Source organism: Gallibacterium trehalosifermentans (assembly GCF_042433055.1).
GTDB classification, from domain to species: Bacteria; Pseudomonadota; Gammaproteobacteria; order Enterobacterales; family Pasteurellaceae; genus Gallibacterium; species Gallibacterium trehalosifermentans.
Genome location: NZ_JBHLWB010000001.1, coordinates 288,358 through 332,586, shown reverse-complemented (window position 1 = coordinate 332,586; position 44,229 = coordinate 288,358). Strand labels below are relative to the sequence as shown.

Here is a 44,229-nt window from a genome sequence, read left to right as displayed (position 1 = left end):
GCGGAAAGTTGTTTATTCTTTTCTAAATGATTGAAATTTATTCATTTTTACAATAAAGATAAGGGTGTTTGCAGCAAAATTTATTTTATTACAAACGTAGATTTTATTTTACAGAGTGTATCATCAACGTTACTTTTTAGTTTGTTGACAAGGTGATCATGAATTTTTGTTTTATTTTTATGAAATTTTGGGTTTAGGTTTCGCCCTAAAGGGCGACCCTATTTTATTCGCAAGCAAGCTTGCTCACTCTAACGAGCCGTTGCAAGCAACGTTCAAAAAGCTATCGCTTTTTGTCATTGTTCGCCCAAAGAAAATAGGGGAAAAGAAACGGCGCCCTAGTGCCTTGCTATTTCCTCATTCCGTCAAGATTTTTCGAGCGGCAAAAAACTGATATTTTTCTGCGAAAAATTAGACGTTTTTTGCCTAAAAATCTTTCCTGCATTCGGGCAAGACACAAGGGAACCCATGAAAATTTATCGAGATTTGTGTGAAAAATAAAGTTTGTCTGTTAGCAATCTCATTAATTTATTTTTGCTTTATTCTTCAATTAAATTTAGTAGGCGTCCTTTAGGCGAAACCTAAATCTAAAATGAAGAAAGATTAGACCTTTTCTGACACCTCATCTTCAAACACGCAATTCTCCGCCTCATAAACCTCTTTGTCATAACTTAACAACGGCTCAATGTGCCAGATATTTTCCGCATAATCAATAATTGAACGGTCAGAAGAGAAATAGCCCATATTTGCTGTGTTGATTAATGCAGATTTTGCCCATGCTTGCGGATTACGATAATGGGCATCAACCTGTTTTTGAATTTCCACATACGAACGGAAATCCGCCATCACTTGATAATAATCACTAAACAGATTTAATTCATTTTGATAGCGCATTGGTTCTTGTGGTGAAAAACGCCCTGAGGTAATTTGTTGCACAATTTCATGTAGTTGTGGCTCTTTTTCAAAGAACTCAAATGGTGAATAACCTCTTGCCCGCAAAGCTTCTACTTGTTCAACCGTATGCCCAAAAATAAAGACGTTTTCCTGCCCGACCATATTGAGAATTTCAACATTTGCACCGTCTAACGTCCCTACTGTTAATGCGCCATTTAAAGCAAATTTCATATTACTGGTGCCTGATGCCTCCGTCCCCGCTAAAGAAATTTGTTCGGAGAGATCCGCAGCTGGAATAATAATTTGTGCCAAACTTACGCCGTAGTTAGGAATAAAGACCACTTTGATTAAATCACGTACTCGACCATCATTATTAATCACTTGTGCAACATCATTGATTAAATTGATAATTTTCTTCGCAGTATGATAAGCACTAGCCGCTTTTCCTGCAAAAATAAAGACACGCGGCGTCCAATCTGCCTCTGGATTTTGTAAGATTTGGTTATAGCGATAAATAATGTGTAACACATTCAATAACTGGCGTTTGTATTCGTGAATACGTTTTACCTGCACGTCAAATAACGCATGAGGATTGACTTCAATGCCGAGATGTTTCTTGATGTAATCCGCTAAACGTTGTTTATTTTCCAATTTCACGCGTTGGAAATCTTGCAAGAATGCGTGATCGTCAACAAATTGATTTAATTGGCTAAGTTCTTCTAAATCTTTCCGCCATTTTTTACCAATGCGGCTATCAATTAATGCCGATAATTTTGGATTGGCGATTGCTAACCAACGACGAGGGGTTACCCCATTGGTTACATTCGTAAAACGATCTGGGTAAATTTGCGCAAAGTCAGCAAAAATCGATTTCACCATTAAATCAGAGTGAATTTTTGCCACGCCGTTGATCTTATATGAACCGATTACGGCTAACCATGCCATACGCACGCGACGCCCATTATCCTCATCAATAATCGATACGCGGCGGATTAGATCTTCTCCATACCCTTTCGCGCGTAGATCATTTAAGAAATATTCATTAATTTCTAAGATAATTTGTAAATGGCGCGGTAGGATTGTGCCTAACATTTCGATTGGCCATGTTTCTAATGCTTCGCTCATTAAAGTATGGTTGGTGTAAGAGAAAATCTTGCAACACATTTGCCACGCTTGTAGCCACTCATAACCATGTTCATCAATTAATAAACGCATTAACTCAGGAATCGCCAATACTGGGTGGGTATCATTTAAGTGAATCGCCACTTTATCCGCTAAATTATCTAAATTATCAAAAATATCCAGATGACGACGTAAAATATCTTGTACAGAAGCGGAGGTTAAGAAATGTTCTTGGCGTAAACGCAACTCACGTCCTGCGGTGGTTGAATCATCTGGATATAACACACGCGAAACGTTTTCTGAGAAGTTTTGTTTTTCCATCGCAGCAAAATAATCACCACGATTGAAATCATTTAAACTGAACGCATCACTCGATTGCGCTGACCATAGGCGTAAGGTGTTGGCAATGTCATTGTCATAGCCTGGGATTAATTGGTCATAACCTAATGCCACAACTTCATCGGAAGGTTTCCAGATACATTTATTATTTTCATAATAAATATGTCCACCAAAACGGATAGGAATTTTTTTACTTGGGCGGTTGTATTCCCATGCAATATTTTGTGCTAACCAGCCGTCTGGTTTCTCTACTTGACGACCATTTTCAATTTCTTGTCTAAACATACCATAATCATAACGGATACCGTAACCCGTTGCTGGAATGCGTAACGTGGCAAGACTATCTAAGAAACAGGCGGCTAAACGCCCTAACCCACCATTTCCTAACCCTGGGTCTTCCTCTTGATTAAGGATAGCATCGAAATCTAAACCAAGCTCAGTAAACGCCTGCTTCATTGCTTCATAAACATCTTCAGCAATCAGCGCGTTGCTAAACGCGCGCCCCATCAGGAACTCCATAGAAAGGTAATAAACACGGCGCGATTTTTCATGTTTGATCGCACGGCGAGTATGTAAACGAGATTGGGCGCTTAAATCACGCACGGTATAAAGTGCAGCATTTAACCAGTTAGTGAGTTTTGCTTCTGAGGGTTCACAACATAAGTTATAAATCAGTTTTGAAACGATGGTAGCTTTTAGCGATTCAACATCTCTGGCGGGTGCATTATAGGTAAATTTAATTTTATTCGATGGCATTTGTTGCTCTCCAATAGGGAAATGGCTCATTTTTGCGGCGGGTATCCTATGTTATTTTGGTGGTTTTTTCAATGAAAAACGAACATTATTTACCCTAAAATTGTATAAATATTCATTAGCGCCGCAATCAAAAACGCTTTCCTTTACTAATAATTAATTGATTTTAAAATGATTATTTTTTTCTCTCGGCAATAAACAAAAAATAGCGTGCATAAATGCAGTTATACACACTATTTATTCAGTAATATTTCGTTATTTTTGATATAACGCTAAATAATATTTAGCTGCTTTTTGCCAACTAAAATCTTGTTGCATTGCGGTTGAACGAATAACACTCCATTGACGCGGCTTTTGCCAAATCTCTAGCATTTTATCGATCGCATAAAGGAAACCATTCACATCTGCGTGTAAGAAAACAAACCCTGTTGCGGTTTTCGCTTTTTGGCTGTCTGGTGTGGTATCGACAACGGTATCCGCGAGACCACCTGTTGCTCTGACTAATGGCAAGGTACCGTATTTCAAGCCATAAAGTTGCGTTAATCCGCAAGGCTCAAAACGGCTCGGGACTAAAATCACATCACCACCTGCCACCATACGGTGCGATAAGGCTTCATTGTAAGCAATTTTTACGCCAATTTGACTTGGATAGGTTGCAGCAAGATGACGTAAAGCCTCTTCAAAATGTGGTGCTCCTGCCCCTAACACTGCCAGTTGGATACCTTTATTCACCATCGCTTCGGCTGCCGCAATGACTAAATCCGCCCCTTTTTGCTCTACTAAACGCGTTACCATCACCAATAACGGCGCATCTGGATTTTGTGCTAAGCCAAATTCCGCTTGCAACGCCTCTTTATCTTTTTTCTTGCCTTGCATTTTGCCAATTTTGTATGTTTTTTCGAGGTTTGGATCAGTAGCTGGATTCCATACCTGATCATCTACGCCATTTAAAATCCCATGCAAGCGCTGTTGTGCAGCCCGAGTTTGCAATAAACCATCAAATCCATATGCCATACTTGGATCAGTAATTTCACGTGCATAGGTTGGGCTCACTGCGGTAATTTCATCAGCGTAATATAGCCCTGCTTTCAAATAGGAAATTTGCCCATAAAACTCTAACCCATCAATGTGAAAGAAATGGTGTGGTAATTGCAATTCTGCCATATGGCGAGCATCAAATAATCCTGCATAGGCTAAATTATGAATGGTGAAGATTTTTTTCACTGGCAAATTCCATGCTACCGCATACGCTCCTGCTAAACCTGCTTGCCAGTCGTGCATATGCAATACATCGGCTTCGCCCCACCATCTATCCGCTCCTGCGGCTAATGTTGCCCCCACCCAGCCAAGGGTCGCAAACCGTAAATAGTTATCGGCATAATCTTGATAATGCTCATTGTGATAAGGATTACCTGAACGATTAAATAAATGCGGCGCATTAATTAAATAAATCCCAATGCCTTGGTATTCTACATAACGAATTTCAAGATGACCTGCAAAGGTAAAAAGATGCAGTGAATGTTCATGTTGTGGCAACTTTTCTGCTACTGCTGGGTACATAGGTAATACCACCCTAACGTCCATACCCTCCGCTTGCTGCGCAAAAGGTAACGCGCCCATCACATCAGCCAAGCCACCAGTCTTAATTAATGGATAAAGTTCTGAACAGATATGAAGTACTTTCATTATTGAATAAAATCCTTATTTTTCGTGGAAAAATCCACTTTTTCGCCACTAATTGACGCAAAAAAGTGGATATTAACTATTTATCTCACTGACAAGCAGTTATTATGCAGAAATGTCTGCTTCTGCTTGTTGTTTAGCCAAAAGTTTTTCTAGCATTGGTTCCGTTACTAAAACAATATTCCCTTGACTGCTAATTCTAAAACGTTGTCGATCGAGTTCTAAATCTACCCCAATTTGCATACCATCTGGAATAATACAGTTACGATCAATAATACAACGGCGTAATACGCAATTTTTACCCACTTTTACTTGCGGTAAAATTACGGCATATTCAATTTTTGATCCCTCTTCCACTCGCACATGATCAAATAACACTGAATTACTGATTTCAGCATCAATAATTACCCCACTACCACCAATCAATGAATTATCAATGGTATGTTTATGTGGGTGTTTATAGAAGAATTTTGTGGGTAATGTCTGTTTTGGTACTGTACGAATTGGCCATGCTTTATCAAACATATTAAGTTGTGGTTTTTCACTGACAAGATCGATATTAGCTGCCCAGTAGCTTTCTAACGTTCCCACATCTCGCCAGTAAATTAAGCCTTGCGTATTTCTTCCCTTGCTTGAACGTTCAAATGGGTGCGCATAGAGTAAACCTTCTTCCACCATCGCAGGGATAATATCTTTACCAAAATCATGCGACGTATCTTCACAACTCGCTTCTCTTTCTAAAATATCGTAAAGGTAATCGGCATCAAAGACGTAAATTCCCATTGAAGCTAAAGAAGAGTTTGGTTTATCTGGCATTGTTGGCGGATTGTTTGGTTTTTCAATAAAGTCTTCGACTTTTAATTGATCATTCACTGCCATTACACCAAACGCTTTGGCATCTTCTCTTGGCACTTCAATGCAACCTACTGTCGCTTTACCGCCAAACTCAATATGATCTTCAATCATGCGCATATAATCCATTTTATAGATATGATCACCCGCTAGAATTAAGACATATTTCGGACGGTAATGCTCTTTCATAATCGGTACATTTTGCCATACCGCATCGGCTGTACCACGATACCAAGTAGAATCATTTAATTGTTGACGTGCAGGAAGCATATCCACAAAATGCCCTCGTTCACGAGGCAAAAAAGACCAACCATGTTGCAAATGACGTAATAATGAATGCGCTTCATATTGGGTAATCACCCCAATTTTTAACAAACCTGAATTCAAACAATTTGACAACGCAAAGTCGATAATACGATGTGCACCACCAAAATATACGGCTGGTTTTGCACGACGATCCGTCATTTCATGTAAACGAGAACCTCTTCCCCCCGCTAAAATTAATACTAGCGTATCATTAGCGATACTTTCTCTTGTTGGAATGGATTTACTTGTGGTTGCTGCACTCATAATATTCTCCTGTATATTCTATTTAAGACAGTGATTGCATTAAGATGACAATGCCAAGTTGCTTAACAATCGCTTGCGATTGCCGTAACTCAAGCGCCTCGCCAAGTCGTATTTGCCAATCTCCTTGCGGTAAATGGAAAATTTGGCTAGTACGATTAGCATTAAAAAGTAATAAATACTTTCCTTGTAATAACAACATCAAGCTACTTCCTTGCTGCCAATCTTGTGTCTGCATTGGTTGACCATCGGCACGAAACCATTGTGCATTATCTGCGTTCCACCAATTATCATAAATTCCTCTTGCCCCCATTTCTTTCCGTAAGGCAATAAGATCCGCTACATACTGTCGCAACGAATGATCGGCTGTTTGCCAATTCAACCAAGTCAACGCATTATCTTGGCAATAACAGTTATTATTGCCTTGCTGGCTATGTCCGATTTCATCACCCGCCAGTAGCATTGGCGTACCCAATGCCAATAGTTGCGTTGCTAATAACGCTTTTTTGCTTAACAAACGTTGTTGCAAAATATCAGGATCGTTACTTATGCCCTCTTCGCCATGGTTAAACGAAAAGTTATGGCTATCACCATCTCGGTTATCTTCACCATTATTATGATTATGTTTGTGTTGATAACTGACCAAATCCTGTAAATTAAACCCATCATGCGCAGTAATAAAATTAATTGAACTGCGTACTGCCCTGCCTTTTGCTTGAAACAGATCGGCACTGCCAGCAAACCGCAGCGCGAACGCTCCCAACTCTTGACTATTATTTAACCAAAAACGCCGTATATCACTACGGAAACGATCATTCCATTCACTAAAAAAATGAGGGAAATGGCTTAATTGGTATCCTTCAATGCCAATATCCCAAGGTTCCGCAATCATCTTACATTGTGATAAAAGCGGATCTTGTGCCATCGCTAAAAAGAGTGCTGAATTTTTTGCAAATTTAGGTGTTCTGCCAAGTAAAGGGGCTAAATCAAAACGAAAACCGTCAATATGAAATTCTGTTACCCAATAACGCAAACAATCCATTACCCATTGCAGCACTCGAGGTTCAGAAAGATTTAGACTATTCCCGCACCCTGTCCAATTAAGATAATGCTGCTGTTGGTCATGCCAATAATAAAGGCGATTATCTATCCCTCGTTGGCACAATGTTGGACCTGCAATATCATTTTCTGCCGTATGGTTAAACACGACATCTAAGATCACCTCTATTCCCGCTTGATGTAAGGTTTTGATTAACGATTTTAATTCCAATAACACTGCTTCTGAGGCGGCAAATCGTTGATCGGGTGCGAAATGTGCTAAAACATTGTAGCCCCAATAATTCTTTTTCCCCATTCTCTGCAAACGAGGTTCATCTAAATGCAACGTTATTGGCAATAACTCTACTGCAGTTATCCCTAATTTTTGTAAATATGCCACATTTACAGGATCAGCTAATCCAGCAAATGTTCCTCGTAAAGTAGCAGGAATGCGATCGTTTAATTGAGAAAATCCTTTAATATGTAATTCATAAATAATAGTTTGTGACCAAGGAGTTCTTAGTGGTTTGTCATTTTCCCAATCAAATGCCGTATCTACCACCACACTTTTTGCTGCTAACGCTGCATTATCTTGTTGGTTATCCCATAAAAAAGGTACTAACTGTTGTTCAGTAGCAAGCTCTGGCACATTTACCACTAACCGACTATAAGGATCTAGCAGTAATTTGCTAACGTTATAACAATTACCTTGCTCCTGCCCGCCCTCTACACGAAAGGCATATTGTTGTCCAAAGGAAATATTGGTGATAAACAGACTAAAACAATCATAATGGCGATACATGAGATAGCGGGTTTCATGCTGTAATTCATCAAATAAACACAGCCAAACCTGCGTAGCATTTGGCGCAGCAATCGCAAAATTCACGCCTTTGCGCCCTTGATACTGCGTTATGCTATACCCTAGCGGATAGTCGTAACCAATAAAGGTTTCTCGTGTTGTCGCCATACAAAAATCCTTGCTTATTGCTTAATTATCTTTTTCTTAGTTGTACTTTTTGTCGTCGTTGTCGTTTTTGCTTTTGTCGATTTATTCGCTGTTTTTTTACCTGTTGCAGTCGTTTTTTTGGTGGCTTTCTTGCCTGTTTTTACTGCTTCTTTTGCCGTATTCTTTAATTCACTCCTGGCAAAGGATCCTTCCTCATCAACTATTTCATTCTCTAATACAAAATAGACCGCTCCGAGTGGTGGCACTTCGACACTTAATGAGTACTTCTTACCATGGCTAGCAATTTTTTCACTCCAAAGCCCCCCTGAATTATGTACGCCACTTCCCATATAACTTGGATCATCAGAGTTTAAAATTTCACGATAAAAACCACCCTTATTCACACCAAAACGGTAGTTATGTCTTACTTCAGGGGTAAAATTACACACCACAACTAAGGTTTCACCACTTTTTGCATAACGAGCAAACACCAAAACAGATTGATCCGCATCATCTACCACTAACCATTCAAAACCATTCGGCTGCTGATCTTGTTGCCATAATGCAGGATAACGTTGATAAGTGTGGTTTAAATCTCGCACCCAACGTTGCACACCATTATGCCAACCGCCATGTTCTTCATTAAGCAAGAACCAGTCTAAACTTTCTTGATAGTTCCACTCTCGACCTTGAGCAAATTCATTACCCATAAACAGTAATTTCTTACCTGGGAAACCCCACATATAGCCATAGTAAGCCCGTAAATTCGCAAATTTTTGCCAACAATCACCTGGCATTTTCGTAAGCAATGAACCTTTACCATGTACGACTTCATCATGCGACAACGGTAATACAAAATTTTCGCTATATTGATACATCATGCCGAATGTGAGTAAGTTATGGTGATATTTACGATAAATTGGATCGAGTTTCATATAGCGTAATGTGTCATTCATCCAACCCATATTCCATTTAAATTGGAAACCTAAACCACCATTTTCCGTCGCATGACTTACGCCAGCAAATGAAGTACTCTCTTCTGCGACTGACAACACACCTCGCTGTTCATTCTGCAATAACGCATTGGTACGTTGGAGGAAATTAATCGCTTCTAAATTTTCCCGTCCACCATATTGGTTTGGAATCCATTCCCCATCAGAACGACTATAATCACGATAAATCATTGAAGCTACAGCATCGACGCGCAAACCATCAAAGCCATAACGCTCAATCCAATACAGCGCATTTCCTGTTAAATAATTACGAACTTCATTACGCCCAAAGTTATAAATTAAGGTATTCCAATCTTGATGATAACCTTCTCGGGGATCGGCGTGTTCATAGAGTGCTGTGCCATCAAATTTGCTCAAACCGTACTCATCGCTTGGAAAATGTCCCACTACCCAATCCAACAACACATAAATCCCTGCTTGATGTGCTTTTTCGATGAAATAAGATAATCCTTGCGCATCACCAAAGCGGCGTGTTGGCGCATACAGACCTAATGGTTGATACCCCCAAGAACCATCAAAGGGAAATTCCGATAATGGCAACAGCTCAATATGAGTAAAGCCCATTTCTTTTACATAAGGAATTAATTCTTCAGCGACTTCTTGATAATTTAACCAATAGTTGTTAGCTAAATTACGTCGCCAAGATCCTAAATGTACTTCATAGATGCTAATTGGAGCATCAACAGCATTCGCTTTTGCTCTTTCCGCAGTATATGGTTGTTTTGGCGGTAGTTTGGTAACAACTGATGAAGTTTCAGGGCGAAGTTGCGTACCAAAGGCATAAGGATCTGATTTCAAACGAACTGCTCCGTTTGCATCTAAAATCTCAAATTTATATAAACAGCCCTCACCAATTTCTGGAATAAAAATTTCCCAAATACCACTTTCTCGATGGAATCGCATCGCATGACGGCGACCGTCCCATTGGTTAAAATCGCCTACCACAGAAACACGTCTAGCATTTGGTGCCCACACACTAAAGTTCACGCCAGATACATAACTGTTTTCTGTTAAATGCGCCCCCATGGCTTCATATGGACGTTGGTGTGTTCCCTCTTTCAATAACCAATTATCTAATGCAAATAAACAAGATGGGAAACGATAAGGATCTTCTTGATAAATTGGCTCTGCACCATTGCCATAATCAATCTTAAAGAGATAATGTAGCTCAGCGGTTGCACGAGGTAATAACGCAATAAAGAAACCTCGCTCATCGACCATTTGCATATCAGCCAAACAATGATTTTTTTGTCGATTATAAATAGCCACACTTTTTGCATCTGGTATTAATGCACGAATAATTAAGCCTTGTGCAGAAGTATGTGCCCCTAAGAATGAAAATGGATCGCCATGTACGGCATTAAATAACTGATCAATTTGGTTATAATCGATGGTAATCATATTATCCCCTAATAGCATAAGTTTGAGATTCTCTTGATAACACACTGGTGCAATATTTATTGAAAGTTGTTGACGTGCGGAAATAATTTGTCGATAGAAATAATGTAATTTTTGACAAACTTGGCTATCAAGTAGTGATACAGGTAAACGATAACGCCAATTTGGATATGCTCGAGAAATACCTGGAATATTAAAAGAAGATTCTATTCCAAGCAGATTTTCTGGTTGAATCGCAAATAATTGGCTACGGCTCACGGCACCGAGTTGATGAATCGCAAGGTTTAATTCATCGGTAAGCTGCAAGTTTTGTGGTAGTGTTGTTAATAATTTAGCTTGTTTTAAGGTTTGTACAAAACGCACTTTATCTTCTGTGCGTTGTTGTAATGCTCGTTGATATTGTGCTTCTTGTAGCACATTTAACTGATACATCGTATGTAAATCAGCTCCTTGCCAGAATCCATATAATGGGGCAACATCATGTGTACTCACCACTGCAATCGCATTCGGTTTGTAATGCTCTGGGAGCATATAACCATCATAGGTTTTACTAAAATACATCACTGCATAAGAATAAATGCCATAACGATCTAACCATTGTCTAACCTCTGGTGGCACAATCCCAAGATCTTCACCTACAACTAAACATTGTTGCCGTTGACTTTCTATCGCTAGAATTGCAATAAGCTCCTCGATTGGATAATGTACATAAGCCCCTTGCGCTGCATTCGAGCCTTGTGTAATCCACCATAAGCGATATAACGCCATCACGTGATCAATGCGTAAAATCCCATAATGCTGCATATTAGCACGCCATAAATTAATCAATGTGGCATATCCTTCCGCACGCAATGCTGTCGGGTGTAATGGCGGTAATTGCCAATTTTGTCCTGCTGGTCCTAATTCATCTGGTGGTGCGCCAACTGAAGCCTGCAAACAAAAAGCTGTACGGTTTGCCCAAGTATCTGAACCACCTCGTGCGACACCTACTGCAAGATCACCATATAAGCCAAGTTTGACCCCAGATTGTGCAAATACTTGTTTTACTGTTTCCAGCTGATCTTGCATTAACCATTGCAACCACATATAAAATTCAATTTGTTTACTGTGTTGTTCAGCAAATTGTTGTACCGTTTCACTCGTTGGATCTTGATATGCTCTTTCCCAAGCTAACCAACCGACTAAATTCTCTTCATCTTCTTGTTCTTGCGTAAATGTGCGATCGAGAACCTCAAATAAACTATGCAAATAAAGGGCTTTCCCTTGTTCTGCAACAAATTGCGCAAAGGCTTGACGGCGATAAGCTAAACTCCCTTCTCGTTTAAAAGCCTGATAAGCTACTCGTAAAGCCGTTAATTTAGTCTGCCATACCTGTGAATAATCAACCCAAGCTGTCTCACGTAATGCTGCTAAAACTTTTTCAGTTTCCGCACTATGTCGCCATTCTACTGCTGCTGGTGAAGCCATTTCTGGTAAAGCATCAATGGCTAAATAAATTGGATTTAACCAGCGGCGAGAAGAAGGACTATATGGACTTGCCCATTCAGGGTGGGCTGGAAAAAGGGCGTGTAAAGGATTAATCCCGATAAAATCAATCCCATCTTGTGCAAATTCTTGCGCTAATTTTTGTAAATCACCAAAATCGCCGATTCCCCAATTCTCATCAGATCGTAAACTGTATAACTGTACATTTAACCCGCTTACCTTTTGTTGATTATTCAATAACGGTGATTGATATGCTTTGCTTGGTGCAACTAATAAGCGATAACGTGCATAGTTGGTTACCAAGCAATAATACCCCATTGGTAATGGTATTAATTCAAGGTATTGTTGCGGTTCAATTCGCCAACTATTGTCAATAATTTGTTGTTGTTCGTTATACAGAGATTGAGGAAATTCATCAGGAGCAAACTGCAATGTTTGCCAATCTAGGCGAGCAACGGATTCAGCATTAATAACAAAAATATTCTTAAAATGATTCGGTGAATTGGGTGTATTTAATTTTAACCAGTCGATTAATGTCCTTAATATAGTATTATCGACCGCAATCTTTTCCCCCTCTAAACTGTAATAATCAGGGGCAATGCCTAAAGCTTTGGCATCTTGCTCTAGCTGAGATCGTTCAGACAACTGTCCATGAGAGGAGTTAACTATCGAATCCATAAGATTCTCCCAAATAAGTACAACCAGCTCGCTAAATAACAAAGAAGAAATCGTTTGCTTTATTTAAACTCTTCATGCAGCGAATAACTAATTTATACTCCTTTTTTATAGCAAAACCTATCATCAGATAACAAAGATATGATCTCGCCCACAATATTTTTTATTTTTTGCTGTTTTTTCTTACAACCTCCGCTATTTTTTACTAAATTTCGTCTGAAAACTTACTTTTTATTACAAAAAGACGCACAATTTCAGCGGTATCTAATACCGTTGCAAACTCTCCATGTAAACTCGCTAAAGCGGTATCATGAATAAGTTGCGCAGGAAAGCTTTCTCCATTTACACCTTTTCGATTAAAGGTTGCTGTTGCATCAGCAGCTAAAAACACCTCATAACCATAATTTCCCGCCATTCGAGTTGTAGTTGAAACGCAATGATCGGTCGTTAATCCTGCAATCACAACTTGTTTAATCTGTTGTTTATCTAATAATTGCTTTAACGCCGTACCAATAAAAGCACTATTGACACTTTTCTGAATCACAATCTCATCTGGTTGTGGAGCGACTAAAGATTTAAATTGGTACCCACGATGTGTAGCAAACAAACAAGAATGAGGATTTTGAGAACAATGTTGAATATGAAAAATCGGGTAACCTTGATTACGCCAATGCTGTAACAGTAATGCCGCATTTTCTTCTGCATTTGGATTATTTCTTTCCTCACCCCAATAATCAGGAATATCAAATCCTTGTTGAATATCAATTAAGATTAATGCTGGATTTAAAATATTAGAATGCACACATTCCTCCTAAAATTCACAATATGAAATAAGTTAAACTACAATGTTATCCCTAAATTCTGCAATACTTTCCGATCTAACTGCGGAAACCAAATAACAGGTTCAGGATTTTCAGAATGCTGCCCTAACAACTTTTCCATCCACACCATATTGTACCAAGTGCCAAATTTATAACCACATTTATGAAACTCCCCAACTAAGCGATAACCTAAATGACGATGGAAATCTGCACTATTCTTTGTCAAATATTGATCTTCTTTTTCTGGATAACCGATACAAGCATTTAAATTATAAATATGTTGTGCTTTAGAAATATTCTCAATTACCGTATAAAGTTTCTTACCTAAACCAGATTTTGTTTGCGTTTCTTGCAAATAAATCGTTGTTTCAACTGCCCAATTATAAGCAGCGCGACCGACAAATGCGCTAGTATAAGCATAACCCACAATTTCACCTGATTTTTCTGCCACAATATATGGATATTTGGTTAATGTCTTTTTCATTCTAGCTTGAAATTCCGCTAAACTCGGCACATCATATTCAAATGTAATTGCTGTTTTTTCAACATAAGGGGCATAAATCGCTAAAATTGCTGGTACGTCTTCTAATGTTGCAACACGAATAATAATATCGCTATGGTTATATTGCATTTTCACTTCCTTATTTATGGCTAAAACTACTTGATAATACACATTTTTAAATATCTGAAAAATAAATTTAATGTATGCTTTATTTAGCAACACTTAAAAAGAATGAAATTGCGTTTTCCGCTGTTTTAGTATCTAATGACAAAATTTTTAACTAGATACTTTTGCTAAAAAGGGAAAATTCATGAATATATGGACAACCAAAAGCATTGAATTAGCCAATCAAAGAAATTATCTTGATTTATTGTATAAAGTTTATCCTATGTCGATCAACCTAAGACGAGAAATAACCCAAGAAACAGCAAATAATATAAAGCATTATTTAACCCATCAAGATAAGAAAAATCTACTACTAACACTTCTACAACAGGAGATTTTTCCAATTAAGGATAGTTATGTTGCTTATTTTAAAAGAGATAGATCAGCAATAGAAAGAAATCCAAATACGTTAGATCGTCTTTTTGGCATATTAGTGGATATGGGATTTGATGAAATCATTGATAAAATTAGTGTTCCAAAAGAAACAAACCGACAAATTGGACCTCTATTTAAACGTTGGATAGGAACAGGGGCATTAGGCGCAAAAATCACTGATGATTTTACATACTTTATAAATGCTGATCAAAATATTATCTATAATAGTAGTGATGATCAGATGAAAAACTATGCAAAACAATATTTAGGCTATAACCACGATAAAGGATTGGATTTTATTGCTAAATTTAATAATACTTATATTTTAGCTGAAGCTAAGTTTTTGACTGACTTTGGAGGGCATCAAAATTCGCAATTTAATGACGCTATTGCAACCATGAGATCATCTCTAAATAAAACAGATAAAAAGGTAAAAATTATTTCTATACTTGATGGCGTCCTATATATAACAGGTCATCACAAAATGATGAAAGAATTATGTTCTTTTAGTGATGATGAAGTAGTCATTTCATCTATTCTTTTAAGAGATTATTTATATCAACTATAATTATGGAACTAATATATCAAGGAAAAAAAAGCATAAACGCTATTTTTGATCTTGCCACAAATAATTTACCCTCAACAGCTATTGAGATCCCAAAAGATCATAATTTATTTATTTTTGGGGATAATTTTAAGGCACTATCTATACTATTAAATCACGGTTTAAAAGGTGCGATTGACTTAATTTATATTGATCCTCCGTATAATACTAATCAAATATTTACGGTATCTAATGATGAAAGAGTTAGTACCATCAGTCGATCAAAAGATCATAATGCACTCATCGCATACAATGACAATTATACAATTACAGAATATTTAGAATTTATGCGAGAAAGATTACTACTGATGAAGGAATTACTTTCAGAACAAGGTTCTTTATATGTTCATATAGATAGTAAAATGGGACATTACTTAAAATTAATACTTGATGAAATATTTGGAATAGATAACTTTATTAATGATATATCTAGAATAAAATCTAACCCTAAAAATTTTAAGCGTAGAGCTTATGGAAATGAAAAAGATATTATTCTTTTCTATGCTAAAAATCATAAAAAAAATATTTTTAATAATATCACCGAACCGCTATCTGAAAATGATAAGATCAAAATGTTCCATAAAGTCGATAGTGATGGTCGGAGATATAATACCGTTCCTGTTCATGCGCCAGGTGAAACATTAAATGGTGATACAGGACAAGAATGGAAAGGAATGTTACCACCAAAAGGTAGGCACTGGAGAGCTTCACCAGAAGAGTTAGATAAATTAGACGCACAAAACCTTATTGAATGGTCGAAAAACGGTGTTCCACGTATCAAAAAATTTGCTGATGAACATAAAGGTAAAAAAATCCAAGATATTTGGCGTTTTAAAGATCCTATGTATCCAATATATCCAACGGAAAAAAATGCTGATATGTTAGAAATGCTTATTGCTCAATCATCAAATCAAAATTCTATCGTACTAGATTGTTTTGCTGGTAGTGGTTCTACATTAAAAGCAGCTGAAAAACTAAGCAGAAAATGGATTGGTGTTGATATTTCCCCTATATCATTGAAGGTAATACAAAAAAATCTAGACAAAGCAGATTTCCAATTAATTATGCTAGATTAACTATAATAATATCTATTATATTATGTATTAATAAATAAAGGAGGTGATTTTATTGCCTCCTTTTTGTATTTTATTAGAGCTTACTGAAAACTTTTATTTTATGGACTCTTAAATAGCTTTCACTAATTCTGTTATCAGACGTGGTCCGTGATAAATTAAACCTGAATAGAGTTGCAATAACTCTGCACCAGCAGCTATTTTTTGTTGTGCATCTGCTACACTATCAATTCCACCACTACCAATAATTGGAATATCCCCTTTTAGCTCTTGATATAAGCGTGCAATAATTTTCGTACTGCGTTGTTGTAATGGCTTACCACTTAACCCACCTTGTTGTTCGGCATTCGGTAAGCCACTGACATTATCACGAGATAATGTCGTATTGGTGGCAATTACGCCATCAAATTGATAACGTTTTAAACTATCTGCTATTGCCACTAGTTCCGCTTCTGTGAGATCAGGTGCTATTTTCAACGCAATCGGTACATATTTTTGTTGTTGCTCTGCTAGATGTTGCTGTTTTGCTTTGATGCCTGATAATAGATCTTCTAACAGCTCACCATACTGTAACTGGCGTAATCCTGGAGAATTTGGGGAGGAAATATTTACGGTAATATAGTCGGCATAAGGATAAACTTTTTCTAAACAAAGCAAATAATCCTCTTTGCCTTTTTCCACTGGTGTAAAGGTATTTTTGCCAATATTAATCCCTAATGTACCGTCATAGCGAGATTTCTTAATATTTTCAATAACTTTATCTACACCCTCATTATTAAAGCCATTGCGATTAATAATGCCTTCCGCAGAAATTAAGCGAAATTGGCGAGGTTTAGGGTTACCTAGTTGTGGGAGAGGTGTTACGGTACCAACTTCAATAAAACCAAAACCTAATGCACCGAAACCATCTATTGCTTCGGCATTTTTATCGGCCCCCGCCGCTAATCCTATCGGGTTTTTAAACGTAATCCCCATACATTTTTTTGACGTACCTGTTGTTTGCAAATATTTTTCCAGCAGGCATTTCGCTGGACTTCTTCCTATTTTGCCTAATAGATTAATGGTTAATTCATGTGCCGTTTCGGCTTCTAGTGAAAATAGTGCTTTGCGAATTAAAGCATACATACTCGTTTTACCTCTCTGGATAGTTAACTGTAATTTTATTAATGCCAACAAAACAAAGAGATACCAAATTGGTATCTCTTCTCCTCATTATTGCAATGCTTTTTCAATCTTCTCAAACAAATCTCGAGAAAGATTTTCCACATCTCTTAATCGTTCCAATCCTCGCTTCATTAAAGTTTGACGCTGGCTATCATAACGTGCAAAACGAATTAATGGTTCAATTAAACGCGCTGCAATTTGTGGATTAGAACTATTCAAGCGAATTAAAATATCCACTAAGAAACGATATCCTGAGCCATCAATCATATGGAATGCAGGTAGGTTTTGCCCACAGAAACTGCCCACTAATGCACGCAAACGGTTTGGATTATTGAAATTAAAACTTGGGTGTTCCATTAACTGATTAACCAACCCTAGCACATTCTCATCTGGGCGAGTTGCCTGAATGGCAAACCATTTATCCATCACTAAACCATCATCTTGCCATTTTTGTTCAAAATCAGCTAATAGCCCATCACGACAAGCAAGTTGTGCTTGAGCTGCTAAACTCAATGCTGCCAAGGTATCCGTCATATTATTAGCGTGATTATAATGTTTTGCGACTAAAATATTCCCTAAATCAGTAAAAGCTAAATAGCTTAAACACATATTGTTAAAACTACGCAAGGCAATGCTTTCACGATCAAGTTGATAATTTTCTGTCCGTGTATGGTTATATAGGCGTAAAAAATGATCTTTTAAATGATTTGCGATAGTTTTCTGCATAAAATTACGCACAACACGAATACCTACAGGATCAATCGTTTTAAATAGTTCTGCAAATTCAGTTTCTTTCGGCAAGGTTAAAATCAATGTTGTCAACTCAATATCTTGCTGATAATTTTCTAATAGGTTTTGTAGTGCAGCTAAAAACGCCGAAGATAATTGTAATTCTTGCTGTTGTTGATGATATTGTAAATTTTGTCGCAACTCATTTGCTAATAACATTTGTACCGAATCCCAGCGCACAAAGCCATTTTCGGCAAACTTCATTAAGGTAATTAATTGTTCATTATTATATGGAAAATCTAATTTAACTGGTGCAGAAAACTCACAAAGCAACGCTGGTACTGGTCGCTTATAAATAGGTGAAAATTCAAAAGTTTGCTCATATTGTGTTACATTTAATACATCACTTGCGAATCTTTCACCATTTAATTGTAATTCTTGCTTTGCGCCATCTACATCATACAACGCAACACGTAACGGAATATGCAAATTAACCTTGTCCATTTGATCTTGAGTCGGCGGTGTTATTTGCGCAACCTTTAAACGATAAGTTAACGTATTAGTATCATACTCATCAGTAATTGTTAATTCTGGTGTACCTGATTGACTATACCAACGGCGGAATTGGGTTAAATCGATCCCCGAAGCTCGTTCCATTGCAGATACAAAATCTTCACAAGTTGCAGCCGTACCATCATTTTCAGCAATATAAAGCTTCATTCCTGCTTGGAACTTTTCTTCACCCAATAAGGAATGAATCATACGAATCACTTCTGCCCCTTTCTCATAAACAGTAACCGTATAGAAATTATTCATTTCAATGACTTTTTCTGGGCGGATTGCATGAGCCATTGGACTAGCATCTTCAGCAAATTGTACTGTACGCAAGAGTTTTACATTATTGATCCGATTAACCGTGCGTGAACCCGTATCAGAAGAAAATTCTTGATCACGAAAAACGGTTAGCCCTTCTTTCAAGCTAAGTTGGAACCAATCACGGCAAGTTACACGGTTTCCTGTCCAGTTATGGAAGTATTCATGTGCAATTACACGTTCTATATCAAGATAATCGTTATCTGTTGCAGTTTGTGGATTAGCTAACACAAATTTAGAATTGAAAATATTCAACCCTTTATTTTCCATCGCCCCCATATTGAAGAAATCTACCGCCACAATCATGTAAATATCTAAATCATATTCAAGATCAAAGCGTTCTTCGTCCCATTTCATTGATTTCTTCAAACTTGCCATTGCCCAATCAGCACGATTAAGATTACCTTTATCCACATAAAGTTCTAACGCAACTTCACGCCCACTTTTAGTAATAAAAGTATCTCGTAAAACATCAAAATCGCCTGCGACTAACGCAAAAAGGTAGCTTGGTTTTGGAAATGGATCTTGCCACTCAACCCAGTGATAGCCATTATCTAATTCACCTTGACGAATACGATTCCCATTAGAAAGCAAAAATGGATAACGATTTTTATCTGCAATAATACGAGTGGTATAACGTGCTAATACATCTGGGCGATCCAACATATAAGTAATTTGACGGAAACCTTCTGCTTCACACTGTGTACAAAGCGCTTCGCCAGACTGGTATAACCCTTGCAATGAGGTATTATTAGCTGGCGATAACAGGGTAACGATCTCAAGTTCAAATTTGTCCATATTGAGCTCGGTTAACTCCAACGTTAGACTCTCATTATCTTGTTGATACTGTGTAAAAGCCACATCATTAAGTTTAATAGAGACAAATTGGAAGCTATGCCCATCAAGACGTAGTGTTGTTGCTTCAGGATTAAGTTTATGTACCAACGTTTTTGCAATAACTTTTGTTTGTTTCGCTTCTAGGAAAAATTCAAGAAAAATATCACTAATCGTAAAATCAGGCTGCTTATAATCTTTTCTATATTTAGCTTTTGGTAACATAAATTTGTCCGTCCATAAAACACAAAAAATGAGTGCTAGGATAAAGTTTTCTACATTAAGTTGCAATCAACTTTCCTCTTCTCACTCGGCAAAATTATTTTAAATACGATTCACTCTCTTATAACAGTAAATTTTGCTAACAATTTCTTTTTCCATTCACTGCTGAAATTTACATAAAAATTAACTATTTAATTAATTAAAAAAAATAATTGTTACTCATTGAGAGGTATTTTTATGTAAGTTAGAATTAAAACTGTCTGTTTTTTATAAGGATATATTATGAATAATAAAATAAATGCAATCACACTCACCATTTTCTCTTTTATGCTCAATCTTGCTCATGCAGGCACTGTTACTGATATTAAAGGAAGTTCGACACCGGCTGGTAATGGTCGTTATTTAGACTGGTGGAAAAATAATACTATCACGATGACTGATGCGACCTTCGAAGATTTCAAAGCTTACTATAAGCAACCAACAATGAATACTATCTACATTGGCAGTAATAAGCACACTGGCACACTTACTTTAACGAACTCCAGTATCGTGGGCATTGAAACATTACGCATCGGTCAGCAAGGCAATGGAACTGGTACAGTAATCTTAGATCATTCTTCATTAGGCTCTCCGCAGTCAAATAGTTGGTTAGTTGTTGGTGGTTCAAAATCAGGCTCATTAATTTTAAGAAATGGCAGTAGCGCTAACCTCTGGCGAGCAACTTTTTTTGGCGGCTCAACATTAGATATTAGTGATAGTGAAGTACAAGCAAATGAAGGATTTTTTTTCAATATTGCCAATGGGCAAACAAGTACAGTCAATATAGGTAAAAATGGGATCCTTAATTTAAATAGTACTGGAGCAGAATTGGGTAAATCTGGTCAAGGCAGCGTCAATTTCGCACTCAATGACGGAACAATTAATGCCAATCAAAATATCACCTTATTTAAAGGTTTTAATCATGGCGATAATATACAAGTAAATGGTAATTCAACCATCAATGTTGCTGAGGGAAAAAGTGTTACTGTTCCAGAAAATGCAGTTATTACAGGAGGGGGAACTCCTAATTCTTCTTTCACTAAAGCAGGTTTAGGTACATTAAATCTTAACTCAGCAAGTACATATGAAGGTAACACCATTGTTCATCAAGGTACACTATCACTATCAGCAAAAGGCTCTTTACCAAATAGTAATGTTACTGTGGAAAATAATGCAACGCTTGCAGTGGGAAATAACGACATAAAATTAGGTGCGTTAAATGTTAATGATGGCGGAAGAGTTTCCTTATCGGTGAATAACTCTGGTATAGGTAAAATCCTTGTAAAAAATGATGTCAATATTGATGAAAATGCAGTTTTATTTTTTGATGTAACGAATGCAACGCCAGATGATTTAAATCAATTTATCAAAAATAATACCCACTTTCTCAATTCTGAAAATGGCTCTATCAATGGAAAATTTAGACGCTATGAAGATAACAGTATCTTTTTTACTTTTGTTCCTGTTCAAGATAGTGATAGCTTAGCCTTTATTGCCTATGAACAAGATAAAGCAGCAAAAATGGCTACTATTGCACAAAAATATAACTTAAATAAAACAGTAGGGGCTGCTGCTGTACTGGATAAAATCTTTAACAGAAAACCTGATGGCGATTTAGCGGGGCAATTTTACACAATAGCTTCTGAACAACAAGCTAAAAACGCCCTTATCGAATCATTACCAATGCTATCTGCCACTAGCGCACAAATCCTATCTGATAATATACAAACAATTACCCAGTTCCCTACTCTACAAAAATGTGATGTAAATAAAAATGTTTGGGTAAAAACTTTCAATAATCACATGCGCCAGAACAGTCATCTAGGTGTGAGCGGTTATAAAGGAAATAATTATGGTCTTGCGCTAGGAGTTGAAGCTTGTCATTCAGCTAAGGAAGTTGGATTATTGATGACATATACCACCACCAATATTCATAGTTATCAAACAGTTGCAAAACATTCCCTAAAAGCAAAAACACTCCAATTAGGCACTTATCTAAATAGTGCTATTACCCCACAACTGGCAGTCAATCTAAAAGCGGGTATGGGGTATAGCAACATCGATAGCAGTAGAGCTATCAAATTTGTTAATAGAAAAGCAACAAGTAACTATGAAAGTTATTTTGTTTATGGTGGCGTAGGCAGCGACTTTACTTTTATCGATACAGAAAAATTTAAAATCACGCCATTTATACAATTAAATTATCAATTTATTCAAACTGATTCTTATAAGGAAAAAGGGGCAAAAGAATTAAATATTCATATCAAGAAAAATCATTATCAATCATTAGTAAACTCCATTGGCTTTAACTCCAATGTACAGCTTGAACCACAATTATCTGCAAATGTAAAAATCGCAGCAAATTATCAATTAATGGATAAACAATCTAGTACAACTGCTGCATTTGAGGGGGCAACAGATTTAGACTTTACGATTAAAGGTCCAAGAAAAAACCGTTTGTCAGGTTCAGTAGGGGTTAATTTAAATTATCATCTCACCCCAATGACGAAACTATCCCTTGATTATCAGCTAGTAACCAGTTCAGGTTATACTCAACATACCCCGAGTTTATCATTGAATATGGCATTCTAATGGAGAATAGGATCGATAGTACTGCTTTATGATGATTAATTCATTGAAAAATATAATGTTCTCAGCAGTCATTATTAAAATGACTGCTTATTTTTTTATAATATTTTACTTATCAATTAGAAATGCTATTCTTATGCCCTCAATTCATTAAAAGGATATTATTATGGCACAACCTGAAATCGCGATTGTTATGGGTTCAAAAAGTGATTGGAGTACCATGCAAGAAGCGGCGACTATTCTTGATCAATTACAGATTCCCTACCACGTTGAAATCGTGTCCGCTCACCGCACACCAGATAAATTATTTCAATTTGCAGAAAATGCTCAACAAAATGGTTATAAAGTGATTATTGCAGGTGCAGGTGGTGCTGCACATCTCCCTGGTATGCTTGCTGCGAAGACATTAGTCCCTGTGTTAGGTGTCCCTGTAAAAAGTTCGATCTTAAACGGTGTGGATAGTTTATATTCGATTGTCCAAATGCCAAAAGGAATTCCTGTGGGCACACTTGCGATTGGTTCAGCTGGTGCAGCTAATGCAGGTTTACTTGCAGCGCAGATTCTTGCTGTTTTTAATACGCAATTAAGTAATCGTTTGCGTGAATTCCGTCAGCAGCAAACTGAAGATGTCTTAAATAACCCCGATCCACGATTGATTAATCAATAAATTATGCAAAAAAGTTCTCTTTATCCAACAATTTATGTCTTAGGTAATGGTCAGTTAGGGCGTATGTTACGTTACGCTGGCGCACCATTAGATATTCACGTGGTCCCACTTGCATTTGCTCAATCCCCTTTTAGATTAGATGAAAATGCCGTGATTACCGCTGAAATCGAACGTTGGCCAACCACTGAATTAACAAATTTACTCGCTTCACACCCAAATTTTATTAATCGTAAGATTTTTGCTCGTTTAGCTGACCGTTTAACGCAAAAACAGCTGTTAGATCAACTCAACTTAGCCACTTCGCCTTGGGTACATCTCACAAAAGACACCGTGTGGCAACACGTCTGGCAAAATGTTGCGGAAAAAGTGGTCGTTAAACGCCGCACAGGCGGTTATGATGGGCGTGGGCAATGGATTGTTGATCAACATAACACCGATGTCATTACAGATGATCTGTTTAATGAAACCATTGCCGAAGCTTTTATCCCTTTTGATAGTGAAGTTTCATTAGTTGGCGCTAGATTTGCTGATGGCAGCACTTATTTCTACCCTATTACGCAAAATTTACAGCAGCAAGGTATCTTACGTTATAGTGTTATTGCAAATACAGATCGCCATCAACTACAAACCAAAGCCGAACAAATGTTAGGCAAAATTATGCAGCATCTCGATTATATTGGCGTCATGGCAATGGAATGTTTCGTAGTTGATGGACAGCTATTAATTAATGAACTTGCGCCTCGTGTGCATAACAGTGGGCATTGGACGCAATACGGCGCCAATATCAGCCAATTTGAACTGCATTTACGTGCATTATTAAATTTGCCGACACCGCCACTACAAGCAAGAATGCCAAGCGTTATGGTAAATCTCATTGGCACAGCACATCAGGCTGATTGGCTAGCATTGCCTTATTCTCAACTGCATTGGTATGGTAAAGAGGTTCGTTCAGGTAGGAAATTAGGGCATATCAATATTGCGCATCAACACCCTGACGTATTAATTGATACCTTGACTCAACTTGCGCCGTTATTACCCGAAGATTATCAATCTGGTTTAGCTTGGGCAAAGCAATGTTTAACAAAATAAAGTGATGATTATTCAAGAAATCACTTGTCAAACGCTTTATTTTGACGATATAAATAACAACCTATTTCAAACACAATAAACTTAGAGGAATGTTCAATGTTTAAACATATTGAAGCCGCACCCGCCGATCCTATTCTTGGTTTAGGTGAAGCATTTAAAGCTGAAACTCGTACAAATAAAGTTAATTTAGGTATTGGGGTCTATAAAGATGCTAATGGGCAAACTCCAATTATCAAAGCCGTTAAAGAAGCAGAAAAATACCTCCTTGCTAATGAAAATACAAAAAACTATCTTGGCATTGATGGTATTGCTGAATTTAACAGTCAAACTCAAGCCTTACTTTTTGGTGCAGACCACGACATTATCAAAAATAAACGAGCAAAAACGGCACAAAGCCTTGGGGGAACAGGGGCATTACGCATCGCAGCTGAATTCATCAAACGTCAAACTTCTGCTAAAAACGTGTGGATCAGCGCACCTACTTGGCCTAATCACAATGCTATTTTTAAAGCTGTGGGTATGAATATTTGTGATTATCGTTATTACAATAAAGCAACTCATGGTTTAGACTGGGAAGGTATGTTAGCAGATTTAGCCAACGCACAAGCAGGTGATGTAGTGTTATTCCACGGCTGCTGCCATAACCCAACTGGGATTGACCCAACCCCAGAACAATGGGCAACCCTAGCAAAAATGTCCGCAGAAAAAGGCTGGTTACCATTATTTGACTTTGCTTACCAAGGATTTGCTAACGGCTTAGAAGAAGATGCGGTTGGATTACGCACTTTTGCGGCAAATCATCAAGAATTATTAATTGCAAGTTCATACTCAAAAAACTTTGGCTTATATAATGAACGTGTTGGGGCATTCACGTTAGTCGCTGCTGATGAAGAAATTGCAACTCGTGCATTTAGCCAAGTAAAAACCATTATTCGTACGCTTTACTCTAACCCTGCATCACACGGTGCAAGTGCTGTTGCAACAGTATTAGCTGATCCTGAACTAAAAGCACAATGGGTGGCAGAATTAGATGAAATGCGTGCAAGAATCAAAACAATGCGACAAAAATTTGTTGAATTGTTGGCAAAATATGGTGCAAAACAAGATTTTGATTTCATCATTCAACAAAATGGTATGTTCTCATTCAGTGGTTTAAGCCCAGAACAAGTCGATCGCTTAAAAGAAGAATTTGCGATTTATGCCGTGCGTTCAGGTCGTATCAATGTTGCAGGAATTACAGAACAAAATATTGATTATCTCTGTGAAAGTATTGTAAAAGTACTGTAATTCATAATAAATATTTACTGGATTTTGTAGCCAGTGGTTAAAATAAATTATCTATTTCAATGTCGGATACAACGTTATCCGACATTTTTCATTTCCTATCAACTACTATTATTTTCAGCGTCGGTAATACGTATCAACCGCCCAAAACAGCTTCATTATATTAACTAAAACTCCTCTACCACAAACTCAAACCAATCAATGACATCTTCTTCATGAACACTATCACGAATAAACACATTGGCTTTCTTCATCGCACTTTGATCACCAATCAATAATGGGTGCCACTCTGGTAGCGGTTTACCCTCAGATAACAAGCGATAAGCACAAGTTTTGGGTAGCCAAGAAAATTGAGGTAAATTTTTCTTCGTCAATTTAGTGCAATCAGGCATTAATTTAAACCGTTGTGGATAGTTACTACACCGCCCTGTTTCCAACTCTAATAAATCACAGGCAATACGAGTGAAATATAAACGTTCTCGTTTTCCTCGTCCTTCAATAAACTTACGATAGCAACATTTTCCACAGCCATCACATAATGCTTCCCATTCAGTTTCACTCATTTCTTGTAGGCTTTTTTCTTGCCAAAATTGTGTAGTAAACACCTTATTTTCCATTGAATACCCTCTAAAATATTATGCTTATTATTAATTTTTAATCTGATAACAAACAACATTTAACTTTAAAAAAAATTTAACCAATTTTTAACTTAAAAAATAATATTTTCTCTAATTTTTTATTAATTTTTTTAGTTTTTATCTAAAAGATGAATTTTTTCATTAAATAAATTATTTGCCATTTGACGCAGATATACGTTTTTTGCTATATCTAATCTCACTTGGAAGTGATTATAAGGAAAAGGTATGATCGAACAATATTCTGCAATGCGCAACAATATTAATATGCTTGGGCATCTCCTTGGAGAAACGATTAGTGATGCACAAGGAAATGATATTCTACAACTTATTGAAAATATTCGTATTTTATCTAAAAGTTCTCGTGCAGGTGATGATCAAGCTCGCCAACAATTATTAAATACTTTACAAACTATCTCACCAGAAAATATTATCCCTGTTGCTCGCGCTTTCAGCCAATTTTTGAATCTCACCAATATTGCAGAACAGTATCAAACGATCTCTCGCCATCATACTGATGAAGTGATGTCAGAACGCTCTATTACTGCATTATTAACTCGTTTGAAAGCGGATCCAACTATTTCTAAACAACAAATTATTGATACAGTACAACAATTATTAATTGAATTAGTATTAACCGCACACCCAACGGAAGTAACACGCCGTTCTCTAGTACATAAATATGTTGAAATTAATAATAACTTAGAAAAATTAGAAAATGCAGACTTAACTGAAAAAGAGCGCCAACAAATTCAACGCCGTCTATTACAATTAATTGCTCAGGCATGGCATACCAATGAAATTCGTACTCAACGTCCTACTCCATTTGAAGAAGCAAAATGGGGATTTGCTGTTATCGAAAATAGCTTATGGTCAGCTGTACCTCAATTTTTACGTCAATTAAATGATGATCTTGAGGAGCATTGCCAATTCCAACTTCCTGTTGATTTAGCACCTGTACGATTCTCTTCGTGGATGGGAGGAGATCGTGATGGAAATCCATTTGTTACCGCCAAAATAACCCAACAAGTATTATATTTAGCTCGTTGGAAAGCTGCAGAACTCTTTTTAAGCGATATTCAACAACTGTCTGATGAACTCTCAATGATCGAATGTTCTGCTGAGTTTAAAGCAAAATATGGCGATCATGCCGAGCCTTATCGCATAGTTGTAAAAAGACTCCGCACTAAATTAAATAATACTTTAAATTATTTTGATGACAAATTAGCTGATCGGACACCAATTATCGCAGAAAGTGAAATTATTACGCATGACGATCAATTATGGCAGCCACTTTTTGACTGTTATCAGTCTTTATCAGCTTGTGGTATGCGGATTATTGCCAATGGATTATTATTAGATTGTTTACGACGCATTCGTTGTTTTGGGGTAACTTTATCACGTTTAGATATTCGTCAAGAAAGTACCCGCCACCAACAAGCGATTGCCGAAATTACACGCTATATTGGTGTTGGAGATTATGCTCAATGGAGTGAGGAAGATAAACAAGCTTTTTTAATCCGTGAATTAAGTTCTCGTCGCCCATTAGTTCCTCAAGATTGGCAACCATCAGAAGACACTAAAGAGATAATTGAAACCTGTAAAGTTATTGCACAACAACCTAAAGGGATTATTTCTTGTTATATCATCTCTATGGCACGCACCGCATCTGACGTATTAGCGGTTCATCTCTTATTAAAAGAGGCTGGTATTAACTATACGTTACCCGTTGTTCCCCTCTTTGAAACGTTAGATGACCTTGATAATGCAGAACGTGTGATGCAACAACTTTTCAATATAGATTGGTATCGTGGCATCATTAATAATCAACAAATGATTATGATTGGTTACTCAGATTCGGCTAAAGATGCAGGAATGTTGGCAGCATCATGGGCACAATATCGTGCACAAGAAGCCTTAGTTAAGCTTTGTGAGCAACGTAACATTAATCTTACATTATTCCATGGACGTGGTGGAACGATTGGACGTGGTGGTGCACCCGCACACGCAGCCTTACTCTCTCAGCCACCAAAATCATTAAAAAATGGTTTACGAGTTACTGAACAAGGCGAAATGATTCGTTTTAAACTTGGCTTACCTGAAGTGGCGGTACAAAGCTTAGATCTCTATGCCAGTGCAATTCTTGAAGCCAATCTCCTACCACCACCAGAACCAAAGCAAACTTGGCGTGAAATTATGGATAAACTATCTACAATCTCTTGTGAGATTTATCGTCAAGTAGTGCGCGGAAATGAAGATTTTGTACCTTATTTCCGTGCAGCTACACCAGAACAGGAACTATCTCGTTTACCATTAGGATCTCGCCCAGCAAAACGTAATCCAAAAGGTGGTGTAAAAAGTTTGCGTGCAATTCCTTGGATTTTTGCATGGATGCAAAACCGTTTGATGTTGCCCGCTTGGTTGGGTGTTGGTGCTTCATTACGTAAACTGTTTGCACAAGGTCAACGCAGTACCGTAGAAGAAATGTGTAAATCGTGGCCGTTCTTCTCAACTCGTATCGGTATGATTGAAATGGTTTTTAGCAAAACTGACTTATGGCTAGCAGAATATTATGATCAACGTTTAGTGCCTGAACAATTATGGTCATTAGGTCAATCTTTGCGAGAACAGTTAACGACAGATATTCAAACCCTATTATCATTATCACATAAAGATAAACTCATGGCAGATTTACCTTGGGTTGCTGAATCAATCAAACTACGTAATATTTACACCGATCCTTTAAACCTGCTACAAGTAGAATTGTTGCATCGTTTACGTAATGGTGAAACAGATCCTGCATTAGAGCAAGCTTTGATGATTACCATTACAGGAATTGCAGCGGGAATGCGTAATACGGGTTAATTTATTATGTCTCCTACATGACTATTTCAACGATGTAGGAGACATAAGCAACAATATCACTTTCTTGACGGCAAAATTCTACATAATCCACATAAAATTCAGTAAAATAACGCCTCACTTTTTTGCGTTATTGAGATTATGGCACTATCACATACAATTTTATCCATTTTGGCTCATCAAGCCGCTACAGGCTATGACATCAGTAAAAAATTTTCACAAAGTTATGGCTTAATCTGGCAAGCTACACATCAACAGGTCTATCGAGAATTAAATCAGTTAGAAAAACAAGGATTAATCTCTTTTTCTTTGCAATTTCAACAAGGAAAACCTGATCGCAAAGAGTATCAATTAACTGATGCAGGTGCTGTACAATTAGAAAAATGGTTATTAGAAAGTACACTCACTCATGGTATTTTACGTGATGAATTTATCTCTCGCATTTTAGCAGCCATAAAATGCAAGCCAAAACTCGCCTTTGCAGCAGTGAAGAAACGTGAACAAGATCATCAACAAGCTATTAAGAAAATGCAGCAATTAATGCTAGAATTACATCAACTTAAAATCAAAACTTATTACGATGAATTGATGATTTTATTATTAAAACGAAGTATCCGCCACGAACAAGTAAGTTTACAGTGGTTAGAAGAAGATTTATTCCCCATGCTACAACAAATTGTTCAAGAGTAAATTAGGAAAAACACAATATTATGAGCACTATGCAGAAAAAATTAGATCCAGATACTGCCATTGATATGGCTTACGATATTTTCCTTGAAATGGCACCAGAACATCTCGATCCAGCAGATATTATGCTATTTAATTTGCAATTTGAAGATCGTGGTGCGGTTGAAATGGTCGAAACGAGTGAAGATTGGGAAAATGAAATTGGTACATTAATCGATCCCGATGAGTTTGCCGAAGTTTGGATTGGCTTAATTAATGATCAAGATGAAATGAATGATGTCTTTGCCAAAGTCTTAATTTCACATCAAGAAGAAGACCGTCAATATCATATTATATGGAAAGAGTGATACAACTTTCTTTTTATCACTAACACGAAATTCTTTGTAGCTAAAAAACTGCCCTCTACAAACATTACAATGTTGCAGAGGGCAAAAATTATAAATAATTTTATTGTGCCATTTTCTTTGCCGTATGCAAAAATCCTTGAGCTGAGGTATAAATATCTGCTTTACCTTGTGCAGCAAGAATGAGATCGACAATTTCACGAAATGCCCCTTTACCGCCTTGTGCTTGGGTAACAAAATCAACTTTTTCTTTGATATAGGCTTGTGCTTCAGCAACTGTTGCTGTTACCCCACAGACCGCAAAAGCTGGTAAATCGACACTATCATCACCGATATATAATGTTTCTTCAGCAGTAACACCTGCTTGTTCAATTAATGATAAACAAGCACTCTCTTTCTCCAATTTTCCTAATAAAAATAAGGAAATACCTAAATCTTCAATTCGTTTCCGCAACACCAATGAATCTCGCCCAGAAAGTACCGCAACTTGTACGCCACTTTCTAATAACATTCTAGTTCCCAAGCCATCACGGGCATTAAATACTTTGAATGCCTCACCATTTTCACCATAGTACAGTGAACCATCTGTTAATACGCCATCTACATCGGTAATAACTAATTTAATCTTGGCTAATTTTTCTTTCATCTCTTATCCTTAGCTTGAAAATTCATATAAACCAACAACTTGCGATTCATCATTTACCACAATCAATGAGTGGATCTTGTATTGACGCATATAATCTTCCGCTTGTCCCAAATAGCTATTTTGGTTGATTGTTTTTGGTTGCGTTGTCATAAAATCTTGTGCTTGTTTTTGTAAAACCGCTTCACCATAACGGCTCATAGCTCGGCGAATATCCCCATCAGTAATAATCCCTTGTAATTGTCCTTTATCCATAATAATAGCAACGCCCATACGACCTTCGTTCATTACGGTTAAACAATCAAGAAATGCGGTTTCCGCTGTTGCCACAGGTAATTTCGTCTGCATCTTATCACGTACTTTACATAACAAACGACGCCCTAAACTGCCACCTGGGTGGAATTTTGCAAAGTCTTCTGCTTGGAAATGACGTGCTTTAATTAAGGATACGGCTAAGGCATCACCTAACGCCATTGTAACTAATACTGATGTGGTTGGTGCAAGATTATTCGGACAAACTTCTCGCTCTACACTAATATCCAACACATAATCTGCATATTTCGCTAATGTAGAATTTAAATTCCCTGTCATTGCAATAATCTTATTGCCAAAATTTTTCAAACTTGGGATCAACTTGATGACATCATCGGTTTCACCACTATAAGAAATCAGCAATACCATATCAATTGGTTTAAGCATTCCCAAATCACCATGAAAGGCTTCTGTTGGGTGCAAAAAGAAACTTGGCGTCCCCGTCGAAGCAAACGTTGCGACCATTTTTTTCCCCACAATCCCCGACTTCCCAATACCACCAATGACTAAACGCCCTTCACACTGCAAAATTGCTTCAACAATATCGCCAAAATTTTCTGGTAATTGCTGTTGTAAACGTGCTAAAGCCTGTTGTTCCACACTAAGCGTTTCTTGTGCAATTTGTCGATAATCCATACGCTGATTCCTTATACATTTATCCCAAACGGCTGGTATTCTAATCATTAATACATAGAAATGCTAATCATAGAGATGATTTTATCCAAAAAATCCGTTATACTGCGCGCCGAGTTAGCTAGACAATCGCTGGTTTATTGAAGCCCTCAACCGCGTAAGCGACCTAGGGGACAAGTAAACGAGAGGAAAGTCCGAGCTACACAGGGCAGGGTGCCGGATAACGTCCGGGAGGTGTGAGCCTACGACCAGTGCAACAGAGAGCAAACCGCCGATGGCTCGTAAGAGATCAGGTAAGGGTGAAAGGGTGCGGTAAGAGCGCACCGCATGATTGGTAACAATTCATGGCACGGTAAACTCCACCCGTAGCAAGACCAAATAGGAATCCAATGCGTGGCCCGTGCAGGATTCGGGTAGGTTGCTTGAGCATTTGTGTAAATAAATGCCTAGATGAATGATTGTCCACGACAGAACTCGGCTTATCGGCTAACTCATTTTTCTTAATTTATCCGTTCAGATTTTCCTCAATCGCACAGTAAAAATTGAAGCTACCTCACAAAAATATTCCCCTCTTTACCAATTTACGTTCATTTTGTTTATAGTAAAAATATCTAAAAACACCTCGTTGTTTTGAGTTAAACAAATACTCATTTTCACTAATAAAGTACATAACTTTGATAATGTTTATATCAAACATTATCCGATATTATGCGGTTTAAATTATCAGGAGTACTATTTATGGCTGCGCACAAACTAATTAAAGCAATTCAAACTGAATTAGCGCAATGGGAAAATCAAGAGCTTGCCACTACTTTATATCAATACTTAGTACAGCAACATTTTGCAGGTAAATTATCAGCACAACAAGTTACATCTCTTTGTCATACTTTTCATCTCACTGCAAACCAATTAGCGTTACAGCTTTTACCTATTGCAGCTTGTTATGCCACTACCCCGATTTCACAATTCAATGTCGGTGCGATTGCTCACGGAATAAGCGGAGCTTTCTATTTCGGTGCAAACCAAGAGTTTTGTCAAGTCGCCATGCAACAAACTATTCATGCCGAACAAAGCGCAATATCTCATGCGTGGATAAATAATGAATCATCAATTAGTGCAGTAACTGTCAACTATACGCCTTGTGGACATTGTCGCCAATTTATGAACGAGTTAAATAGTGCTGAACATCTCTTTATTCATTTACCACATTCACAAAATAATCGTTTACAACAATATCTTCCTGACTCATTTGGTCCAAAAGATCTCAATATTCGTGAATGTTTGTTTGACCCACATAACAATCATTTGCAAATTGATACTAGTGATGCTTTGGCACAACACGCTTTACTTGCTGCGAATCGCTCCCATGCCCCGTATAGTCAAAGCTATTGTGGCGTCGCCATACTGCTAAAAGATGAAACGATCTTAACTGGACGTTATGCAGAAAATGCGGCGTTTAACCCAAGTTTACCTGCTTTACAAGTTGCCTTAAATGTTGTGCGTCTTTCTGGCTATCAAGAGCAAGACATTGTTAAAGTCGCTATGGTAGAAGCTGCTGCTCAAATGCAACAAAAAACAAATGCAGAACAACTATTACAAGCCATTAATCCAACAGTTGAGCTACGGTATTATGTTGCAAGTAATGCAAATTAATAAATAATTTTTGTGATCATACTCTCATTTTTTTATTTTATCTGGCAAAATTTTTATCAGAAACAGCTAAAAATGTTATCTTTTTAAGCGTGATTTCTCACTGTATAAACAAGGTTTATTATGAAAACTCTAGGTCAATTTATTGTCGAAAAACAAGCAGAGTATCCTAATGCAAAAGGCGAGCTTAGTGGTATTCTTTCCTCTATCCGTCTTGTCGCAAAAATTATTCACCGTGATATTAACAAAGCTGGTTTAAGTAACGATATTATCGGTAATTCTGGCATTGAAAATGTACAAGGTGAAGCACAGATGAAATTAGATGCGTTTGCTCACGAAAAGATGAAAGCTGCATTAATTTCTCGTGATGAGGTTGCTGGTTTTGGGTCAGAAGAAGAAGAGAATTTTATTGCTTTCAATACAGAGCGTGGGCGCAATGCAAAATATATTATTTTAACTGATCCACTGGACGGCTCCTCTAACATTGACGTAAATGTCGCTGTTGGCACAATTTTCTCCATTTATCGACGTGTTTCACCTATTGGGCAACCCGTTACGATGGAAGATTTCTTACAACCTGGTAATCAACAAGTTGCCGCTGGTTATATCGTTTATGGCTCTTCTACAATGTTAGTTTATACCACTGGAAATGGTGTCAATGGTTTTACCTATGATCCATCACTTGGTGTCTTTTTACTATCGCATGAAAATATCAAAATCCCACAGGAGGGGTCTTGTTATTCAATTAATGAGGGACATTATCTCAAATTCCCACAAGGGGTAAAAAAATACATTAAATATTGCCAAGAAGAAGATGATGCAACCAAACGTCCTTATACCTCACGCTATATTGGATCGTTAGTTTCCGACTTCCACCGCAATATGCTAAAAGGTGGTATTTATATTTATCCAACCACAACTCGTTACCCTAATGGCAAACTTCGTCTATTATATGAAGGAAATCCTATGGCATTCTTAGCCGAACAAGCAGGAGGTATAGCAACTGATGGTTACCAACGTATTTTAGATATTCAACCAACTACTTTACATCAACGTACACCATTATTTATTGGTTCAAAAAATATGGTAGAAAAAGCAGGCGCCTTTATGCGGGAATTTAAAGAATAAAAGATCATTCTCAATAAAAAAAATCGCCCATTACAGTGGGCGATTTTCTATTGTTAATAAAGATTTTCTTCCCCTTCTGGGCGTGTTTTAAAGCGTCGATGTAGCCACATATAAAGTGATGGATCTTTATTAATCTCTTGTTCAATCGCTTGGTTTACTCGTATTGCAATCTGCTCATCACTCTCACAATCACTAAGATCTATCGGCGCAGAGATCGAAAGTGTATAACCAGAATGATCTTGATGGCGTAATGGCGCAAATGGAATCACTAAACTATCTGGGCTATTACGAGTTAAAAAAGCTGTTCCTGTGGTAGTTGCAGCATCAGGTACCGCAAAAAATGGCACAAAGACTGCACTTTTGCGCCCATAATCATGATCTGGCGCATACCAAATCATCTCACTTTGGCGAAGCGCTTTTATCATGCCTCGTAAATTATAACGATCCAACATATCCTTATTTGAACGTAGTCGTCCTTTCGTCTGAATCCAATCAAACAAAAGATTATCATTTGGGCGATAAACCCCAATCCCTTGACGGTGAATACCAATAATTCTTGCGCCAAGTTCTAAGGTTAAAAAATGGATACCAATTAAAATAATCCCTTTTTGCGAATTATTTTGTAAATATTCCAATCCCTCAACCTTCGACCATTTTTTAATCCGTCGATCTGACCAAAACCACGCCATACCTGTTTCAATAATTGCCATGCCGATTGATTCAATATTTTTTTGTAGTAGTTCTTCTTTTTCTTGTTCTGTTAATTGTGGAAAACAGAGTTCAATATTACGGCGGGCAATCGCTAAACGGCGTTGTCCAAATTTAAACTTTGCAAACAACTGCCCTAATCCTTTACCAAGTTTTACTAGCCAGCTATATGGTAATAATAAAATGATGCGGAACAGTAAAACGCCAACCCACAGTAGCCAATATTTAGGTAATAAAAATTGTAGTTGAAATGTTGGTAATTGTTTATTTTTCATAATTTATAGCAGTTAAATCACAAACAAAGGTCATTATTTTAACGGAAAGCAGGATAAATAGCATTAATCTTAAAGGTTGTATGGTAAAATCTAGCGCAAATTATTCATGGAGAAACTGTATGAATCAATATTCAACCCAATTTACCCAAGCGAAAGTATTAGTATTGGGCGATGTAATGCTTGACCGTTACTGGTTTGGTGCAACAAATCGTATTTCACCAGAAGCTCCCGTTCCCGTTGTCAAAGTGCAACAAAATGAAGAACGTGCTGGTGGTGCGGCAAACGTGGCAATGAATATTGCTAGCCTCAATGTACCGACTAAATTATTAGGTATGATTGGACAAGATGAAACAGGACAAGCGCTACAACATCTCTTAGCGAAAGATAAAATTGAATGTGATTTTGTTGCCTTATCTACTCACCCAACGATTACAAAATTACGTATTCTGTCTCGTCATCAACAATTACTTCGTTTAGATTTTGAAGAAAACTTTCACCATGTTGATGCCAGTGCGTTATTGCAAAAACTCACGCAACATATCGCACAGTACGGTGCATTAGTACTTTCTGATTACGGCAAAGGGACATTAAATAATGTACAGCAAATGATTCAAATTGCCCGCAAAGCAAACGTACCCGTCTTAATCGATCCCAAAGGCACTGACTTTGAACGCTACCGTGGTGCCACACTATTAACGCCAAATATGTCTGAATTTGAAACGGTTGTTGGCGTATGTCATAGCGAAGAAGAAATTGTTGCCAAAGGCTTAGACTTAATTAAACAAATTGAACTTGATGCGCTTCTCGTTACACGTTCAGAAAAAGGTATGACCCTGATTCGTCCAAATCAGCCAGCGTATCACTTACCAACCCAAGCCCAAGAGGTATTTGATGTTACTGGTGCTGGCGATACCGTAATTAGTGTATTAGCTACTGCGGTTGCAGATGGTCGTAGTTTAGAAGAGGCTTGTTATTTAGCCAATGTTGCAGCAGGTATTGTGGTAGGAAAACTCGGTACTTCAACGGTCTCTGCAGTAGAATTGGAAAATGCGATTCATCACCGCAGCGAAAATGGTTTTGGTATTATGACCGAAGCAGAATTAAAGCAAGTTGTTGCTAAAGCGAAAGCACGTGGTGAAAAAATTGTGATGACCAATGGCTGTTTTGATATTTTGCACCCAGGACACGTTTCTTATTTAGCTAATGCTCGTAAACTCGGTGATCGCTTAATTGTAGCAGTAAACTCCGATGCATCAGTAAAACGTTTAAAAGGTGAGCAACGACCGATTAACGATTTAACAACAAGAATGTCAGTACTTGCTGGTTTAGCTTCTGTTGATTGGTTAGTCGCCTTTGAAGAAGAAACACCACAACGTTTAATTGCTGAAATCCTTCCTGATCTGTTAGTCAAAGGTGGTGATTATCAACCAGAAGAGATCGCTGGCAGCAAAGAAGTTTGGGCAAATGGTGGAGAGGTAAAAGTGCTTAATTTTGAAAATGGTTACTCCACCAGCAATATGATCAATAAAATTCAAAATTTAGAGTAATCTTCTGGAGCAGTATGAAATTTATTTCTTTTAATATTAATGGGTTGCGAGCAAGACCACATCAATTACATCAACTTATTGCACAATATCAACCCGATGTCCTTGGCTTACAAGAAATTAAAGTCGCAGATGAAGCATTTCCACACGACCTTGTCGCTGACTTGGGCTACCACGTTTTCTACCACGGACAAAAAAGCCATTACGGTGTAGCATTACTAACAAAACAAGCGCCCCTTGCAGTACGCAAAGGCTTTCCAACTGATGAAGCTGATGCACAACGCCGTATCATTATGGCTGATTTAGACACACCATTTGGTCAACTAACTGTGATTAATGGCTATTTCCCACAAGGTGAAAATCGTGAACATGAAACAAAATTCCCTGCTAAAGCAAAATTCTATCAAGATTTACACCATTATTTATTAACCGAACACAATCCAGATAACCCAATTATTGTGATGGGTGATATGAATATTAGCCCAACAGATTTAGATATTGGTATTGGTGAGGAAAATCGTAAACGTTGGTTACGCACTGGCAAATGTTCATTCTTACCTGAAGAACGTGAATGGTTAGAAAAACTGTTTCAATATGGATTAGTCGATACATTCCGTGCTTTATATCCAACAGTTAATGATCAATTTTCATGGTTTGATTATCGTTCTAAAGGCTTTGATGATAATCGAGGCTTACGTATTGATTTAATTCTCGCCAATCAAGCATTAGCGCAGCGTTGTACCTCGGCAGGCATTGCTTTAGACATTCGCGCAATGGAAAAACCGTCTGATCACGCACCTATTTGGGCGGAGTTTGAGTAAAAATTATTGTTTATTGACTTCCCTTTATTTAAGCAAAAAAGGGAAGCATTATAACTGTTGGTATAACTTCAACGCATAAGCATCTGACATTCCTGCAATATAATCACAAATAACCCGTTTCTGTTGCTGTGGTTCGGCAGTTTGCCAACGTTTTACAGTATTCGGTGGTAATAATCGTGTTGGATCAGTCATAAACATTTGGAACATTTCTATCAAAATGCGTTGACCTTGGTATTCCACGCGTTGAGTTTTAACATCTTTAATCACATATTTGCTCACAAACTGCTTGAAAATATTCAAAACTGCTACAGTTTCTGGCGGTAATTCAGCGTTATAACGTAATAAAGGTTCAGTAAATTGAGTATTCTCACGCCATCTAATATGTGTAATAAAATAGTTCACCAATGATCCAATCGCATTTTTTCGTAGATAATGTTGATCTGAAAATAAGGCTTCTGTTAGCCCTTCAATATTTTCACTTATCCACTCTACTTGACAGGAAAGTAATTTTTCTAAGGTTGTTTGCCATTGATCTCGATGAACCAAGCCAACAACAATCGCATCTTCAAAATCATGTACTGCATAAGCAATATCATCAGCAAGTTCCATAATACTGCAATCCAATGATTTATATCGACTTTTAAGTGTTTCTTCGGGGTTAGTTCGTTCTGGTAATGCAGTAAATAAAGCTCGATCTTGTGGGGTGAGTGGTGTTAATACCCATTCAAATGCAGTGAGATCATCGCGAAAAATGCCTTTTCCTGGTCGCCAATTTTCCATTTTGATATAACGGGGATCTTCACTACGAGGTAAATTAAGCTGTTGGTATTGTGGTGAAGCTAAATCCAATATCACTGGATACTTCATAATACCAAGCAACGTGCGGCGAGTTAAATTCATTCCCCAATGTTGCGTATAAGGCTCTAATTTAGTCAAAATTCGAAAGGAATGCCCATTTCCCTCAAAACCACCACAATCGCTCATCATATAATTTAATGCCACTTCTCCACCATGCCCAAATGGTGGGTGTCCAATATCATGTGCTAAACATAATGTTTCAATTAAGCTGTTTTTGGGTAATAGCTGGAATAATGATGACTTTAACGTGTCTAATGATTGTTGCGTTTGTTGCTGTAAATGCTCAAATGCAGAATCTAAACGTAATTGTGCTGTTAAACTACTGCCAATCTGTGCCACTTCTAGCGAATGAGTCAAGCGAGTACGATAAAAATCATTCTCACCAATCGAGTGAATTTGTTTCTTGGCTTGTAAACAACGAAATGCAGCAGAATGTAAAATTCTCCCTCTATCTCGTTGCGATGGTGATCGATGATCGTGTTCTCGTACAGGGTCAGTTTTTTGCCGTTCTGTCCAATAATTGGCTAATTGAAACATCATCATACCTCCATCAATAAATTGGGTATTCTCCCATTTCTACTGGGAAATTATAGAGTTTATTGTGTCTTAAAATTTGCACTGTAATCAATGTTCCTGGTTTCATTTCTGCTACCATATTCACCATTTGTACAGGCGTTGTAACAACAGTATCACCAAATTTTACTATCACATCTCCCACTTGAATCCCTGCTCGTGCTGCTGGTCCATTTTTATCTAAATTTGTTACTAATATTCCTTTCTGTGAGTTATTCTCTATCGGTCCACTCGTGAATAAGCGGCTTTCTACGCCAAAATAACCCCGTATCACTCGCCCATCTTTAATAATTTTGTGCATGATTTCATTAGCAAGTTTAATGGGAATCGCAAATCCAAGCCCCTCTGCGACCACTTCATTATCTGCTCGTCCGATACTCAAGGTATTAATTCCAATCAACTCACCCAACGAGTTTATTAATGCACCACCTGAATTTCCTTGATTAATTGAAGCATCTGTTTGGATAAAATTTTGTTGTTTAAATTCACTAATCGTATTACGTCCAATCGCACTAATAATCCCTTGAGATACGCTTTGTCCCAAGTTATAAGGATTACCTATTGCGAGCGCAACATCGCCAACATTCACATTACGTTTCGGATTTTGTGGAACTGTCGGTAAATTAGTCGCATTAATTTTTAACACAGCTAAATCAGTTACCCAATCACTGCCAATAATATTTGCTTGGTAAATATTGCCATTTTGCAAAGCGACAATAATCTGATCTGCATTTTGAATAACATGCTTATTGGTCAGAATATAGCCATCACTTCGCATAATGACACCTGAACCTAAATTATTCACGTTAAAGTCATTCATATTCGCTTCTTGTAATGAGCGAGTATAAACATTCACAACGGCAGGAGCAGCAATACGCACAGCATCACTATACGAAGCAACTTGTGGCGTAAAAAATTTAGCCAAGAAATGATTCTGACCAGTGCTTGATAACACTAATACAATAAGCATTGCTGCTGCCAAACCAATAATAATTGACTGCAATATTTTTTTTATCATCACTAATGCCTTAATAAATAGATTGGCAGTTTAAACAATATAAATATTGTCCACGAGGATCAGTAAATTGCGTTAATAAACCTAACTGTTGGCGGAATTGGCGTACTGGCGCTAAATCCGCTATACCTAATGTTTGCAATACTGAATTTGTTACTGCTTTTACCTGTTTTTTTGCTAATAAAGATAATAATCCACCATTTTCTTGATCCGTTAACCAAAGATAGCCAATCTCTTTTTCTTCCAAATTTGGATCTTTAGCTAGCATCTTTTGGCTAGCGATTTCCATTGCTGTATCAAGATCACCCAACTGATCAACTAAGTGATGTGCTAAGGCTTCTTCACCAAGCCATACTCGACCTTGAGCAATCTTATCTACTGTCGCTTTATCTAATTTACGCCCTTTCGCCACTAAACTTAAAAATTGATCATAGCCATGCTCAATCGATAATTGTAAAACATCACTATATTCTTTACTTAACGCTGTCAGCATTGACAGATTCGCCAAAGGAGAGGTTTCTACGCCATCACTATGAATACCTAATTTTTGTAAGCTCTTTTCTAACGTAACAAATGCAGCAAAAATACCTATCGAACCTGTAATGGTATTTTTATCCGCCACAATATAATCAGCTGTGCTTGAAATCCAATAGCCACCAGAAGCAGCCATACCGCCCATGGATACCACAACAGGTTTGCCAATTTGCTGTAAATGTTCAACTTCTTCACGAATAATTTCTGACGCAGCCGCACTGCCACCAGGACTATTCACGCGTAACACCACAGCTTTCACGCTAGAATCTTCAGCGGCTTGACGCAACAAACGAGCAACGGTATCCCCACCGACACCCTCTTCTTGCGTTTCACCATCAATAATTGCCCCCTCAACACGCACTACGGCAATATTATTTTGCGTTGCATGTTTATTTTCATAATCTGGGAGCGTATTTAAATAATCAGAAAAATCAATATGTTGGTAATGATTTTCTTGATCTACCCCAAACAACTCTTTTAATTTTTCTTCTAACGCATAATGCCCTACCACTGCCGTTACTAATTGATTTTGTGTGGCATATGTTGTGAAATCCCCTTTTAATTGGCGTAGTTGTTGGATAAATTGCGCGGTGGTTGGAAAAAGTTTTTCTTTACTGATATGTCGATTTTCACTTACCGCTGTTTGAATATTCGCCCACATTGCATTCAACCATTGCGTTGCATTTTGCCGAGCTTCTTCTGACATATCATTACGTAATAAAGGCTCAACTGCAGATTTGTATGTACCAACACGAAAAATATGTGGTGTTGCTTCAATTTTATCTAACATAGATTTATAGTAAAAATGTTTCCCTGACAGCCCATTCAGTTCAACTTGCCCTTGCGTATGTAAATAAATCTGATCTGCATAACTAGCTAAAATATATTGATTTTGTGAATAATTATCTGCAATCGCAATCACAGGTTTACCACTTTCTTTGAATTGCTTTAACGCATTACCAACCATCGTTAATGAGGGTAAATCGCCTCCCTCAAAATCATTAAGATCTAATATAATCCCTTTAATTCGCTGATCATCTCTTGCTTGTACAATGGTATAAATCACATCAAACGTAGAAATTTTTTCTGGCATGGTTTGTTGTTGTAAATTATTTAATAATGCCTTTAATTCACTGTTTTCATCTCGGTTATCCGCTAAAAATCCTGTAAGATTTAGGCGCAATGCACCTTGTGGGATAGGTTGATTATTTTTATCATGGACAACCAAACTGATCCCTAATAATAAAATTCCAGCCACAAATAAAAACACAATATTCATGAAAACACGGCGACAAAAATTTAATGCTCGCCACAGAAAACGTATTACTGCTAACACTTTACTCTACTTCCTATTTCAACCATTTATTGTTCGATAAAATACCATAAAACGGTTCTCAATAAACGATCTTTTTCATTTGGATATGCTACAATGAAGCGCTTTTAAATACAGGAGAAAGACTATGGACGCCCTAGATTTATTATTAAATCGCCACTCAAATAAAAACTTAATCGCCCCAGCACCAAGCGCACAAGAATTAGATATACTTTTTCAAGCAACAAAACGTGTGCCCGATCATGGTAAATTAACGCCTTATCGCTTTGTTGTTATTGAAAATGATGGATTACAAACACTAGGTGAATTATTAAAAGAAGCTGTTGTTGAATTTGATTTAGGTGAAGAACGTCTAGCCAAAGCGGCTGGTTTCCCACAACGCGCCCCGATGTTTATTGCTGTCATTGCAGAGATTAACAAAGAGATAAAAAAAGTACCTGCTTGGGAACAAATGCTAAGCGCTGGTTGTGCAACTTATGCCTTACAACTTGCTGCTAATGCGTTAGGTTATGCCAATGTTTGGGTAACAGGTCCTTGGATTGATGGTTCCGCTTTACGTCAGGCTTTTGACTGTCGTGAACATGATAAAATCGTTGCTTTAGTGATGGTTGGTACAGCACAAGATAACGCCACTCGTCCAAATAAAGAATATAATAAAAATAAAGAGAATTTTGTCAGTTACCTTTAATGACAAATGTCGGATACTTCACAGTATCCGACATCGTAATCTAGTCGTGCTTCCTTAAATCATACGCTTGTTGCAATAATTGTCGGCTTTCTTGCATAAATTGTTCTGAATAATCGCCAAACCACTGATGAACTTGCTGGAATGCCTCGATAAAACCCTGCTTATCGCCATTCTCAAAGAACTGTAATGCCTGTTGGTAACTCGCCTGTAAGGTTTTAATAACTGCCAAATTTTCAGGTTTATCCATAATAATATCCGCATATAATGCAGGGTCTTGAGCAAATAAACGCCCAATCATCGCTAATTCTAGGCGATAAATTGGCGAAGATAAGGCTAATAGATTTTTTAATTGCACAGGTTGTTGCGATAAATGCAGACCATTGGCAAACGTAGAAAAATGTCGTAATGCTTGAATATAGGTCATACTGTGATCGTGTTCTTGTGGCGTAACTTGATATAATTTTGCACCCCAAATCGCAAATTGATCGAGTAACCATTGATAACGCTCTGGGAATCGCCCTTCGCATACGGCTACGACTTGTTTTGCCATACTCGCAATATCTGGTCCAAACATTGGGTGTAATCCCACCACAGCACCTTGATGTACTGCCAACATTTTCGCTACGGGCATTGATTTTACTGAGGTTAAATCTGCTAATAACATTGTTGGTTGCAAATAAGGTGTTAATTGATCAATAACCCGTTCTGTTACTGTAATTGGTACAGAAATTAAAACAACATCTGCCCCAGTTAAAATTTGAGCCGCATTATCCCAATCATCTTGATCTAAAATCGTAATTGAATAACCCGAGTTGGCTAAATAACGAGCAAATAATCCGCCTAATTTACCTCTCCCGCCGACAACAACAATTTTTTTGATATTTGGGTTCACTGTTTTAAAACCATATTGATTTTCGCTATGGTAGGATTCTCGCATTATGCGACGTAATACTTCCTCAATCAAATCTGGAGAGATCCCCATTTTTTCTGCCTCTTGTCGGCGAGCCGCTAACATGGTTGCTTCCCGCTCTGGCACATAAATTGGCAAACCGTGTTGGTGCTTTACTTTACCAACCTCAGCTACTAACTGTAATCGTTTCGCCAATAACGCTAATAATGCTTGATCCGTTTCATCTATTTGTGTGCGTAATGCCTGCAATACTTCCACGAGTTCTCTCCAAAATAATCTATCGC

The 44,229-nt window shown here is 37.5% G+C and carries 32 protein-coding genes and 1 other RNA gene (1 of these 33 only partly in view); 15 read left to right on the top strand and 18 right to left on the bottom strand.

What is annotated here, in order from left to right:
- Window positions 1-600: 600 nt before the first annotated feature.
- From ACFFHK_RS01455 to ACFFHK_RS01425, 7 genes are all read right to left on the bottom strand, one after another.
- Window positions 601-3,108: a glycogen/starch/alpha-glucan phosphorylase gene (locus tag ACFFHK_RS01455; RefSeq protein ID WP_382368212.1), complete on the bottom strand. Its 2,508-nt coding sequence runs from the start codon at window positions 3,106-3,108 to the stop codon at window positions 601-603.
- Window positions 3,109-3,360: 252 nt separating this feature from the next.
- Window positions 3,361-4,791: a glycogen synthase GlgA gene (glgA, locus tag ACFFHK_RS01450; RefSeq protein ID WP_382368209.1), complete on the bottom strand. Its 1,431-nt coding sequence runs from the start codon at window positions 4,789-4,791 to the stop codon at window positions 3,361-3,363.
- 102 nt (window positions 4,792-4,893) lie between these two features.
- The gene (glgC, locus tag ACFFHK_RS01445) at window positions 4,894-6,210 is read right to left on the bottom strand and encodes a glucose-1-phosphate adenylyltransferase (protein WP_382368206.1); all 1,317 of its coding nucleotides are present in this window, start codon (window positions 6,208-6,210) and stop codon (window positions 4,894-4,896) included.
- Between the two features lie 22 nt (window positions 6,211-6,232).
- A complete protein-coding gene (gene glgX, locus ACFFHK_RS01440) occupies window positions 6,233-8,212 on the bottom strand; it encodes a glycogen debranching protein GlgX (RefSeq protein ID WP_382368203.1) in 1,980 nt (659 codons plus the stop codon).
- A 14-nt stretch (window positions 8,213-8,226) separates the two neighbouring features.
- The gene (gene glgB, locus ACFFHK_RS01435; protein ID WP_382368200.1) at window positions 8,227-12,765 is read right to left on the bottom strand and encodes a 1,4-alpha-glucan branching protein GlgB; all 4,539 of its coding nucleotides are present in this window, start codon (window positions 12,763-12,765) and stop codon (window positions 8,227-8,229) included.
- 202 nt (window positions 12,766-12,967) lie between these two features.
- Window positions 12,968-13,564, bottom strand: a complete 597-nt coding sequence (locus ACFFHK_RS01430) for a cysteine hydrolase family protein (RefSeq protein WP_382368197.1) — start codon at window positions 13,562-13,564, stop codon at window positions 12,968-12,970.
- 38 nt (window positions 13,565-13,602) lie between these two features.
- The gene (locus ACFFHK_RS01425; protein ID WP_382368194.1) at window positions 13,603-14,214 is read right to left on the bottom strand and encodes a GNAT family N-acetyltransferase; all 612 of its coding nucleotides are present in this window, start codon (window positions 14,212-14,214) and stop codon (window positions 13,603-13,605) included.
- A 181-nt stretch (window positions 14,215-14,395) separates the two neighbouring features.
- Between ACFFHK_RS01425 and ACFFHK_RS01420 the strand changes: the two genes are divergently transcribed.
- Together ACFFHK_RS01420 and ACFFHK_RS01415 are read left to right on the top strand one after the other, a co-directional pair.
- Window positions 14,396-15,193 (top strand): hypothetical protein, encoded by a 798-nt coding sequence (locus ACFFHK_RS01420; RefSeq protein WP_382368191.1) that lies wholly within the window; start codon window positions 14,396-14,398, stop codon window positions 15,191-15,193.
- 2 nt (window positions 15,194-15,195) lie between these two features.
- Complete coding sequence (locus ACFFHK_RS01415; protein ID WP_382368188.1) at window positions 15,196-16,305, top strand: site-specific DNA-methyltransferase; 1,110 nt, start codon at window positions 15,196-15,198, stop codon at window positions 16,303-16,305.
- A gap of 108 nt (window positions 16,306-16,413) precedes the next feature.
- Here the strand turns inward: ACFFHK_RS01415 and pyrD are convergent, their stop codons facing one another.
- On the bottom strand, window positions 16,414-17,427 hold the full coding sequence (pyrD, locus tag ACFFHK_RS01410; RefSeq protein WP_382368185.1) for a quinone-dependent dihydroorotate dehydrogenase: 1,014 nt from the start codon (window positions 17,425-17,427) through the stop codon (window positions 16,414-16,416).
- Window positions 17,428-17,514: 87 nt separating this feature from the next.
- Window positions 17,515-20,127, bottom strand: coding sequence for an aminopeptidase N (gene pepN / locus ACFFHK_RS01405; protein ID WP_382368182.1), 2,613 nt, complete (start codon window positions 20,125-20,127; stop codon window positions 17,515-17,517).
- A 279-nt stretch (window positions 20,128-20,406) separates the two neighbouring features.
- On the opposite strand from pepN, the gene ACFFHK_RS01400 reads away from it, so the two are divergent.
- From ACFFHK_RS01400 to ACFFHK_RS01385, 4 genes are all read left to right on the top strand, one after another.
- On the top strand, window positions 20,407-22,755 hold the full coding sequence (locus tag ACFFHK_RS01400) for an autotransporter family protein (RefSeq protein ID WP_382368179.1): 2,349 nt from the start codon (window positions 20,407-20,409) through the stop codon (window positions 22,753-22,755).
- Between the two features lie 163 nt (window positions 22,756-22,918).
- A complete protein-coding gene (gene purE, locus ACFFHK_RS01395; protein ID WP_382368176.1) occupies window positions 22,919-23,419 on the top strand; it encodes a 5-(carboxyamino)imidazole ribonucleotide mutase in 501 nt (166 codons plus the stop codon).
- Between the two features lie 3 nt (window positions 23,420-23,422).
- On the top strand, window positions 23,423-24,508 hold the full coding sequence (gene purK / locus ACFFHK_RS01390) for a 5-(carboxyamino)imidazole ribonucleotide synthase (protein WP_382368173.1): 1,086 nt from the start codon (window positions 23,423-23,425) through the stop codon (window positions 24,506-24,508).
- A gap of 96 nt (window positions 24,509-24,604) precedes the next feature.
- A complete protein-coding gene (locus ACFFHK_RS01385; protein WP_382368170.1) occupies window positions 24,605-25,795 on the top strand; it encodes an amino acid aminotransferase in 1,191 nt (396 codons plus the stop codon).
- A gap of 164 nt (window positions 25,796-25,959) precedes the next feature.
- On the opposite strand, the gene ACFFHK_RS01380 is transcribed toward ACFFHK_RS01385, so the two are convergent.
- Window positions 25,960-26,409: a YcgN family cysteine cluster protein gene (locus ACFFHK_RS01380; RefSeq protein ID WP_382368167.1), complete on the bottom strand. Its 450-nt coding sequence runs from the start codon at window positions 26,407-26,409 to the stop codon at window positions 25,960-25,962.
- A gap of 246 nt (window positions 26,410-26,655) precedes the next feature.
- Here ACFFHK_RS01380 and ppc point away from each other — a divergent pair, with 246 nt between their 5' ends.
- From ppc to ACFFHK_RS01365, 3 genes are all read left to right on the top strand, one after another.
- Complete coding sequence (ppc, locus tag ACFFHK_RS01375) at window positions 26,656-29,292, top strand: phosphoenolpyruvate carboxylase (RefSeq protein ID WP_382368164.1); 2,637 nt, start codon at window positions 26,656-26,658, stop codon at window positions 29,290-29,292.
- Between the two features lie 138 nt (window positions 29,293-29,430).
- The gene (locus ACFFHK_RS01370; RefSeq protein WP_382368161.1) at window positions 29,431-29,979 is read left to right on the top strand and encodes a PadR family transcriptional regulator; all 549 of its coding nucleotides are present in this window, start codon (window positions 29,431-29,433) and stop codon (window positions 29,977-29,979) included.
- A 20-nt stretch (window positions 29,980-29,999) separates the two neighbouring features.
- Window positions 30,000-30,323: an HI1450 family dsDNA-mimic protein gene (locus ACFFHK_RS01365; protein WP_382368158.1), complete on the top strand. Its 324-nt coding sequence runs from the start codon at window positions 30,000-30,002 to the stop codon at window positions 30,321-30,323.
- 100 nt (window positions 30,324-30,423) lie between these two features.
- Here ACFFHK_RS01365 and ACFFHK_RS01360 read toward each other — a convergent pair whose 3' ends face one another.
- Both ACFFHK_RS01360 and ACFFHK_RS01355 read right to left on the bottom strand, forming a co-directional pair.
- Window positions 30,424-30,966: a KdsC family phosphatase gene (locus ACFFHK_RS01360; RefSeq protein WP_382368155.1), complete on the bottom strand. Its 543-nt coding sequence runs from the start codon at window positions 30,964-30,966 to the stop codon at window positions 30,424-30,426.
- Window positions 30,967-30,975: 9 nt separating this feature from the next.
- On the bottom strand, window positions 30,976-31,911 hold the full coding sequence (locus ACFFHK_RS01355; RefSeq protein ID WP_382368152.1) for a KpsF/GutQ family sugar isomerase: 936 nt from the start codon (window positions 31,909-31,911) through the stop codon (window positions 30,976-30,978).
- Window positions 31,912-32,021: 110 nt separating this feature from the next.
- Here ACFFHK_RS01355 and rnpB point away from each other — a divergent pair.
- From rnpB to fbp, 3 genes are all read left to right on the top strand, one after another.
- Window positions 32,022-32,406, top strand: an RNA gene (gene rnpB, locus ACFFHK_RS01350) — RNase P RNA component class A.
- A gap of 240 nt (window positions 32,407-32,646) precedes the next feature.
- A complete protein-coding gene (cdd, locus tag ACFFHK_RS01345) occupies window positions 32,647-33,561 on the top strand; it encodes a cytidine deaminase (protein WP_382368149.1) in 915 nt (304 codons plus the stop codon).
- Between the two features lie 120 nt (window positions 33,562-33,681).
- Complete coding sequence (fbp, locus tag ACFFHK_RS01340) at window positions 33,682-34,686, top strand: class 1 fructose-bisphosphatase (RefSeq protein ID WP_382368146.1); 1,005 nt, start codon at window positions 33,682-33,684, stop codon at window positions 34,684-34,686.
- Window positions 34,687-34,739: 53 nt separating this feature from the next.
- Here the strand turns inward: fbp and lpxL are convergent, their stop codons facing one another.
- Window positions 34,740-35,669 (bottom strand): LpxL/LpxP family Kdo(2)-lipid IV(A) lauroyl/palmitoleoyl acyltransferase, encoded by a 930-nt coding sequence (gene lpxL, locus ACFFHK_RS01335; RefSeq protein WP_382368143.1) that lies wholly within the window; start codon window positions 35,667-35,669, stop codon window positions 34,740-34,742.
- Between the two features lie 119 nt (window positions 35,670-35,788).
- On the opposite strand from lpxL, the gene hldE reads away from it, so the two are divergent.
- Together hldE and xthA are read left to right on the top strand one after the other, a co-directional pair.
- The gene (hldE, locus tag ACFFHK_RS01330) at window positions 35,789-37,216 is read left to right on the top strand and encodes a bifunctional D-glycero-beta-D-manno-heptose-7-phosphate kinase/D-glycero-beta-D-manno-heptose 1-phosphate adenylyltransferase HldE (protein ID WP_382368140.1); all 1,428 of its coding nucleotides are present in this window, start codon (window positions 35,789-35,791) and stop codon (window positions 37,214-37,216) included.
- A 14-nt stretch (window positions 37,217-37,230) separates the two neighbouring features.
- Complete coding sequence (xthA, locus tag ACFFHK_RS01325) at window positions 37,231-38,034, top strand: exodeoxyribonuclease III (RefSeq protein WP_382368137.1); 804 nt, start codon at window positions 37,231-37,233, stop codon at window positions 38,032-38,034.
- Between the two features lie 48 nt (window positions 38,035-38,082).
- Here xthA and ACFFHK_RS01320 read toward each other — a convergent pair whose 3' ends face one another.
- Genes ACFFHK_RS01320 through sppA form a run of 3 tightly spaced genes read right to left on the bottom strand, consistent with a single transcriptional unit; the run spans window position 38,083 to window position 42,350 of the window.
- Complete coding sequence (locus ACFFHK_RS01320) at window positions 38,083-39,432, bottom strand: anti-phage deoxyguanosine triphosphatase (protein WP_382368928.1); 1,350 nt, start codon at window positions 39,430-39,432, stop codon at window positions 38,083-38,085.
- A 10-nt stretch (window positions 39,433-39,442) separates the two neighbouring features.
- Window positions 39,443-40,483 (bottom strand): outer membrane-stress sensor serine endopeptidase DegS, encoded by a 1,041-nt coding sequence (degS, locus tag ACFFHK_RS01315; RefSeq protein ID WP_382368134.1) that lies wholly within the window; start codon window positions 40,481-40,483, stop codon window positions 39,443-39,445.
- A gap of 10 nt (window positions 40,484-40,493) precedes the next feature.
- Window positions 40,494-42,350, bottom strand: a complete 1,857-nt coding sequence (gene sppA, locus ACFFHK_RS01310) for a signal peptide peptidase SppA (RefSeq protein WP_382368131.1) — start codon at window positions 42,348-42,350, stop codon at window positions 40,494-40,496.
- A gap of 124 nt (window positions 42,351-42,474) precedes the next feature.
- Here sppA and ACFFHK_RS01305 point away from each other — a divergent pair, with 124 nt between their 5' ends.
- The gene (locus tag ACFFHK_RS01305) at window positions 42,475-43,035 is read left to right on the top strand and encodes an NAD(P)H nitroreductase (protein ID WP_382368127.1); all 561 of its coding nucleotides are present in this window, start codon (window positions 42,475-42,477) and stop codon (window positions 43,033-43,035) included.
- A gap of 40 nt (window positions 43,036-43,075) precedes the next feature.
- On the opposite strand, the gene tyrA is transcribed toward ACFFHK_RS01305, so the two are convergent.
- Window positions 43,076-44,203: a bifunctional chorismate mutase/prephenate dehydrogenase gene (gene tyrA / locus ACFFHK_RS01300; protein ID WP_382368124.1), complete on the bottom strand. Its 1,128-nt coding sequence runs from the start codon at window positions 44,201-44,203 to the stop codon at window positions 43,076-43,078.
- A 19-nt stretch (window positions 44,204-44,222) separates the two neighbouring features.
- Window positions 44,223-44,229: the final stretch of a 3-deoxy-7-phosphoheptulonate synthase gene (locus ACFFHK_RS01295; RefSeq protein WP_382368121.1), read on the bottom strand. Its footprint extends 1,052 nt past the window's final position; 7 of the gene's 1,059 nt are visible here — the last part of the coding sequence; its start codon lies beyond the right edge, outside the window; it ends in the stop codon at window positions 44,223-44,225.

Bases quoted from the DNA above. Each gene is read 5' to 3' on its own strand.
- ACFFHK_RS01360 (WP_382368155.1), bottom strand. From the start codon at position 30,966: ATGAAAGAAAAATTAGCCAAGATTAAATTAGTTATTACCGATGTAGAT.
- ACFFHK_RS01380 (WP_382368167.1), bottom strand. From the start codon at position 26,409: ATGGAAAATAAGGTGTTTACTACACAATTTTGGCAAGAAAAAAGCCTA.
- ACFFHK_RS01385 (WP_382368170.1), top strand. From the start codon at position 24,605: ATGTTTAAACATATTGAAGCCGCACCCGCCGATCCTATTCTTGGTTTA.
- ACFFHK_RS01425 (WP_382368194.1), bottom strand. From the start codon at position 14,214: ATGCAATATAACCATAGCGATATTATTATTCGTGTTGCAACATTAGAA.
- lpxL (WP_382368143.1), bottom strand. From the start codon at position 35,669: ATGAAAAATAAACAATTACCAACATTTCAACTACAATTTTTATTACCT.
- ACFFHK_RS01415 (WP_382368188.1), top strand. From the start codon at position 15,196: ATGGAACTAATATATCAAGGAAAAAAAAGCATAAACGCTATTTTTGAT.
- glgB (WP_382368200.1), bottom strand. From the start codon at position 12,765: ATGGATTCGATAGTTAACTCCTCTCATGGACAGTTGTCTGAACGATCT.
- ACFFHK_RS01305 (WP_382368127.1), top strand. From the start codon at position 42,475: ATGGACGCCCTAGATTTATTATTAAATCGCCACTCAAATAAAAACTTA.
- ACFFHK_RS01355 (WP_382368152.1), bottom strand. From the start codon at position 31,911: ATGGATTATCGACAAATTGCACAAGAAACGCTTAGTGTGGAACAACAG.
- ACFFHK_RS01400 (WP_382368179.1), top strand. From the start codon at position 20,407: ATGAATAATAAAATAAATGCAATCACACTCACCATTTTCTCTTTTATG.
- fbp (WP_382368146.1), top strand. From the start codon at position 33,682: ATGAAAACTCTAGGTCAATTTATTGTCGAAAAACAAGCAGAGTATCCT.
- pepN (WP_382368182.1), bottom strand. From the start codon at position 20,127: ATGTTACCAAAAGCTAAATATAGAAAAGATTATAAGCAGCCTGATTTT.
- ACFFHK_RS01320 (WP_382368928.1), bottom strand. From the start codon at position 39,432: ATGATGTTTCAATTAGCCAATTATTGGACAGAACGGCAAAAAACTGAC.
- pyrD (WP_382368185.1), bottom strand. From the start codon at position 17,427: ATGTATGCTTTAATTCGCAAAGCACTATTTTCACTAGAAGCCGAAACG.
- ppc (WP_382368164.1), top strand. From the start codon at position 26,656: ATGATCGAACAATATTCTGCAATGCGCAACAATATTAATATGCTTGGG.
- ACFFHK_RS01370 (WP_382368161.1), top strand. From the start codon at position 29,431: ATGGCACTATCACATACAATTTTATCCATTTTGGCTCATCAAGCCGCT.
- cdd (WP_382368149.1), top strand. From the start codon at position 32,647: ATGGCTGCGCACAAACTAATTAAAGCAATTCAAACTGAATTAGCGCAA.
- ACFFHK_RS01455 (WP_382368212.1), bottom strand. From the start codon at position 3,108: ATGCCATCGAATAAAATTAAATTTACCTATAATGCACCCGCCAGAGAT.
- glgX (WP_382368203.1), bottom strand. From the start codon at position 8,212: ATGGCGACAACACGAGAAACCTTTATTGGTTACGACTATCCGCTAGGG.
- xthA (WP_382368137.1), top strand. From the start codon at position 37,231: ATGAAATTTATTTCTTTTAATATTAATGGGTTGCGAGCAAGACCACAT.
- ACFFHK_RS01420 (WP_382368191.1), top strand. From the start codon at position 14,396: ATGAATATATGGACAACCAAAAGCATTGAATTAGCCAATCAAAGAAAT.
- ACFFHK_RS01365 (WP_382368158.1), top strand. From the start codon at position 30,000: ATGAGCACTATGCAGAAAAAATTAGATCCAGATACTGCCATTGATATG.
- glgC (WP_382368206.1), bottom strand. From the start codon at position 6,210: ATGAGTGCAGCAACCACAAGTAAATCCATTCCAACAAGAGAAAGTATC.
- glgA (WP_382368209.1), bottom strand. From the start codon at position 4,791: ATGAAAGTACTTCATATCTGTTCAGAACTTTATCCATTAATTAAGACT.
- purK (WP_382368173.1), top strand. From the start codon at position 23,423: ATGCAAAAAAGTTCTCTTTATCCAACAATTTATGTCTTAGGTAATGGT.
- degS (WP_382368134.1), bottom strand. From the start codon at position 40,483: ATGATAAAAAAAATATTGCAGTCAATTATTATTGGTTTGGCAGCAGCA.
- hldE (WP_382368140.1), top strand. From the start codon at position 35,789: ATGAATCAATATTCAACCCAATTTACCCAAGCGAAAGTATTAGTATTG.
- purE (WP_382368176.1), top strand. From the start codon at position 22,919: ATGGCACAACCTGAAATCGCGATTGTTATGGGTTCAAAAAGTGATTGG.